This is a genomic window from Terriglobales bacterium (genome assembly GCA_035651995.1).
Classification (GTDB): Bacteria; Acidobacteriota; Terriglobia; order Terriglobales; family Acidobacteriaceae; genus DASRER01.
Genome location: DASRER010000034.1, coordinates 173,015 through 221,429 on the forward strand (window position 1 = coordinate 173,015; position 48,415 = coordinate 221,429).

At 66.4% G+C, this 48,415-nt stretch carries 45 protein-coding genes (1 of these 45 only partly in view); 20 read left to right on the top strand and 25 right to left on the bottom strand.

Features of this window, described 5'->3' with window-relative positions:
* Window positions 1–1,342, bottom strand: partial view of a 2-oxoglutarate dehydrogenase E1 component gene (locus VFA60_12040; protein ID HZQ92517.1) — the 5' portion only. The gene continues 1,130 nt to the left of window position 1, outside the view; only the first 1,342 of its 2,472 coding nucleotides appear in the window; its start codon is at window positions 1,340–1,342; the stop codon falls past the left edge of the window.
* Window positions 1,343–2,245: 903 nt separating this feature from the next.
* On the opposite strand from VFA60_12040, the gene VFA60_12045 reads away from it, so the two are divergent.
* Entirely contained in the window at window positions 2,246–2,809 is a 564-nt protein-coding gene (locus tag VFA60_12045) for a hypothetical protein (GenBank protein ID HZQ92518.1), read from the top strand.
* A 14-nt stretch (window positions 2,810–2,823) separates the two neighbouring features.
* Here the strand turns inward: VFA60_12045 and VFA60_12050 are convergent, their stop codons facing one another.
* The 4 genes from VFA60_12050 to VFA60_12065 all read right to left on the bottom strand — a co-directional run bounded on the left by VFA60_12050 (window position 2,824) and on the right by VFA60_12065 (window position 7,379).
* Window positions 2,824–3,267, bottom strand: coding sequence for a carbon monoxide dehydrogenase subunit G (locus VFA60_12050; protein HZQ92519.1), 444 nt, complete (start codon window positions 3,265–3,267; stop codon window positions 2,824–2,826).
* A gap of 133 nt (window positions 3,268–3,400) precedes the next feature.
* Window positions 3,401–4,246 (bottom strand): xanthine dehydrogenase family protein subunit M, encoded by an 846-nt coding sequence (locus VFA60_12055; GenBank protein ID HZQ92520.1) that lies wholly within the window; start codon window positions 4,244–4,246, stop codon window positions 3,401–3,403.
* Complete coding sequence (locus VFA60_12060; GenBank protein HZQ92521.1) at window positions 4,243–6,876, bottom strand: xanthine dehydrogenase family protein molybdopterin-binding subunit; 2,634 nt, start codon at window positions 6,874–6,876, stop codon at window positions 4,243–4,245. Before VFA60_12060 ends, VFA60_12055 begins: the two co-directional genes overlap by 4 nt.
* A 2-nt stretch (window positions 6,877–6,878) precedes the next feature.
* Window positions 6,879–7,379, bottom strand: coding sequence for a (2Fe-2S)-binding protein (locus VFA60_12065; GenBank protein HZQ92522.1), 501 nt, complete (start codon window positions 7,377–7,379; stop codon window positions 6,879–6,881).
* A 164-nt stretch (window positions 7,380–7,543) separates the two neighbouring features.
* Between VFA60_12065 and VFA60_12070 the strand changes: the two genes are divergently transcribed.
* The gene (locus VFA60_12070) at window positions 7,544–8,032 is read left to right on the top strand and encodes a hypothetical protein (GenBank protein ID HZQ92523.1); all 489 of its coding nucleotides are present in this window, start codon (window positions 7,544–7,546) and stop codon (window positions 8,030–8,032) included.
* Window positions 8,033–8,109: 77 nt separating this feature from the next.
* Here the strand turns inward: VFA60_12070 and VFA60_12075 are convergent, their stop codons facing one another.
* The gene (locus VFA60_12075; GenBank protein HZQ92524.1) at window positions 8,110–8,508 is read right to left on the bottom strand and encodes a PPOX class F420-dependent oxidoreductase; all 399 of its coding nucleotides are present in this window, start codon (window positions 8,506–8,508) and stop codon (window positions 8,110–8,112) included.
* Window positions 8,509–8,718: 210 nt separating this feature from the next.
* On the opposite strand from VFA60_12075, the gene cofG reads away from it, so the two are divergent.
* The 5 genes from cofG (at window position 8,719) to VFA60_12100 (ending at window position 16,590) form a co-directional block, all read left to right on the top strand.
* Window positions 8,719–9,921: a 7,8-didemethyl-8-hydroxy-5-deazariboflavin synthase CofG gene (gene cofG, locus VFA60_12080; protein ID HZQ92525.1), complete on the top strand. Its 1,203-nt coding sequence runs from the start codon at window positions 8,719–8,721 to the stop codon at window positions 9,919–9,921.
* A gap of 7 nt (window positions 9,922–9,928) precedes the next feature.
* Window positions 9,929–10,888, top strand: coding sequence for a 2-phospho-L-lactate transferase (gene cofD, locus VFA60_12085; protein ID HZQ92526.1), 960 nt, complete (start codon window positions 9,929–9,931; stop codon window positions 10,886–10,888).
* Window positions 10,889–11,039: 151 nt separating this feature from the next.
* On the top strand, window positions 11,040–12,482 hold the full coding sequence (locus VFA60_12090; GenBank protein ID HZQ92527.1) for a folylpolyglutamate synthase/dihydrofolate synthase family protein: 1,443 nt from the start codon (window positions 11,040–11,042) through the stop codon (window positions 12,480–12,482).
* A 55-nt stretch (window positions 12,483–12,537) separates the two neighbouring features.
* A complete protein-coding gene (gene rlmD, locus VFA60_12095; protein HZQ92528.1) occupies window positions 12,538–13,872 on the top strand; it encodes a 23S rRNA (uracil(1939)-C(5))-methyltransferase RlmD in 1,335 nt (444 codons plus the stop codon).
* 96 nt (window positions 13,873–13,968) lie between these two features.
* The gene (locus VFA60_12100; protein ID HZQ92529.1) at window positions 13,969–16,590 is read left to right on the top strand and encodes a ComEC/Rec2 family competence protein; all 2,622 of its coding nucleotides are present in this window, start codon (window positions 13,969–13,971) and stop codon (window positions 16,588–16,590) included.
* Here the strand turns inward: VFA60_12100 and VFA60_12105 are convergent.
* The gene (locus tag VFA60_12105; protein HZQ92530.1) at window positions 16,568–16,873 is read right to left on the bottom strand and encodes a DUF2007 domain-containing protein; all 306 of its coding nucleotides are present in this window, start codon (window positions 16,871–16,873) and stop codon (window positions 16,568–16,570) included. The genes VFA60_12100 and VFA60_12105 overlap by 23 nt on opposite strands.
* Window positions 16,874–17,153: 280 nt before the next feature.
* On the opposite strand from VFA60_12105, the gene VFA60_12110 reads away from it, so the two are divergent.
* Window positions 17,154–17,426 (top strand): hypothetical protein, encoded by a 273-nt coding sequence (locus tag VFA60_12110; protein HZQ92531.1) that lies wholly within the window; start codon window positions 17,154–17,156, stop codon window positions 17,424–17,426.
* Between the two features lie 108 nt (window positions 17,427–17,534).
* Here VFA60_12110 and VFA60_12115 read toward each other — a convergent pair whose 3' ends face one another.
* The 5 genes from VFA60_12115 to VFA60_12135 all read right to left on the bottom strand — a co-directional run bounded on the left by VFA60_12115 (window position 17,535) and on the right by VFA60_12135 (window position 21,869).
* On the bottom strand, window positions 17,535–18,284 hold the full coding sequence (locus tag VFA60_12115; GenBank protein HZQ92532.1) for a DUF3108 domain-containing protein: 750 nt from the start codon (window positions 18,282–18,284) through the stop codon (window positions 17,535–17,537).
* Window positions 18,285–18,393: 109 nt separating this feature from the next.
* Complete coding sequence (locus VFA60_12120) at window positions 18,394–19,059, bottom strand: isoprenylcysteine carboxylmethyltransferase family protein (GenBank protein ID HZQ92533.1); 666 nt, start codon at window positions 19,057–19,059, stop codon at window positions 18,394–18,396.
* Complete coding sequence (locus VFA60_12125) at window positions 19,056–20,243, bottom strand: glycosyltransferase family 9 protein (protein HZQ92534.1); 1,188 nt, start codon at window positions 20,241–20,243, stop codon at window positions 19,056–19,058. Before VFA60_12125 ends, VFA60_12120 begins: the two co-directional genes overlap by 4 nt.
* Entirely contained in the window at window positions 20,243–20,746 is a 504-nt protein-coding gene (locus tag VFA60_12130; GenBank protein ID HZQ92535.1) for an adenylyltransferase/cytidyltransferase family protein, read from the bottom strand. Before VFA60_12130 ends, VFA60_12125 begins: the two co-directional genes overlap by 1 nt.
* A 10-nt stretch (window positions 20,747–20,756) precedes the next feature.
* Window positions 20,757–21,869, bottom strand: coding sequence for a PfkB family carbohydrate kinase (locus VFA60_12135; protein HZQ92536.1), 1,113 nt, complete (start codon window positions 21,867–21,869; stop codon window positions 20,757–20,759).
* A 148-nt stretch (window positions 21,870–22,017) separates the two neighbouring features.
* Between VFA60_12135 and rplU the strand changes: the two genes are divergently transcribed.
* From rplU to VFA60_12175, 8 genes are all read left to right on the top strand, one after another.
* On the top strand, window positions 22,018–22,494 hold the full coding sequence (gene rplU / locus VFA60_12140) for a 50S ribosomal protein L21 (GenBank protein HZQ92537.1): 477 nt from the start codon (window positions 22,018–22,020) through the stop codon (window positions 22,492–22,494).
* Window positions 22,495–22,577: 83 nt separating this feature from the next.
* Window positions 22,578–22,838: a 50S ribosomal protein L27 gene (gene rpmA, locus VFA60_12145; protein HZQ92538.1), complete on the top strand. Its 261-nt coding sequence runs from the start codon at window positions 22,578–22,580 to the stop codon at window positions 22,836–22,838.
* A gap of 218 nt (window positions 22,839–23,056) precedes the next feature.
* Window positions 23,057–24,184, top strand: a complete 1,128-nt coding sequence (gene obgE, locus VFA60_12150) for a GTPase ObgE (GenBank protein HZQ92539.1) — start codon at window positions 23,057–23,059, stop codon at window positions 24,182–24,184.
* A 65-nt stretch (window positions 24,185–24,249) separates the two neighbouring features.
* On the top strand, window positions 24,250–25,011 hold the full coding sequence (locus VFA60_12155; protein HZQ92540.1) for a nicotinate-nicotinamide nucleotide adenylyltransferase: 762 nt from the start codon (window positions 24,250–24,252) through the stop codon (window positions 25,009–25,011).
* 173 nt (window positions 25,012–25,184) lie between these two features.
* Window positions 25,185–25,730, top strand: coding sequence for a ribosome silencing factor (gene rsfS / locus VFA60_12160; protein ID HZQ92541.1), 546 nt, complete (start codon window positions 25,185–25,187; stop codon window positions 25,728–25,730).
* Window positions 25,731–25,840: 110 nt separating this feature from the next.
* The gene (locus tag VFA60_12165; protein ID HZQ92542.1) at window positions 25,841–26,692 is read left to right on the top strand and encodes a sigma 54-interacting transcriptional regulator; all 852 of its coding nucleotides are present in this window, start codon (window positions 25,841–25,843) and stop codon (window positions 26,690–26,692) included.
* Between the two features lie 173 nt (window positions 26,693–26,865).
* Window positions 26,866–28,932 (top strand): PAS domain S-box protein, encoded by a 2,067-nt coding sequence (locus VFA60_12170; protein HZQ92543.1) that lies wholly within the window; start codon window positions 26,866–26,868, stop codon window positions 28,930–28,932.
* Between the two features lie 521 nt (window positions 28,933–29,453).
* Window positions 29,454–29,885, top strand: coding sequence for a 23S rRNA (pseudouridine(1915)-N(3))-methyltransferase RlmH (locus tag VFA60_12175; protein ID HZQ92544.1), 432 nt, complete (start codon window positions 29,454–29,456; stop codon window positions 29,883–29,885).
* A gap of 75 nt (window positions 29,886–29,960) precedes the next feature.
* Here VFA60_12175 and VFA60_12180 read toward each other — a convergent pair whose 3' ends face one another.
* Window positions 29,961–30,185 carry a DUF2905 domain-containing protein gene (locus tag VFA60_12180; GenBank protein HZQ92545.1) on the bottom strand — a complete coding sequence of 75 codons (225 nt, stop codon included), beginning with the start codon at window positions 30,183–30,185 and terminating at the stop codon, window positions 29,961–29,963.
* Window positions 30,186–30,417: 232 nt separating this feature from the next.
* Entirely contained in the window at window positions 30,418–32,553 is a 2,136-nt protein-coding gene (locus tag VFA60_12185) for an ATPase, T2SS/T4P/T4SS family (GenBank protein ID HZQ92546.1), read from the bottom strand.
* 220 nt (window positions 32,554–32,773) lie between these two features.
* Here VFA60_12185 and VFA60_12190 point away from each other — a divergent pair, with 220 nt between their 5' ends.
* Window positions 32,774–33,484: a PASTA domain-containing protein gene (locus tag VFA60_12190; GenBank protein ID HZQ92547.1), complete on the top strand. Its 711-nt coding sequence runs from the start codon at window positions 32,774–32,776 to the stop codon at window positions 33,482–33,484.
* A gap of 60 nt (window positions 33,485–33,544) precedes the next feature.
* Here VFA60_12190 and fmt read toward each other — a convergent pair whose 3' ends face one another.
* The 3 genes from fmt to VFA60_12205 all read right to left on the bottom strand — a co-directional run bounded on the left by fmt (window position 33,545) and on the right by VFA60_12205 (window position 36,047).
* Window positions 33,545–34,546, bottom strand: coding sequence for a methionyl-tRNA formyltransferase (fmt, locus tag VFA60_12195; GenBank protein ID HZQ92548.1), 1,002 nt, complete (start codon window positions 34,544–34,546; stop codon window positions 33,545–33,547).
* A gap of 117 nt (window positions 34,547–34,663) precedes the next feature.
* Window positions 34,664–35,572, bottom strand: a complete 909-nt coding sequence (lipA, locus tag VFA60_12200; GenBank protein HZQ92549.1) for a lipoyl synthase — start codon at window positions 35,570–35,572, stop codon at window positions 34,664–34,666.
* A 118-nt stretch (window positions 35,573–35,690) separates the two neighbouring features.
* A complete protein-coding gene (locus VFA60_12205) occupies window positions 35,691–36,047 on the bottom strand; it encodes a cytochrome c (GenBank protein HZQ92550.1) in 357 nt (118 codons plus the stop codon).
* A 162-nt stretch (window positions 36,048–36,209) separates the two neighbouring features.
* Between VFA60_12205 and VFA60_12210 the strand changes: the two genes are divergently transcribed.
* A complete protein-coding gene (locus VFA60_12210) occupies window positions 36,210–36,635 on the top strand; it encodes a DUF488 family protein (protein ID HZQ92551.1) in 426 nt (141 codons plus the stop codon).
* 116 nt (window positions 36,636–36,751) lie between these two features.
* Entirely contained in the window at window positions 36,752–37,579 is an 828-nt protein-coding gene (locus VFA60_12215; GenBank protein ID HZQ92552.1) for a DUF3891 family protein, read from the top strand.
* A gap of 303 nt (window positions 37,580–37,882) precedes the next feature.
* Here VFA60_12215 and glp read toward each other — a convergent pair whose 3' ends face one another.
* The 7 genes from glp to VFA60_12250 form a co-directional block, all read right to left on the bottom strand.
* Entirely contained in the window at window positions 37,883–39,118 is a 1,236-nt protein-coding gene (gene glp, locus VFA60_12220; GenBank protein HZQ92553.1) for a gephyrin-like molybdotransferase Glp, read from the bottom strand.
* 216 nt (window positions 39,119–39,334) lie between these two features.
* Window positions 39,335–40,453 carry a tetratricopeptide repeat protein gene (locus tag VFA60_12225; protein HZQ92554.1) on the bottom strand — a complete coding sequence of 373 codons (1,119 nt, stop codon included), beginning with the start codon at window positions 40,451–40,453 and terminating at the stop codon, window positions 39,335–39,337.
* Window positions 40,454–40,530: 77 nt separating this feature from the next.
* Complete coding sequence (queC, locus tag VFA60_12230; protein ID HZQ92555.1) at window positions 40,531–41,238, bottom strand: 7-cyano-7-deazaguanine synthase QueC; 708 nt, start codon at window positions 41,236–41,238, stop codon at window positions 40,531–40,533.
* A gap of 205 nt (window positions 41,239–41,443) precedes the next feature.
* Window positions 41,444–42,118: a radical SAM protein gene (locus VFA60_12235; protein HZQ92556.1), complete on the bottom strand. Its 675-nt coding sequence runs from the start codon at window positions 42,116–42,118 to the stop codon at window positions 41,444–41,446.
* A 117-nt stretch (window positions 42,119–42,235) separates the two neighbouring features.
* On the bottom strand, window positions 42,236–42,613 hold the full coding sequence (queD, locus tag VFA60_12240) for a 6-carboxytetrahydropterin synthase QueD (GenBank protein HZQ92557.1): 378 nt from the start codon (window positions 42,611–42,613) through the stop codon (window positions 42,236–42,238).
* A 114-nt stretch (window positions 42,614–42,727) separates the two neighbouring features.
* Window positions 42,728–43,300, bottom strand: coding sequence for a helix-turn-helix domain-containing protein (locus VFA60_12245; GenBank protein ID HZQ92558.1), 573 nt, complete (start codon window positions 43,298–43,300; stop codon window positions 42,728–42,730).
* 171 nt (window positions 43,301–43,471) lie between these two features.
* Window positions 43,472–45,481: an ATP-dependent DNA helicase gene (locus VFA60_12250; protein HZQ92559.1), complete on the bottom strand. Its 2,010-nt coding sequence runs from the start codon at window positions 45,479–45,481 to the stop codon at window positions 43,472–43,474.
* A 69-nt stretch (window positions 45,482–45,550) separates the two neighbouring features.
* Here VFA60_12250 and der point away from each other — a divergent pair, with 69 nt between their 5' ends.
* Complete coding sequence (der, locus tag VFA60_12255; GenBank protein HZQ92560.1) at window positions 45,551–47,065, top strand: ribosome biogenesis GTPase Der; 1,515 nt, start codon at window positions 45,551–45,553, stop codon at window positions 47,063–47,065.
* 57 nt (window positions 47,066–47,122) lie between these two features.
* Here der and VFA60_12260 read toward each other — a convergent pair whose 3' ends face one another.
* Window positions 47,123–48,208 (bottom strand): hypothetical protein, encoded by a 1,086-nt coding sequence (locus VFA60_12260; GenBank protein ID HZQ92561.1) that lies wholly within the window; start codon window positions 48,206–48,208, stop codon window positions 47,123–47,125.
* Window positions 48,209–48,415 lie beyond the last annotated feature (207 nt).

The following is a 48,415-nucleotide window of genomic DNA, read 5'->3' on the forward strand; positions in this document are numbered from 1 at the left end:
ACTCCGCCCGCTGCACGCCGGTCTCTACCTCGTACTCCGGCTTCCACGCTCCGCCGCGATACGCCGACCAGTACCCCGGCAGCGTTGCCATCTTCGGCTTCTTCTTGTAGCCGCTCGCCTGGCGCTGCGCTTCCATCAGTTGCTCGCGAATGCGCGCCGCCGTTGCGCTCGCATCCACCCCTATGCGCTCGGCGTAGATTTCCCACGTCCGCCGGCGCGCCTCGATCCGCTTGTACAGCAGCGGCTGCGTCACCGTCGGGTCGTCCACTTCGCTGTGCCCGTGCCGGCGATAGCCGATCAGGTCAATCACAACGTCGCTGCCGAACTCGTAGCGATACTCCGCCGCCCACCGCGCCACGCGAATCACCGCTTCCGGATCGTCGGCGTTCACGTGGAAGACGGGGATCGGCAGGCGCTTGGCAATGTCGGCGGCAAAACGCGAGGTGTGCAGCTCCTCCGGCGACGTGGTGAAGCCGATCAGGTTGTTCACCACCACGTGCAGCGTTCCGCCCACGTCGTATCCGGCCACGCCGCTCAGGTTCAGCGTCTCGGCCAGGATTCCCTGCCCGGCAAACGCGCCGTCGCCGTGCAGCACGATCGGCAACACCGCCTGTTTACCGTCGGCGCCGCGCCGCACCTGCTTCGCCCGCGCGCGCCCGATCACCACCGGATCAACCGCTTCCAGATGGCTGGGATTTGACACCAGGTGCAGGTTGAGCTTCTTGCCGCCCGCGGTCGTGTATTCCCCCGTCGCGCCCACGTGATACTTCACGTCGCCCGAGCCCAGCACGCTGCGCGGGTCCACATCCTCGAATTTGGCGAAGATGTCAGCCGCCGGCCGCCCCACGATGTTGCCCATCACGTTCAGCCGCCCGCGATGGCTCATGGCCAGCATGATCAGTTCGGCGCCGCGCTCACCCGCCGCGTTCATCGCTTCGTCCAGCAGCGGGATCAGCGACGCGTTGCCCTCCAGCGAAAACCGCTTCGTGCCCAAATAGCGCGACTGCAAGACCTGCTCGAACAGTTCCGCCGTGATCAGCCGCTCCAGCACGCGCTCCCGGTCCACCGGCGCCGGCTCGCTCTCCATGCGCTCGGCCACCCAGCGCCGCCGCTCCCGATCGTTGATGTGCATGAACTCGGCGCCAATCGTGCCCGAGTAGATGGCCCGCGCCTCCTCCGCCGCCTCGCCCCGCAGTTGTTCCAGCTCGGGATGCGGCTCCGGACGCAGATGTCCCAGCGGATCGAGGTCCGCCTGCAGGTATCCATACCGGCGAAACGCCTCAAACACCTGCTCGCGTTCGCCAGTCGCGGTATTGCTCACGGACTTGAGCGTGGTCGCCATGCCAATTCATTAGATTATCAGCGCCGGGATGCGTCGCGCGAGGGCCGGCTGGCGAATCGTCCTCGAGGGTGCCCCATGTCGGCGCGTTTTGTGCGCGGATTTGAGGACTTCCCTTGGCGGACATGACCGAGAAGTCCGAACTCCACGCTGTAGCGACGGGCGCCCTCGCCCGTCGGCGCCACCCCACGAGGTGGAAGCACCGGGCCTTGGCCCGGTGAAATCAGGCTCCGGTGGAAGCACCTGGCTTTAGCCCGGTGAAATCGGGCTCCGGTGGAAGCACCGGGCTTTAGCCCGGTGAAATTCCAATCACAAAGAGAAGCCGCCGCGCAGGAGCCGGTACGGCGACTAAGCGGCCGTTTTCCCCCGCCCGGCGATACGACTGCACCACAACAAAATCGTCGCCCCGGAGCCCTCCGCGGGCGAACTGACTTCCGGTGGAAGCACCGGGCTTTAGCCCGGTGAAATTCCAATCACAAAGAGAAGCCGCCGCGCAGGAGCCGGTACGGCGACTAAGCGGCCGTTTTCCCCCGCCCGGCGATACGGCTGCACCACAACGAAAATCGTCCCTCCGCACGGAAACTGACTCCCCGGTGGAAGCACCGGGCTTCAGCCCGGTGACATCGGGCTGCAAGAGAAGCCGCCGCGCAGGAGCCGGTACGGCGACGAAGCGGCGGTTTTCCCCCGCCCAGCGATACGGCTGCACCACAACGAAAATCGTCGCGCTGCACGCGAACTAACTCCCGGTGGAAGCACCGGGCTTTAGCCCGGTGAAATCCAATCACAAAGAGAAACCGCCGCGCAGGAGCCGGTACGGCGACTAAGCGGCGAGCTTATCAGCGGAAAGGGCGCGAGCGCATTCGCGCCCGGTCGCGGCTCTTGCTCTAAAGGGGCACGGCCAACAGCATGCCGTCAGACGGGTTCGGCCGCCTGACGCCTCATGGCGCTTGCCTTTCCACAGCCCCGCGCACTACGCTCGATCTTCCCTTGAACAACTTCCAGAACTGCTCTTACGCCGCCCTCACGCCGGCGCCGCAAGTCCTTTCTCCGGCTGATTTTGCCTCCAACCCCTGTACTTTGCCTGATCTGGCGCGAATTTTCGCGCAAGCCGATGATTCTGTTAGACCGGGTGGGGAGGGAATACCCCCACGCCACGCCGCCCCGCGCTGCAACTTCTACAAGCCCGACGGCCGCCGTTGCGGCTCCCCTGCCGTCCGCGGACGCCGCCGCTGCTACTTCCATCAGCGCCTGTTCACGCCCGCGCGCCGCGACTACAGCCTTCCTCCCATCGAGGACGCGCACTCCCTCCACGCCGCCGTGCTCCAGGTGCTCCGCGCCATCGCCGACGGCGCCGTTTCACCGCACGACGCCCGGCTCATGCTCTACGGCGCGCAAATCGCCGCTTCGAATCTCAAGAACCTGCTCAGGGAAGACGATCACCACTTCCGGGGAGAGGACAACCAGGGCTGACCCGGACGATGCGGTCACTTCGCAACCAGCTTCGCCAGGTTCTTGAACATGTCGCCGATGTTCTTCTGCGCCGCCGCCTCGAACAGCCGCCCGGCCACCGACGCCAGCATGCCGCCCATCTTCGCGTCGCCGGCAAAGCGCACCGTGGTCGCCGCGCCCCCGTCGGCCTCTTCCAGGCTCACCTGCCCGGCGCCTTCCACGAACCCGACCGGCGCCTTGGCCTTCGACGTAAGCGTGTAGCTCGCCGGCGGCCTCAGCTCCGTCAGCGCGATCTCGCTGTTGAACGTCCCCTTGATGTTGCCCACGCCCGCCTTCAGGATCGCCGTGTAGCGGTTGTCGCCCAGCGGCGTCAGCTTTTCGCAGCCGGGAATTGCCCGCTCCAGAATCGCCGGATCCATCAGCGCGTTCCACACTTCGTTGCGCGGAGCGGGAACGGTGTAGGTGCCTTGGATTTTCATTGTGCTTGCAACAGTGCCGTTGTACGGCAGTTAGCCTTTGGCGGTTCGCACTTGGCCCCTCAACAGCGCGGCGCCACCAAAGAATGCGCCGTGAGTCGCCCGGGCATGGACCTGCACCGCCAAATGCCAGGTGCTAAGTGCCAAGTGCTTCTTCTATCGCCCGCCGCGTGAACACCTTCGCCAGGTGCCGCCGATACTCCGCCGAAGCGAAGTTGTCGCTCAGCGGCTCCACGCCGTCGGCCGCCTTCTGCGCCGCTTCCGCAATCGCGCTCGCCGGCTTGCCGCGCAGCGCGGCCTCCACCTTGCGCGCGCGATACGCGTTCGGCCCAACGCCGGTAATGCCCACGGCAGCGTTTTCGAGTTTCGCGGAAGTCCCGCGGACCACGACCGCCACGCCGGCCACCGCGAATCCCGAGGCGGGATGATGGAATTTCTTGTATGCCGTACCGCTTCCGTTCGTCCGCGGCACGCGCACTTCGGTGATGATCTCGCCCGGGCCCAGCGCCGTCGAAAACAACCCGGTGAAGAAGTCCTTCGCCGCGATCACTCGCTCGCCCGTTGTGCTGTGCGCCACCAGCTCCGCGTCCAGCGCCAGGATCGCCGCCGGATAGTCTGCCGCCGGATCGGCGTGCGCCAGGCTCCCGCCCAGCGTTCCGCGGTTGCGCACCTGCACGTCGCCAATGTGCTCGGCGGTTTGCGGCAGCAGCGGGCAGTCGGCCTTCAGCAACGCCGACGCCGCCACCTCCGCGTGCGTCGTCATCGCGCCGATCACGATGCCGTCCTGCGTGCCGCGTATGTAGCGCAGCCCGCCGATCCGCCCCAGGTCCACCAGCAGCGCCGGCGCGGCCAGCCGCAGCTTCATCGCCGGCAGCAGCGAGTGCCCGCCCGCCAGCAATTTGGCGTCTTCATTCGACGCGAGCAGGTTCAGCGCCTCGCTCAGCGTGCGCGGAGCTTCGTAGTTGAAGGTTGCCGGAATCATCGCGCGCCCCTTCCCGCCTTCGCGGCTTTCGACTTCGTCTTCGTACCCGTGCTCCGCGCGCCCTTCGCTCCTGCGCCGCCCTTCGCTCTTGCGCCGCCCTTCGCTCTGGCTGCCTGCGCTTTTGCGCCGCTGGCGCCGGCACGCCGCGGCTGCCCCGGCCTTTCACCGTTCTTTGGCGGAGGCTGGGCCTTCCCTGCCGCCGGCGCAACCGCCGTCCGCGCCTTCGCCTCCTCAATGGCCCGCCACACTTTCTCCGGCTTCAGCGGCATATCAATGTGCGTGATCCCGAACGGCCTCAGCGCATCCACCACCGCGTTCACCACCGCCGGCGTCGATCCGATCGTGCCCGCCTCGCCCACGCCCTTTACGCCCATGGGATTCACCGGCGACGGCGTCGTCGTCCGCGCCAGCGTGAACGACGGCAGCTGGTTCGCCTTCGGAGGTGCGTAATCCATCAGCGAGCCGGTCACCAGTTGCCCGTCTTCGTTGTAGACCAGCTCTTCGTAGAGCGCCTGCGCCATGCCCTGCGCGATGCCGCCCTGGATTTGCCCTTCGACCAGCATCGGATTGATCACGTTCCCGCAATCGTCCACCGCGATGTACTTCTCCACTTGGACCGCGCCGGTCTCAACGTCCACCTCCACCGAGATCACGTGCGCGCCAAACGGGAAGGTAAAGTTCGACGGCTCGAAGAAGTGCGTCGCCTCCAGCCCGGGATCCACGCCCGGCGGCAGGTTCTTGGCGACATAGGCCGCGCCCACCACCTCGCCGAGCGGGAGCGACTTGCCGCCCTTGGCGACGGCGCGTCCGTTGGCGAACCTGATCGTCTCGGGCTTCACCCCGAGCAGGTGCCCGGCGATGCGGGCCATCTTCGCCTTCACTTTTTCCGTGGCGAGGAACATCGCCGTGCCGCCCACCGCCGTGGCCCGGCTGCCGAATGTGCCGATGCCGTAGGGCACCGCGGCCGTGTCGCCGTGCACCACGTTCACGTCCTCCGGCGTGATCCCGAGCTCATCGGCCACGATCTGCGCGAACGTCGTCTCCTGCCCCTGCCCGTGCGGCGAGGCGCCGGTCAGCACCGTGACCTTGCCTGTCGGCTCCACGCGCACCGTCCCGCTCTCCCAGCCGCCCGCCGGCATGGCCGACGACGGTCCCATTGCGCAAATTTCCACGTACGTCGAGAGCCCGATGCCGTAATACTTGCCCTGCTTCCAGCCACTCTTTTGCCGGGCGCGCAGCTTGTTGTAGTCGGAGAGTTCGAGCGCCTTCTTCAGCGTCGCCTGGTAATTGCCCGAGTCGTAGATGATCCCGGTCGAAGTGTTGAACGGAAACTCCTTCGCGCCGGGAAAGTTCCTGCGCCGCATCTCCACCGGATCGAGGCCCAATTCGTGCGCCGCGATGTCCACGATGCGCTCGATGATGTACGTCGCTTCCGGCCGCCCGGCGCCGCGATACGCGTCGGTCGACATCTTGTTCGTGAACACGCCCTCGATCACCACCTCCACCGCCGGCACTTTGTAGCAGCCGGTGATGAGCAGCGCCGTCAGCGTGGGAATGATCGGCGTCAGCAGCTGGTGATACGCGCCGAGGTCGGAAAGGATCTTCGCGCGCAGCCCCAGGATCGTGCCGTCATTCTTGACGGCGAGTTCCAGCAGGTTGATCTGGTCGCGCCCGTGGATGGTCGCCGCAATGTTCTCGCGCCTCCACTCCGTCCACTTCACCGGACGCCCCAGCCTCATCGCCGCCAGCGGCACCACCGCTTCCTCGCCGTAGACGTTCAGCTTGGATCCGAATCCGCCGCCCACTTCCGGCGTCACCACGCGCACGCTCGTTTCCGGCAGCCCGACCATGAGCGAGATCTGCGTCTTCAGCAGGTGCGGTATCTGCGTGCTCGACCACACCGTGAGCGTCTTCTCGCCCGGCAAGTATTGCGCCACGACCCCGCGCGTCTCCATCGGGATCGGCGCCAGCCGCTGGTTCACCAGCCGCGCCTTCACCACGCGATCGGCCGTCTTGAACGCGCCGGCCACGTCGCCGTTCTTCAGCTCGTGCCTGAACGCCAGGTTGGTCTTGAACTCGTCGTGGACAAAGTTCGTTTCCTTGCCCAGCGCCTTCTCCATGTCCACCACGGCCGGACGCGCTTCGTAGTCCACCTCGACCTTGTCGGCTGCATCGCGCGCCGCGTACAGGTCTTCGGCAATCACCGCCGCCACCGGCTCGCCTACGTAGCGCGCGAATCCGCGCGCCAGCGCCGGATGCTTCGGCACCTTCAGGCCCGGTAGCGCGCCCGCGCACGGTACATTGCCGAGTTCGCCCAAATCGTCCGCCGTCAGCACGGCAACGACCCCGGGATGCGCCAGCGCCGCGTCGGCGTTGATCGCGCCGATCTTCGCGTAAGCATGCGGCGACCGCACGAAGACGCAGTGCAGCAACCCCGGCAGCAGCAAATCGTCGGTGTAGTGGCTCCGCCCCTGGATAAGACGCGGATCTTCCTTGCGCCTGAGGCTCTGTCCGACCCAGCGCGCGCCGTCGGTTCTCGGCGCCGGCGCCTTCTCCTTCGCTTTCTGCAGCACAACCTGCGGCGCCTGCCGCACCTTCGTCTTCGGCTTCGGGGAGGGTTTCGTCGCCATGGCTATCTCCCTCCCACCGCGCGCGCCGCCTTGCGCTTGCTCATCTTGCGGCCCGCCGACTTCACCGCGTTCACAATGTGCTGGTAGCCGGTGCAGCGGCACAGGTTGCCGCTGATGGCGTCGCGAATCTCGGCTTCGCTCGGTTCGGTCGAGTGTTCCAGCAGGTCGTGAGCGCACAGGATCATGCCGGGCGTGCAGTATCCGCACTGCAGGCCATGCTCCTCCCAGAATCCCTGCTGGATGGCGTGCAGCTCGCCGTTTTTCGCCAGGCCTTCCACCGTCGTCACCGACTCGCCGTCGGCCTGCACCGCCAGCACCGTGCACGACTTCACCGCGCGGCCGTTCATCAGCACCGTGCAGGCGCCGCACAGCGACGTCTCGCAGCCGATGTGCGTGCCCGTCAGTCCCGCAACCTCGCGCAGAAAGTGGACGAGCAGGAGCCGCGGCTCGACCTGCGCCCTCCGCTCGCTGCCGTTCACGGTAATGGATACGGATTTCGTCATCAGCGCCTCCCGAACAGGAGTAAAAAGGTGGGAAACTGCTGCGCCAAGGCCCGCAACATTAACATTGGGCTTTCAAACGTGGCAAGCGCCCGAGAGCGCAGTTTGCGCCGAACCTCTTGCGCAATGCCGCTTTTCACCCGGCGCGGCCCGATCGGAGAAGACACATGGCAAGTTCATCCACCGCCGCCACGCCGGCCGTTGCTTCACCCGCGCTCGTGATCTTCGCCGCCGGACTCACCTGCGGCGTCCTCGACCTCACGGCGGCGTTCGTCACCGCTTACCTGCGCGCCGGTGTCGGGCCGGTCCGCATCCTGAAGGGCATTGCCAGCGGCGCGCTCGGCCAGGCAGCCTTCTCCGGCGGATGGGAAATCGCCGCGCTCGGCGCCGGCTTCCACTTCCTCATCGCCTTCACCGCCGCCGCCGTCTTCTATTTCGCGAGCCGCCGCCTGCACTTCCTCACCGGGCGCGCGGTGATTTGGGGCATCGTCTACGGGGTGGCGGTCTACCTGGTCATGTACTGGATCGTGCAGCCGCTCTCGCTGCTGCGCCGTCCCGCGTTCAACCCCACCAGCCACGCCATCGCAATCGTGACGCACATGCTCTGCGTCGGCCTGCCCATCGCGCTGGTTGTTCGCAGCTGCTCACGCCGCTGAACGCGCCCAGATCGGACACTGGCTCTGAATGAGCCGGTTTCTCTCTGCGATCTGTGCGATCTCTGCGGCGAAAGCCTTTAACCCATCGAGCTGAATCTCTCCGGCTCGATCTTGTACAGCACCCGCACTTCGCCCGGCGACCGCCCCGGATACTTGTCTTTCCCCAGGTACTTCTTCGCCATCTTGTCGATGTGCGCGTCGGCGCCGTTTTCGGTAATGTCCACGACCTTGCCGCGGATTTCCAGGTAGCGGTACGGATTGTCCGGGTCCTGGATCGAGAGCGACACCCGCGGGTCGCGGCGCACGTTCTTGTCTTTCTGCCGCCCCCGAGCGCTGTTCACGATCAAATTGCGGCCGTCGTAATCGAACCACACCGGCGTCACCTGCGGCTGGCCGCTGGGCATGAGCGTGGCCAGGTTGGCGAATGCGACTTTCTTGAGCAGATCGGCGAACTTCTCGGGGATCGATGCAGCCATGGAAAGCTCCTTACATTAAGGATGCGCCTCACGCGGAGACGGCAACCAGGAATTGTAACCCCCCGCGCCGAATCGCGGCCGGTCCCCGCCCCGGCCCCGGAGCGACGCCACGGCCGTGGCCCGGAGTGCGAGCGCTGATTGGCGCCAACGACGCGAGTCCCCCGAGGGACGACACACTCGCACGGAGTGCTATCCTCGATCATTGCACGCATGGCGACCGCCGCCACCATCTCCGCCACTCTGGCCCGCGCCGAATCCGGACACGAACTCACGCCCGCCGACGCCCGCGCCCTTGTCCGCATCTCCGACGACCAGCTCCCATCGCTTCTCGCCGCTGCGCGCAATTTAAAGGAAGCCTTCAAGCCGCGCGTCGTCACCTACTCGCGAAAAGCCTTCATTCCTCTCACCAATCTCTGTCGCGACTACTGCGGATACTGCACCTTCCGCCGCTCACCCGGCGATCTCGGCGCGCACACCATGCCGCCCGACGAAGTCCTGGGCGTCGCCCGCGCCGCCGAAAAACTTGGTTGCACCGAAGCGCTCTTTTCCCTCGGCGACAAGCCGGAACTCGACTTCCCGGAAATGCGCGCCGAACTGCGCCGCCTCGGCTATCGCTCCACGCTGCACTACCTGGAAGCGATGTGCGAGCTCGTGCTGCGTGAAACCAGGCTCATCCCGCACGCCAATCCCGGCCTGATGAGCGAGGAGTGGCTCGCGCGCCTGGCACAGTTTTCTCCCAGCCTCGGCCTCATGCTGGAAACCACCAGCACCGATCTGCTCGCGCCCGGCGCCGCCCACGACCGCGCGCCCGACAAAGTTCCCGCCCGCCGCCTGCGCGTGCTGCGCGATGCCGGGCGCCTCGGCATTCCCTTCACCACCGGCCTGCTCATCGGCATCGGCGAAACGCCTGACGACCGTGTCGCCACGCTGTTCGCCATCCGCGATCTCCACGCCCGCTGCGGACACGTGCAGGAAGTCATCGTGCAGAATTTCCGCGTCAAGGCCGCCATTCCCATGGCGCACTGGCCCGAGCCGGGACGCGGCGAGATGCTGCGCACCATCGCCGTCGCGAGACTCATCCTGCGCAACGTCAACATCCAGGCGCCGCCCAACCTCTCGCGCCCCGGCTACGAGCACCTGCTCTCGGCCGGCATCAACGACTGGGGCGGCGTCTCGCCGCTCACGCCTGATTTCATCAATCCCGAGGCGCCCTGGCCGCACCTGGACGAACTGGAGCGCCGCACCAGCGCCGCCGGATTCGAATTGCGCCAGCGCTTGCCGGTGTATCCCGAATTCATCGCGATGAGCGAGCGACGTGCTTCGCCGCTGCTGAGCAAACGCCTGCGCGAGCTCTCCGGCAGCGAAGGCTACGCCCGGGCTGGGGCCCCCGGCGCGCGCCGGAGTTGCGCATGATGGGGTGGTGGAGCGCCGCATGATCACCGTGCTCGCCGGCGGCACCGGAGCGGCCAAATTCCTTCAGGGCCTCCAGGCTGTTCTCGGCGCCGAAACTTCACGGCTCACGGTGATCGTCAACACCGGCGACGACCTGCTCTGGTGGGGCCTGCACGTCTCGCCCGACGTGGACTCGGTGATGTACGGCCTGGCCGGCGTGCTCAGTCGCGAGCGCGGCTGGGGCATTGACGGCGATACGTTCCACTGCCTCGACGCCATGCGCCGCCTCGGCGGGCCTGCCTGGTTCTCGCTCGGCGACCGGGACCTGGCCACGCACATGACGCGCACCGCCCTGCTCGCCTCAGGCAGCACGCTGGCCGAGGCCACCGCCGAACTCGCGCGCCGCTTCCGGGTCACCGCGCGCATTCTGCCCATGAGCAACGACCGCGTGGAAACGCGCGTCACCACGCCCGCCGGCGAACTCGCCTTCCAGGAATACTTCGTGCGTGAGCGCCACCAGGTTCCGGCCCGCGGCGTGCGCTTCGCCGGGGCCGAGTCCGCTCACCCCGCGCCCGGGGTGCTCCAGGCAATCGCGCACGCGTCGGCAGTCATCATCGCGCCAAGCAATCCCGTCACCAGCATCGGCCCGATCCTCGCGGTGCCCGGAATTCGCGAGGCCCTGCGCCAAACTCCGGCCACCGTCGCCGCCATCAGTCCCATCATCGGCGGCGCCGCCGTCTCGGGACCGGCTGTTGACCTGATGCGCTCGCAAGCCTTGCCCGCATCGGCTGTCGGCATCGCTCAGGCCTACGCCGATTTCCTCGACCGGCTCGTCGCCGACACGCGCGACACCTCGCTCATGCCTGATATCGAGCGTCTCGGCCTTCGCCCTCACTTCTGCGAAACGCTCATGACCTCGCTCGAAGCGAAGGCGCTCCTCGCCGCTGAAACCCTCCGCGCCGCCGGCGTCGAACTCGTAGAGACGTAGCTTGCTGCGTCTCCCTTTGCCGGAAGTCATCCTGAGCGAGGCCGCGGTTCCGGCGCAGCCGGGACGAGGCGAGGCGAAGGAACCCGATTGCCGCCGCAATGCCCCGCGCGAGCCACCCACTTCCGCGCCTCATTTACACTGGACTCTTCCCATGTCCACCTACGCCCATGCCGTCGAGCAGCTCTACGCGCTGGGACACGAGCTGGCCCGCGCGCCATCGCACAAATTCGACCTGGCGCACATGCGCGCCCTCACCGGCGCGCTCGGACACCCCGAGCGCCGCTTCAAATCTGTCCTGATCGCCGGCACCAACGGCAAGGGCTCCACCGCCGCAACGCTCGCCTCCATTCTCCACGCCGCCGGACATCGCACCGCGCTCTACACTTCGCCGCACCTGCTGCGCGTCAACGAGCGCATACAAATCAACGGCGTCCTTATCAGCGACGCCGATTTCTCCGCCATCTACGACCGCGTGGAAGCCGCCGCCCAGCGCCTGGTTTCGGCCGGCGAGCTGCCCTGGCGCCCCAGTTTTTTTGAAATGCTCACCGCCATGGCGTTCGAGTACTTTGCCGCCGCCGGCGTCGAGATTGCTGTGCTCGAAGTCGGCATGGGTGGACGCCTCGACGCCACCAACATCGTCGAGCCCCTCGTCGCCGTCATCACCGACATTGCGCTCGATCACCAGAAATTTCTGGGCAACACCATCGCCGAAATCGCCGGTGAGAAAGCCGGCATCATTCACCCCGGCGGCGCCGTCGTTTTGCTGCCGCAGCATCCGCATGCCAACGACGTGCTCGCCCGCGCCGTCGTCGAGCGCAGCGCCCGCGCCATCAGCGCCGTCCCCTACATGCCGCCGGTCTCGCCCAACGCGCCGTCGCACGTCGTCGAAAATCACAGCTCGGCGGGCGTGGGCGCCCCACCCAGACCAACGCGTGGCCCACTCAAACCCTCTTTTGGCTTGAGTGGGGAAGTCGTCGGTGCTGCGCGCGCCACCGCCCTGGCCGATCCCACGCTCCGCCAGCGCTACCCCCTCGCCGTCCTCGGCGAAGAAATCGAAGTTGACTCACCGCTCGTCGGTCGCCACCAGCTTCGCAACCTGGCGCTGGCCATCGCCGCCGCCGTCGAACTGGACCAGCAGGGAATTGCGGTGACCGCGCGCGACATCGAGCGCGGCATCCGCAAAACCAGTTGGCCCGGCCGCTTCCAGGTGATCGCCGGCGGGCCCACCATCGTCCTCGACGTGGCCCACAATCCCGCCGGCGCCTGGGCGCTGCGCGCCGCCCTCAGCGAAAATTTTGCCGGGCGTCCGCTGCTGTTCGTTTTCGGCGCCATGCGCGACAAGGCCGTCGCCGAGATGGCCGAAATCCTGTTCCCTCTCGCCGACCGCGTCATTGCCACCCACGCCGCGAACCCGCGCTCGGCCACGCCGCAAGAAATCGCTGAATCCGCCGCCCGCGCCGGCGCCGACATCGCCCTGGAGCCGGCGGTCGCGGCCGCCGTCGAGCGCGCCCGCCGTCAAGCCGGACCGAACGGCGTGGTCGTCATCACCGGTTCGATCTTTGTCGTGGGCGAAGCCCTGGCCGCACTCGCATGACAGTGCCCCGGGTTCGCGCCGCGCCCTTTGCCGCGCCTACGTGCGGTAACGACGGATGGACCGACCAATGCAGCTCACCATCGAAAAACTGATCTACGGCGGCGACGGTCTCGCGCGTCTTCCCGCCGATGCGGACCCCGGACAGGAACGCGGCAAGGCCGTGTTTGTTCCTTTCGTTCTTGAAGGTGAATCCGTCGAAGCGACGATTACTGAAGAAAAGCCCGGCTTCGCCCGCGCCCGCCTCAGCCGCGACCGCGTGCTCACGCCTTCGCCGCACCGCACCGAGCCGCCCTGCCCGTACTACGGCCAATGCGGCGGCTGCCACTACCAGCACACCACTTACGAACACCAGCTCCGGATCAAGCAGGACATCGCGCGCGAAAACTTTCGCCGCCTCGCGCGCCTGGACTGGCGCGGCCCGATCAGCGTGCTCACCTCGCCGCCGTGGAACTACCGCAATCGCACGCGCCTGCGCGTCCGTGCCACTCCTGAATTTGCGCTCTGCTACGCGCGGCACCGCGCACGCGAACTGCTCCCCGTCGAGAGCTGTCCCATCAGCTCGCCGCTCATCAACCGCGCGATCAGCGTGGTCACCGAACTCGGTCGCGGCGGCAAGTTTCCGGCGGGCATCGCCGAAGTCGAATTCTTCGCCCGCGCCGCCGGCGAGCGCCTTCTCGTCGAGCTGCATGCCGCTCGCCACCTCCACGCGCGCGCCGGCGAGAAACTCTGCTCTGCCTTCCTGGAGCAACTCACCCCCGCCCTGCCCGAAGCCGTTGGGGTCGCGCTGCTCAGCGCGGTCAACGAGCGCCACCAGGCCGAGCCGCGTTTGCTCGCGAGCGCTGGCGCGCGCGAACTCGAATACAAGGTGGATCAGCGCACCTACCGCGTCTCCGCCGGATCGTTTTTTCAGGCCAATCGCCACCTCCTTCCCAATCTCCCCGCGCTCGTCACCGGCGCCGCAGCCGGCGACCTTGCCTGGGACCTCTACGCCGGCGTCGGCTTGTTCTCGCTCCCCCTGGCCGAAAAATTCGCGCGCGTCGTCGCTGTCGAGGCCGGCGACGCATCATTTCAGGACCTCCGCCGCAACGCGCCAGCAAACGTCAAGGCCGTGCGCAGCTCCACCGATGCCTTCCTTGAGCGCTCTCCGAAACGCCCGCAACCTCAACTGATCGTTGTAGATCCGCCGCGCGGCGGGCTCGGCCCGCGCGTCACCCGCTCCCTCGCCGCTATCGTCGCGCCCCGCCTTCACTACCTCTCCTGCGATCCGGCCACTCTCTCGCGCGACCTGAAAGCGTTGCTAGAATCCGGCTACCGCGTCGAGCGCGTCCACCTGATCGACCTGTTCCCACAAACGTTCCACGTGGAACTTCTTGTGGAACTGGCGCGCTGACTGCGCAGTTTCCCGCTTCTCGTTTCTCGTTCCTGGTTCTTGGCCGCCGCGCGGTTCTGGAAACTGGAAGCGGGAAACTGGAAACTCATTTCCCATATGCCAGCAGCCGCACCCGCCGCTGTCCGCGAGAACGCGCAGGCGCCGTTGCTCTGGCTCGCCCTCGGCTTCGCTGCCGGAATTCTGCTCGCCCGTTACGCCTGGCGGCCGCCGCTGTGGTGGTTCGTTGCGGCGATCGCGCTGCTCATCGGCGCCGTCATTTTTCTCCGCCGAAACCTGGCGCTCGCCTCCGCGCTCGCGATCGCCGCCATGCTGCCGCTCGGCGCGCTCGCACTCGCCGGCCAGGTCGCCGCTGGCCGCGCACCCGATCTCGCACCTTTCACCCGCGGCGACATCATCACCGTCACGGCGCATGTCTCTCGCGAACTCGGCGCGCGCGGCGACCGCCAACTGGTTGACCTCGAAACCGAAGAGTTGAAGATCAATTACGACGACGATCGCCCGGCCATCGTCGTACCCATGCGCGTCGGCATGCGGCTGGACCTCTCTCCGGAGCGCTACACCGAAGACGAAGACGACGATGCCGGCACGCGCGCCTTCACCTACGGCCAGCGCCTGCGCTTCGACGCCACACCGCGCCTTCCGCGCAACTTCGGCAATCCCGGCTCGTTCGACTACAAGGGCTACCTCGCCGATCGCGGCATCCTCGCGCTGGTCTCCGCGCGCGCAGATCGCGTGGAATCGCTTCCCGGATTTGCCGGCACCCACCCCGGCCTATGGCGCACCCGGGCCCGCCGCGCCGTCCTCGACGCGCTCGCGCGCCTGTTCTCGCCGCATGACGCCGCGCTGCTCTCCGCCATGCTCATCAGCGAGCGCTCGTTGCTCGACCGCGACACGCGTACCGCCTTCCAGCGCAGCGGCGTCTATCACCTGCTCGTCGTCGCCGGCCTTCACCTCGGCGTGATCGCTCTCTTTATTTATTGGCTGCTGCGCCGCCTGCGGCTGCCGGTCGTGCTCGCCACGGCGGGCGCCGTGGCCGCCGCCATCGCGTTCGCCTGGTTGAATGACGACGGCGCTCCCGTCTGGCGCGCCACGCTCATGCTCAGCGTGTACCTGGCGGCGCGGCTCGTCTACCGCGAGCGCGCGCCGCTGAACGCCATCGGCGCGGCGGCGCTGGTGATGCTGGCGGTGGATCCGCGTGCGCTCTTCGGCGCCGGCTTCCAGATGTCGTTCACCGCTGTCCTCGCCATCGTCGCGATCGCCGCGCCACTCGTTGAGCGAACATCCGCGCCGTATCGCCGCGCCCTCGCTCACCTCCAGAGCGCCGATCTCGACCTCTCGCTGCCCCCGCGGCTGGCGCAGTTTCGCCTCGACCTGCGCCTCATGGCCGGGCGCATCGCTTCGCTTCTGCCGGCAAAGATCATCCGTTGGACATCGCGCCAGATCAGCGACGCCGCCGTCACACTCGCCGCGCGCGCGATCTTTCGCATGTTCGAGGTCCTGGTCGTCTCGGCCGTGCTGCAACTCGCCATGGCGCTGCCCATGGCGCTCTACTTCCATCGCTCGGTCACGCTCGGAGTTCCGGCCAACATCCTCGCCGTGCCCGTCGCCGGACTGCTGCTGCCGGCGGCGATGGTTGCCGTCTCGCTCAGCTTCGTCGCTCTGCCGCTGGCGCAAGCCGCGGCCGCGTTCGCCGCCGCTTGCCTGCACTTCATCGAAGGCGCCGCCGGCGCCGTCTCGCAGGTGCGAATCGCCGACCTGCGCGTCTCCACGCCCGGCGTCAGCGTCGTGCTCGCCTGCGTGCTCGCGGCCCTCGCCGCCGCGCTGCTGGTGCGCCGCAGGCGCGTCTTCGCAGTGTCGGCGTGTGTCTTGCTCATCGCCCCGGCCGCCTGGTTGAGCGCGCCGCACCCGGCGCCGCAATTCCGCCCCGGGGTTCTGGAAGTCACCGCCATCGACGTCTCGCAGGGCGACTCGCTCCTCGTCGTCTCGCCGCAAGGCAAGACGCTGCTCATCGACGGTGGCGGCGCGCTTGGCCCCATGCGCTCCGAGTTCGATTATGGCGAAGACGTCGTGTCGCCGTACTTGTGGCAGCGCGGCATCACGCAACTCGACGCCGTCGCGCTCACGCACGCGCACCAGGACCACATCGGCGGATTGCGCGCCGTGCTGCGCAACTTCCGTCCGCCCGAGTTGTGGGTTGGGGCCAATCCGCCGGTGGCGGCCTATACCGAATTACTGAAGACCGCTGCGGAACTCGGCGTCAACGTCGTCCATCACGCCGAAGGCGGCGAGTTTTCTTTCGGCGGCGCTTCCGTTCGCGTCCTCGCTCCGCCCTCCGACTGGCAGCCCGCCAACCGCGCCGGCAACAACGATTCGCTCGCCCTCAAGCTCACCTTCGGCGCAACCTCAGCCCTGCTTCCCGGCGACGCGGAAAAGAAAGTCGAGCGCCGCATCGCCGAAGAAGGTCCCGCCGCCGACCTGCTCAAGGTCTCGCACCACGGCAGCGCAACCTCGACCACGCCGGAGCTGCTGGCGGCCACACACCCGCGCTTCGCCGTCATCTCCGCCGGCTTCCACAACAATTTTGGACATCCGCGGCCGGAGGTGGTCCGGCGATTGGCCGCGGCACAGGTCACGACCTTCCGCACCGACACGCATGGCGCCGTCACGTTCTATCTCGACGGGCGCAGCGTGACGCCTACGCTGCCGAGTCTTCGTTGATCGGCGGCGGCTCGGGCTCGCTGCCCGGCGACTGCCGGTATTCTTCGATGATGCGCCGCGCCTCGCCCGCCTGGCCGGCCGGAACGCGGACGATCACGCCGCCCACTCCGGGCAGCACGTCCTGCGGCGCGTCGAGCGAGCTCATCAGCGCCTCCAGGCCCGCCGACTCCAGCAGCCCGCGCACGACCATCGCTTCCGATTCCTGCTGCGTGTCGAAAACTTCAACCAGCTCGCGGTTGTCCTCGCCTTCGCCTTCCGTCACTTCTTCCGGTTCGTTCGCCATCGGAGGCCTCCTGGGTAATCACGCGCCCGCACTTTCGTGCGCCGTGCTCAATGTCGTCAGCTTGCCTTCCCGCGAACCCGTTGTATGATGCGCCCAGCGTTGCCGCGCGCGGCAGGAAAAATCACGGCATCGCGAGCGCTGGCGAACAGTACTCGCCAGGCCGCGCCGCAAGCGCGGTTTCAGCGGGCTGCAACCGTCCCGGAGCGCGAAACATCCAATTGTACTGCGGCGATGGACGATGTTGCCCAGCCTTCGGGCCGCCGGGCCACTGAGGTCAACCATGGAGATGCCGGAACGTACCGAGCAAGGGAAGGGCTACTCAGAAGAACAGCAGGACGAGAATCGAAAGATACGGCGCCTGCAGATCATGATGAGCATGGTCATGTCGGTCCTGAGCCAGGAATCAGACCTCACCCTGGAAGAAGCGTCAGAACTGGTGGCCAATTCCCGCCGCGCCGCCCTCGCCATGTTCCCCGGCAAGGAACTCGCCTACGACATCCTCTACAAGCCCCGCCTCCAGCGCCTGATGAACGAGCGCTTTCGCCTGCAGTAGCTGCTGGCTTCTCGCTGGCTGCTGGTAAGAAACATTTTCCGGAGAAACATGGCGAATCCAGTGTGCAGGGCGCTGTTGTCCGATTCGCTTTTTGCCGGCAGCCGGCAGCTATTTCTCCACCCGCAGCAGCTTGAACGTCAGCGTCCCCCAGAACAGCCGTGCCCGCATCTGCACCGGAATGCGCTGAGCATCGTCGGTGAACCACACCCATACGCGCCCGCGTTCTTTCAGCACGCCCTTGTTCGCCTCCGGCTCGGTCTTCACCGCGCGGAACGTCCCCGCTTGCGTCTTCACCTGCTCACGGCCCTGCACGTGCAGCTTTACGTCGACCGTGTCGCTGCCGTCGGCCAGCGGAAACACGTAAGTAGCGCCGTCCGCCAGCGGTAACGAACCGGCATACAGCAATGCCGAAATCACATCCGTCACGCACGCCGGGATGTCGTGTTCTGCCTGCTTGCGCTCGTTGGAGCGCAGGTTCGTCTCTGCCAGTTCGGCCTTGCCGCGCGCGGCATTGAAGCGGATCGCGGTATCGCGCTTCCGCAGTCCTTCTTCGGTGTGCTTCAGGATGCGCGACGAGCAGAAGGTCCGCGGATCGAAGTAGGAATCGAAGCGGTCGTGCACCTTGTAGAGCAGCGAGACGAATCCCGCCGAGTCGGCTTCGACGTGGACATGCTGCTCGCCGGCGAGGTTCTCCATTTTGATCGTGGCCGTGCCCGCGTTCCACAGCCGCCACTCGACCTCGTACACATACGTCGTGTTGTTGGGAAACTGGAACCCGGAGGGCGGCGGCTGGATGCTGCCGGTGATCGCCGCCTGCGGCGGCGATTGCCCAGGCAGAAGCGTCGCGGCGCAAAGCAAAGCGCAGCCGGCGAACACCCCGGTGACGCTGAACTTCAGAAGTTCACCTTCGACTCTCGCAATCCCCTGCGCCCTCCGCGTGCCCCTGCGTCCTCTGCGTTGAAGAGCCTCATCGTATCCAGATCATCTTCGCCGCCAGCGCGGCCAGCATCGCCGCCGCGCCGATGAGCGCATTGTACTCGCGATGTTTCACGTACAGTTCGCGCGAAAAGCCGCCACCGGCGCCGATTTCCGGGTGCCCCATGTTCGGGCCGCCCTCATGGTGCCCCACGTTCGCGCCGCGATTTTCGGCGCTCACGCGGGGCGCTGATGCCCGCAGCCGCGGCAGCAGCCTGGGGACCCTGCGCGCGTAGTCGTCGAACTCGGCAAACTGCGACCGCAGAAATTCCTCTTCGCCCAGAATCACCGGCCAGTAAATCGCCGCGAACATCACCGCCAGCAGACCGGCGATCCACCAGCTCCGCGCCGCGACCGCGAATCCCGCCGCGATGATGACCGAGCCCAGGTACAGCGGATTGCGCGTGTAGGCATACGGACCGCTGGTGGTCAGCTCGGCGTTCTTGCGCACGTGTCCGGAAGCCGCCGCGCGCAGCGCCAGGCCCGCAACGGCGATGGCCGCGCCGATCGCCAGCGACACGGCCGAAGGCTGCGCCAGCCAGAAGTACACGACCGCGAAAGCAAATCCCAGCGGCACGCGGATGCGCCGCGCGATCCGCCGCCACGCGCCCGGTTGCGGCTGCGCGCCGGCGCTCGACGAAGCCGTGTTCGCGCTCACCGCCGCTCCATCCTCGCGCTCGCCAGCAACTGCCGCGCCGCCGCGATCACATCTTCGGCCTGGATCTGCAGCATCCCCAGCTCCGGATCGGCTCGCCGCGCGTGCGACGTCACGCTCTCCGGACTCCGCAGCACGATGCTCGCCGAGCCATACGGCCCGTTGCGCGCCGGATCGGTCGGTCCGTAGATGCCCACCACGGGGACTCCGAGCGCCGCCGCCAGGTGCGTCGGGCCGGTGTCGCCTCCCACGCAGAGCCGCGCGCGCCGCGTGAGCGCGATCAGTTGGCCGATGCCGCACGCCAGCGTCTGCGCCGCGCCCCCGCTCTGCTCCGCCACGGCCGCGGCCAGCGCCTCCTCGCCCGGCCCGTGATTCACCAGCGACGTGAGCCCGTGCATGCGTAGCGCCCGCGCCACGGCGGCAAAGCGCTCCGCCGGCCAGCACTTGGCTCCCCAGCCCGCCCCGGGATTCATCAACACAAAACTGCCCACGCCGCGCCGCGCCAGTTCGTCGCTGGCCCAGGCATCCTGCCGCGCATCGCGCGGCAATTCGAATCCGTGTTCCCGGGGGAGAACGTTCCCGCTTCCGGAAGCATTCACAGCCCTGGCCGATTCGATGGCCAGCGACGCGTTCTGCGCCACCACGTGCGTTCCCGACCACTCGAACCGCCGCGTGTAGAACAGGCTCGCCGGCGTTTCGATGGCCCGCGAAAACCCAAAGCGTTGCGGCGCGCCGGAGAGCATGGCCGCCGCCGCCGAGCGGATCGCGCTCTGGAAATCGATTGCCAGGTCGTAGTGCTCGCCGCGCACCTGCCGCAACACCGCCCGCAGGCGGTCGCGCGTGTCGGCCGCGAGCAGCGACTTCCGCCACGCCGCCGTGTCCACCACGTGCACCGCTTCGACCAGCGGCTTCTCGGGACGCACTGCGCTGGCCCCGTAAAACTCGCCCCGGCTCACCAGCAGCTCAGCCCACCGGGCTTCAATTACCCAGCCCAGGGACGCGCCCGGGAAAAGGCGCCGCAGCAGCGAAATCGCCGGCAGCGTGTGGATGATGTCGCCCATCGAGCCCAGGCGAACGATGAGGATGCGCTGGATGCGCTTCCCGCTTGCGCTGGCGCACTCCCCGCCGCGCGCGATGTGCGCCTCCGCGCCGGACTCCTGCTCGAGAAACGGCGCCGCGGGCTGCATTATTTGCGCCTGCTCGCGGCCGCGCCGGAGTTCTTGAGTTTGCGGATCATTTCGCTCGTGGAATGGTCCTTGGGATCGCCGACGATCACGACTTGACCGCCGTTCGCGATCACGTCGTCGCGTTCGGGCACGCTCTCGGCCGTGTAGTCGGTCCCCTTGGCGTGAAAATCCGGGCGGAGTTCCGAGATCAGCGCGCGCACATCCGGCTCCGAAAAAATCACCACCGCGTCAACCGCGCTCAGCGCCGCAACAATTTCGGCGCGCTCCTCGGCCGGCATCAGTGGACGCCCCTCGCCCTTGAGCGCGCGCACGCTGGCGTCGTCGTTCACCGCGACCACGAGCTTGCCGCCCAGCCTGGCCGCCGCTTTTAGATAGCGCACATGCCCCACGTGCGGCAGGTCAAAGTTGCCGTTGGCCAAGGTAATGCGCTGCCCCTGGCGCCGCCACTCCTGCACCCGCCGCCGTATGCCGGCGCGGTCGTAGAGTTTTTCGTTTTGTTTCATTCAGCGAGGATCAGGCAGACGCCGCGATCGCGCGCAGCAGTTCATCGCGGCCCACCGTGGCCGTGCCGCGCTTCATCACCACGATGCCGCCGGCGATGTTGGCCAGCCGCGCTGCCGCTTCGGCGTCGGCGCCCGCCGCCAATGCGGCGGTGAACGTAGCAATCACCGTGTCGCCCGCGCCGGTCACGTCCGCCGCTTCCTCCGGCCCGTGGATCGGGATCGCCACCGGCGGTTTGCGTCGCGCAAAGGCCACCATGCCGTCGCGCCCGCGCGTGATCACCAGCGACTCCAGCCGCATGCGGTCCAGGATCGTCTTTGCCGCCGCCGCCAGCCGCTCGCCGTGATTGTTGATGCGGACCCGCAGCGCTTCTTCCACCTCGGGCTCGTTCGGCGTCGCCGCCGTAATGCCGCTGTACGCCATCAGGCGATAGCGCGAATCGAGCGTCACCGGAATTCCGTTCAGGCTCTCGCGCACCGCGTTCCACACGTCGGGCGACGCCGCGCCGTACCCGTAATCGGAGATCAGGAACGCATCGCTCGCCGCCGCATACTTGCGCGCGCTGATCGCCAGCTCCTTGAGCGCGTGCCCGTCGGGCGCCGACTCCGGTTCGCGGTCCACCCGCACCACCTGCTGGCGGCTGGTGTGCGGGTGGCCGGCAAGGATTCGCGTCTTCGTTACCGTGTCGTACCCGCGCAGCTTCAAAATGCCGGCCAGCGGTATGCGCTTCTGCCGGAAGCGTTGCAGCAGCATCCGCCCGGGCTCGTCGTCGCCCACGATGCCCACCGGCAGCACATTCACGCCGAGTTCGGCCAGGTTCGCAATCGCGTTCGCCCCGCCTCCCGGCGCCACCGACCGGTCCCGGTGCTTCAGGATCAGCACCGGCGCCTCGCGCGACACCCGGGCAATCTCGCCGAAGACAAACTCGTCGGCCACCAGGTCGGCCAGGACGGTCACCGTCAGCCGCGGAAACACGTCAACAATGGCGGCCAGGTGCTCGCGCAGCGACTTTGGACGCGCCGCCGGGGAGTGCTTGACGCGTCGCGGCTTGCTTTTCCCCGCCATTTCTCTGTGTCCCTGTGCCTCGGTGGTGGATGTTTCGGCGTCCGGCCTAGATTGTCTCACGGGGGCGGAAAGTTTGACGCTCTGCCGCTTATCACGCTAAAATCGTTGAGTTTGCCTGTCCTTCTGGCTCCATCCGGGAGCCTGGGAACCCCGGCAGCCTGCCTGGCGGGCCGGTGCGGTGCAAGCGTAAATTTCTGGAGGCAGCTCTATGTACGCGGTCATCCGCGCCGGTGGAAAACAGTATCGCGTCGCGCCCGGGGACGTGATCCGAATCGAGAAGACCCCGGCCTCTGACGGCCAGGTCGAGTTCGCCGACGTCCTCGCCGTCTCCTCCAGCGACGGCCAGATCGGCCGCCCCGAGTCGGGCGCGCGCGTGGTCGGCAGCGTGGTCGAGGAAGGCCGCGGCGACAAGGTCCTGGTCTTCCACTACAAGCGCAAGAAGCAGTACAAGAAGCTCGCCGGACACCGGCAGCGCTTCACCGCCGTCCGCATCACCGAGATCGCCTTCGACGGCCAGAAGTTCACCGCGCCCGCACTCGAGCCCAGGCCGGTGAAGCAGCCCAGGCCGAAGCCGGCCGCTGAGGCCGCCGCCCCGGCTGCTGCCAAACCGAAGGCGGAAGCTAAGAAGGCCGCGCCCAAGGCCGCCAAATCGGCCAGGAAGGCCGCGCCGAAAAAGAAGAAGTAAGAAGTTTGCAGAGACGTAGCTCGCTGCGTCTCACGATTTTGCGGTTCTCTGCGAACTGAGGACCGGGAACTGAGAACTGATTCATGGCACACAAAAAAGGACTAGGCAGCTCACGCAACGGCCGCGACTCGAACGCGCAGCGGCTGGGCGTCAAGGTCTTCGGCGGGCAGTTCGTGCCCGGCGGCTCCATCATCGTGCGCCAGCGCGGCACCCGCATCAAGCCGGGCCTCAACGTGGGCCGCGGCAAAGACGACACCCTGTTCGCCAAAATCACCGGCACGGTGAAGTTCGTGGACAAGGGCTCGATGGGCAAGTTCGTCCTGGTCGAACCGGCGAAGAACTAAGTTCGCCACGGATTCCCACGGATGAACTCAGATTCCAGGAGAAGGGGCCGGCGCGCCCCTTCTTTGCTTTTCCCGGCTGTCCGCTGCAACTTTCGTACAGAATTGTGGCGCAACGACCGATTACGCGACCTGGTGACGGCGGAACGGGCATGTCTTACCTGTTCGAATGACCACTGGTCCGTGCTCATCCGTGTGAATCGGTGGCAAAGAAGTTTTAGATGTTCATCGACGAAGCAAAAATCAGGGTCTACGCCGGCGGCGGCGGCAACGGCTGCGTCGCCTTCCGCCGTGAGAAATTTGTCCCGCGCGGCGGGCCCTCGGGCGGCGACGGCGGACGCGGCGGCGACATCCTGATGGAATCCAGCGAGAGCCACAACACGCTGGTGCACTTCCGCTTCAATCCCGAGTACAAGGCCGAGCGCGGACGCCACGGCGAAGGCTCGCAGCGCACCGGCCGCGAAGGTCAGGACGTGGTGCTCAAAGTGCCCGTCGGCACCATCGTTTACGACGAAGACACCGGCGAGCGCGTGCACGACTTCTCCCGGCCCGGCGAGCGCATCGTCGTCGCCCGCGGCGGACGCGGCGGACGCGGCAACGCCCGCTTCGCCACCTCCACCCACCAGGCGCCCCGCGAGCACGAACTCGGACGCCCCGGCCAGCAGCGCCATCTGCGCCTCGAACTCAAGCTGCTCGCCGACGTCGGCCTCGTCGGCTACCCCAACGTCGGCAAGTCCACGCTCATCTCGCGCATCTCCGCCGCCCGCCCCAAAATTGCCGACTACCCGTTCACCACGCTCGAGCCCATTCTCGGCGTGGTCTCGCTCGGCACGCCCGGCGACCCCGGCCATCGCAGCTTCGTCGTCGCCGACATTCCCGGCCTGATCGAAGGCGCGCACACCGGGGCCGGCCTGGGCACGCAGTTCCTCCGCCACATCGAGCGCACCCGCCTGCTGGTCCATCTGGTGGACGTGAGCGACTCCAGCGGCCGCCCCGACCCGGTCCAGGACTACAAGGTCATCATGAACGAGCTGGCCAGCTTCGGCGCCCACCTGGAAGACAAGCCCGTCATCCTGGTGGCCTCCAAGATTGACGCCGCCCAGGCGCCCGGGCCCGGCGCAACGACCTCGGCCGCCGCTAAACACGCAAACGCCTCTTCGAAGCGTGGTTCGAAAAAGTCGTCGAGCGGCTCAGCCGGGGGAAAAGGGCCTCCAAAACTGGAACAGCTCCGCAAGTTCGCCAAGCGCCACCGCCTCGAGTTCCACGCCATCTCCGCCGTCACCGGCGAAGGCATCGACGAGCTGAAATACTCCATGGCGCGACGCCTGGAAAAACTGCGGGCAGCGTGAACCACCGCCCTTGGTGTTCGCTGTGAACGGTAAACTGTGAACTGTAAACTTGGTTGGATCCACCGATGAACATCGCCCTGTTCGGCGGCACGTTCGACCCGATTCATCGCGGACATCTCGCCGTGGCGCGCGCCGCGCGCGAGCAGTTCGAGCTGGGAAAAGTGCTGTTCGTTCCAACCGGCGCGCCGCCGCACAAACAGCGCAACCTGGCGCCGTTCGAGCATCGCTACGCCATGGTGGCGCTGGCCACGCAGGGCGAGAAGGCGTTCGTCCCATCGCTGCTGGAAGCGCCGCAGCACGAGATGAACGACGTGGCGCCCGCGCGCTCCCCGGGACACGCGCCCTCGCACTCGCCGCGCCGCAAGGGCCATCACGATCACGCCGTAGCCGCCGGCAGCAGTTCCGCGGCGGCGTATTCCATCGACACGGTGCGCCGCCTCAAGCAGCAGCTCCGCAAGGCCGACAAGCTCTACTTCCTCATTGGCATCGACGCGTTTCTCGACATCGCCACCTGGCGCCGTCCCGAGGAACTATTGCGCGAGGTGGAGTTCATCATCGCCTCGCGCCCCGGCTCATCGCTGGCCGACGTGGCCGCAGCCCTCCCCGAATCGCTGCGCCCCAGCGCCGCCGCCCGCAAGCCGTTCCACAACCAGCCCGCGCAGGGATCCATCGTGCTCCCCGGCGCCACCCTGCACCTGCTCGACACCGTGCACGAAGACGTCTCCGCTACCGCCATCCGCGCCGCCGCCCAGGGCAAGCGTCCGCTGGAAAAGTACGTCGGCCCTGCCGTCGCCGGCTACATCAAAAAGCAGGGGCTTTACCTCTAGCACTGCCGAATTGCAGAAGTGCCGATTTGCCGAATTGACGGGCACTGCAAAGTGCTTCCAATTCGGCAATTCCGCAGTTCGGCAATTCCGCAATCAGGCGTCGCCGCTCGCAGCACGGCGGCGCAAACCAAGGTAAGATGTGTGCGAGGAGATACAAGGACCCCCCCGACCGAATGAATTCCCTCCGCCTTCCCCAGCCAGCCACCGACGCCCGCGCCGGCGTCCTCCAGGCCGTGCAGGCCTGCGAAGCCAAGAAAGCCGCCGACATCGCCCTTCTCGAGCTGGAAAAGGGCTCGAGCGCCTTTACCGACTATTTCGTTGTCTGCTCGGGCAGCAACCCCAGGCAGATTCAAGCCATCTCCGATGAGGTAGAGCAGCAACTCTCCTCGGCCGGGTTCCGCCCGACCCACGTGGAAGGCTACCGCCAGGCCGATTGGGTGCTGCTCGATTACGTGGACTTCGTGGTCCACATCTTTTCCGAGAGCGCTCGCAAGTTCTACGACCTGGAGCGGCTATGGAAATCGGCAAAACGGGTCAGCGCAGCCGACTTGGCGGCCCCGCCCATGATGGCGCGGCCAGCGCGCCGCGCCGCGCCTCAGCGTCGCGCGGCCGGCTCATCCGCTGGCCGGGCCGCGACGCGGAAGACGGCCAGCCGGAAACCTCGCCCGCAGTCGAGAACGAACTCCAGACAGGGCCGCAAGCCGAAGCGCCGCCGCTAGGACCCGGCGCCGCCCTTCCCGCCCTGTTTGCCCGCTACGTCGCCGCCGACCCGGTCTCCCTGCGCCTGCTCGATCATCTTCGGGAGATTCCGGAAAGCGCCGCCGTTCTGATCTGCGGTGAAAGCGGCGCCGGCAAGCAGACCATCGCCGCCCTCGTCCAATGCCTCAGCAGCCGCCGCCACCAGCCCCTGCTTCACCTGGACTGCGCCGCCCTGCCCGTCGAGGCCCTGGAAGTCGAACTCTTCGGCGCCATCACCCCCAGCCCCCTGCCTGCCCATGGCGCCGCCGCTGCGCCGGAACCCAGGCTGCGCCAGGGATGCCTGCAGATGGCCGGTGATGGCGCGGTCGTGCTGCACCAGATCGCGGCCCTGCCCATGCCGGCGCAGGCGCGCCTGGCGCGCGCGCTGGAAGAGCGCCAGTTTTCGCCCAACCGGTCGGAGCTCAAGGTGCCGCTGGCCGCGCGCCTCTTCGCGCTCACCTCGGCGGACCTGGAGCATGCGCTGGCGCGCCGCGCCTTCCGCGAGGACCTGTACTTCTCGCTCAACCCGCCCGGCCTGAGCGTCCCGCCGCTGCGCACCCGCCCGGGCGACATCGCCCCCCTGGCGCGCCACTTCGCCGCCCTGCTCACAGAAGTCCATCACCGCCCGCGCCTCCATATCGCGCCGGAAGCCCTGCTGGCGCTGGGCGCTTACAGCTTCCCCGGCAACGTGCGCGAGCTGCGCGACATCATGGAGCGCGCCGTGCTCCACGCCCAGGGCGCCTCCATCACGCCGCAGGACTTGCCCTCGCACCTCCGCTTCGCCTCACGCGAGGGCCGCAAGATGTCGCTGCAGGAGCTGGAGAGCGCCTACATTGCCGAGGTCCTCGAGTTCACCCACGGCCGCAAGACCATGGCGGCCGGCATCCTCGGCATCAGCCGCAAAACGCTGCTCGAAAAACGCAAACGCTACGGCCTCCGTTAGCCGCGCACTCGGCGCTTTTCCATGGCTGCTGCCCGGCAGCTCCCGTAGTACTACGGTTGTCGTTCTCTCCGCCCAAGGCATCCAAATATCCCGGCTGGCCGCCCATTTCCAGTGCAGTCAGGGCGCGGCCCGCCCCAGCTTAGCTGCTCACCACCAACGGCGTGAGGTCCCGCATGGACCCTTCACACAAGGGGCCCGATGACGGCATCGCCGGCACCGGCCCGCGCGAAAAGAACTTTCGAGCGCTTGTCGAAAACGCCCCCGAGGTCCTGGCCCTCCTTGGCCCCGCCGGAATCATTCTGTACGTCAGCCCTCATACCGAAAAAATACTGGGGCATCGTCCCGCGGACGTAAAAGGACGCAACATCTTCGAGTTCATTCACCCCGAAGACGCTCCCCGCGCCGCTCAGGAGTATTCCCATACGGTCCAGCACGCCGGCGAGCGCGTGCCGTCGGTGCTCAGGTTGCGCCACCGCGCCGGCGGATGGGTCCCGTTCGAGATCGTCGCCAACAATTGCCTGCACGACCCCAGGATTCGCGCCGTCATCTTTGTCGCCCGCGATCTCCGCTACCGCAAGGAGATTGTGGCCGCCATTCGCCGCTCCAACGCCGACGTGGAAGCCGAAGCCGCCAGGCGCACCACCGAGCTGGCCAGGATCAACGCCGAGCTTCGCATCGAGAACCAGGCCCGCCGCCAGGTCGAAGACCGCCTGCAGCAGACCGTCTCCGTGCTGAACGCAACCCTGGACTCCACCGCCGACGGCATCCTGGTCGTTTCCAACGAAGGCAAGGTGACCAGCTGCAACAGGAAGTTCATCGAGATGTGGCGCCTGGGTGGTGAAGCTTCCGTTGGCCGTGATGACGACGCCTTGCTGGCCGAAGTCCTCAACCAGTTGCAGAGCCCGAACGAATTTCTGCAACGGGTCCGTGAGCTCTATTCCGACCCGGCGGCCACCAGCTACGACGTGCTCCACTTCAAGGACGGCCGCATCTTCGAGCGCTATTCGCAGCCGCAGCGCATCAACGGCCGCATCACCGGCCGCGTGTGGAGCTTCCGCGACGTCACCCGCGCCCGCAACCTGGAACTCGACCTGCGCCAGTCGCAGAAGATGGAGGCCGTGGGCCGCCTCGCCGGCGGCATCGCGCATGACTTCAACAACGTCCTCATGCTCATCTCCGGTTACGTCAACCAGCTCAAGGAGAATCCTTCCTCCGAGGAACGCCAAGCCATCGCCGGCCAGATACTGGCGGCCACGCGCCGCGCCGCCTCCGTCACCAAGCAGCTGCTGGCATTCAGCCGCAAGCAGCCGGAAGCGCCCGCGGTGGCCGACCTGAACCTCATCGTCCTCAACATGGAGCGCATGCTCGAGCGCTTGCTCTCCGACCAGATCCAGCTCCAGGTTTCCGTCGCCCACGACCAGTTGCCCATCTTCGCCGATGTCTCCCAGGTCGAAATGATGATCATGAATCTGGCGGTCAATGCGCAGGACGCCATGCCCGAGGGCGGGCGGCTTTCCATCGCCACTTCCAGCTACGGGGCGCGCGTCGCCCAGGAAAGCGGCGAAACCACGCGCGACTACGCCGTTCTCGAGGTCAGCGACACCGGCTACGGCATGACGCCCGAGGTGCAGGCGCGCATCTTCGAGCCCTTCTTCACCACCAAGCAGCTCGGCCGCGGCACCGGCCTTGGTCTTTCCACCGTCCTCGGCATCGCCGAACGCGCCGGTGGGCGCGTGGAAGTGCACAGCGAGCTCAACCGCGGGACCACGTTCCGCGTCTTCCTGCCGCGGGTTCAGGCCGCCCCGGCCACCCCGTTCGCTTCTTCTTCGCTGGCGGCGCCCGGCGGCGGCAACGAAACCATTCTCCTGGCGGAAGACGAATCCGGAATCCGCGCCATGACGCGCGCCTACCTGGAGTCCCTCGGCTACAGTGTCCTCGAAGCCGCCGATGGATCGGAGGCCGTGGCGCGCTCCATCGAATACGGCGGGCCCATCCACCTGGTGCTCACCGACCTCCTCATGCCGGGCCTTCGCGGAGATGCCGTGGTGAAGGCCATCCGCGCCTATCGGCCGGGCATCAAGGCGCTCTACATGTCCGGCTACGCCGAGCCCGGCCTCGCGGAAACCGGCAACATCCTGTACAAGCCGTTCGACTTCCCTGAACTCGGCCGCCGCTTGCGCCTCGCCCTCGACGCCCGCCCCGCCGGCGACAGGCACGGCATGGACCCCGCCGCCGATTGAACCATGGAGACTCGGTCGCACCCGCCAAGGTGCCAACGGTCCGCGCTGCCTTCTCTGCGGCGCTGACCTGGAAGCGCGAAAAACCTGTCAAGCCCCCACAGCACCCCAATCTCGCCTAATCCACACAAATATCGCCAACTAAACTTTTCCCGCGCCTTCCCATTTCCCCAGCCCGCTCTGCTACCCTGAAAGCAGGCCCGCGCACACGCGCCGGTTTTCGCTCTTTGACAGGAACTCCTACGGGCTCAAGATTTTGCCTCCAACCCCTTTGAATCCGAAGATCTGGCGGGAATTTTCCGCCAACCCGCTGATTCCCAAAGACCACCCGGGGAGGGGGTGGGGTACCTTTACAATGCTCGCCATTGCGCGGACGCCCGGGGCCCAACGAAGCTGCTTCCTATTACTGGACCTGCATCAACCGGTCTGGTGGCCCGCGGCGTAAGCGCTGGGTTCCGGGCGATGAACGTAGCAAGCTCGCGAGGCGAGCGACACGGCAGCGTCGTCGTGGTATCCATTAGCGCGTGAAACTCAAGCTCGCCTGGATCGGCAAAACCAAAGAAGCGGCCATCGCCTCGCTGACCGCCGAATACCTGAAGCGGCTGGGCCGCTATGTCTCGACCGAAGGCATCGAGCTGAAAAGCGAAACCGCGCTCCGGGAGTTCGCGGCCAAGCAGCGCGCCACGCTCGTCCTGCTCGACGTCCGCGGCAAGCAGATGAGTTCGGAGGAATTGGCTGCGTTCTTCCGCGACCACCAGCAGCGCGGCACGCAAACACTGCTGTTCGCCATCGGGCCGGCCGGCGGCTTCACCGACGCCGCCCGGCGCGCCGCCGCCGTGCAGCTCTCGCTCGGCAAGATGACGCTGCCGCACGAATTGGCGCGCGTCGTCGTCGCGGAGCAGCTCTACCGGGCCTTCACCGTCCTCGCCGGGCATCCTTATCACCGGGGACACTAGGAAAGCCCACCGCAGAGGCGCGGAAAGCGCAGAGATCAGAAGCACGTGCCCCTGCGTCCTCTGCGGTGAAAAGTTTTACCTTCCCAAGCGCCCGATCAGGTAGAAGACGAGCGACAGCACCACGCTCAACAGCAGCGATGTGGCCAGCGGAAAGTAGAACGTGACGTTCTTGCCGCGGTAGACAATGTCGCCCGGCAAGCGGCCGATTGGCAGGTTGGTGCGGCCGGCCAGCATGAGCAGCAGGCCGACAAGCACGATCAGCGCTCCGAACATGACGAGCACTTTGCCCAGCGCAGGCATGGGTTGATTGTAGTCGCGAAGTGAACGGTGCGTTGGGGCCTGGACCGCGAGTGCTCGCCCGGGTTTCTCGGTTAATTCAGGGGTCCTTCGACTGCCCAGAAAAAGGCGGCCCATCCGCCTTCTTCTGTTTCTCTCAGCATGACAAAAGCAAACGCCCGGCCGGCGGTCGCCGGGCTCGATGTTCGAGTTTTTCGATTCGGCAATTCCGCAGTTCGGCAATTCGGCAGTCCAGCTACTCCGCCACGCTGACCACCTGCAGCACTTCCTCCACGCTGGTGTGGCCTTCGCGCAGCAGGATCGCCGCATAAGCCTTGAGGTCGAGCATGCCGGCCCTGAGCGCGGCCGCAGAAATTTCTTCCGTCGTGGCCCCGCGCGAGACCAGGTTGCGCAGCTCCTGGTTCATCTTCAGGACTTCGTAAATGCCGATGCGGCCCTTGAAGCCCGATCCGTTGCAAGCGTCGCAACCCTTCTTCTTGTAGAGCGTCACCTTCTCGCCCGGCTTGGTGCGCTTGATCCCCATGTACTCGATGGTGGCGTCGTCGGCTTCGTAGGGCTCTTTGCAGTGCTTGCACAGGCGCCGCGTCAGGCGCTGCGCCAGGACGCCGATGGTGGACGAGGAGATCAGGAACGGCTCCACGCCCATCTCGTGCAGCCGGGTAAACGCGCCCGAGGCGGAATTGGTGTGCAGCGTGGTGAACACCAGGTGCCCGGTGAGCGCGGCTTCCACCGAGATGTGCGCCGTTTCCTTGTCGCGCGTCTCGCCGACCAGGATCACGTCGGGGTCCTGGCGGAGAAAGGCGCGCAGAGCGCGCGCGAAGTCCAGGCCGATGTCCTTGTTCATCTGCACCTGCGTGATGCCCGCCAGGTCGTACTCGATCGGGTCCTCGGCGGTCGAGATGTTGATCGTGGGATCGTTGATCTCCGACAGCGCCGAGTACAACGTGGTCGTCTTGCCCGAGCCGGTCGGGCCGGTCACGTAGATGATGCCGTACGGCTGGTTGATGAACTCGCGCACCATCTTCAGCGTCTCCTGGTGCGAGATGAGCAGTTCGAGGCCCAGCGTGGTGTTCGACTTGTCGAGAATGCGCATACAAACTTTCTCGCCCCACTTGCCCGGAATGGTGGAGACGCGAAAGTCGATGGGCTTGCCTTCCATGTTGACGCTGATGCGTCCGTCCTGCGGCAGGCGCTTCTCGGAGATGTCGAGCTTGGCAATGATCTTCAGGCGCGAGATCAGGCCCATCTGCGCCTTCTTGGGCAGGGTCTGGATCACCTGGAGCAGGCCGTCCTGCCGGTAGCGGACCACCACCTCCGTCTCCATCGGCTCGATGTGAATGTCGCTCGCCCCGCGCTTGATCGCCAGGCCCAGGATGGAATTCGCGAGGCGGATGATGGGCGCGTCCTCCGACGCCGTCATCAGGTCCTGCTTGGTTTCGCTGCCGGGAGCGGCAGCGACGTCTTCCAGTTGCAGGTCGCGGATCAGGTCCGATTGCAGGATGTCGAGCATGCCGGTGGGTGCGGCGGCGGCGGGCGCGGCCGCTGCCGCCGTAACCGCCGTGGACACCGTCACCCCGGAAAGGCCCACGCCGGAAAGCGTCGGCGAGGCCGGAGAAGCCGCGGAGTTCGCCGCCTCGGCGGCCGCCTGCTCCTTCTTCATCAGTTCGTTGTAGGTCGAGCCCATGAACTTCTTGAAATCTTCTTCGCTGATCGCGACCGGCTCCACCATCACGCCCTTGATGATGCGCCGCACGTCGTCGAGCGCCATGAGATTGTTGGGATTGACCATGGCCAGCGTGAGCCGGTTGTTGATGAACGCCACCGGAATGATCTTGTGCTGGTTCATCATCGCGGCCGGGACCAGCGTGACCACGCGCGAATCAACCTGCAGCTTGGAAAGGTTGATGAACTCGATGCCTACCTGCTGGCTCGCCTTGGCCAGCCGTTCGGCAAGGATCGTAGTGAGCGCCACCCCAATCTTGGGATACTGAATCAGCAGCTCCTGGAAGTCCTTCTGCTCGAGGACAGCGCAACTGGTCGGCTGAATCGTCAGCACCGTCGCCGTGCGCGGCTTGCCGGTGAGCAACGACATTTCGCCGAAGTTCTGCCCCGGGCCCATTTCCGAAAGCAGGAAGTCGATGCCGGTGGAGCTGTCCTTCTTGCGCACCTCCACCTGGCCGGCCGTGATGAAGAACATGGAGCTGCCAGGCGCGCCCTCGCGCACGATCACCTGGTTGGGCGGAAATTCCCGGCGCTTCATGCGCTTCACGACCTCGGTGCACTCCTCGGTCGAAAGGCCGCTGAACAGCTGGATGCGCTGCAAAAAGTGCTGCGTTCCTTCGGATGCGGGCGCCGTGGCGGAACTGACCATTGCGTGGGTCTCCTGGTATCGGTGAAGAGGGGGAGAGCGGCCGGATTATATCCCGAAAGGCAGAGCAATCAGCACTCAGCGGCCCGAAGGGCAGAGCAATCAGCACTCAGCGGTCAGCATTCAGCCCCCGAACGTCCCGCTTCGATCTGGCCCTCGATTGCGGTCATGCATGGGCTGAATGCTGAGTGCTGATTGCTGAGCGCTGCTCTAGAATCTCTCCATGCGCTCCATTCTCCGCATGGCGTTGCTGGGGCTGATCCTGGTGCTGGTGGCGGCCGTCTCCGGCTTGACGGCGATGCGCTTCGCCATCCACGGGCGCGAGGTGAGCGTGCCCAAACTGATCGGGCTGACGCCGGCGGAGGCGCGGCGCGTGGCCGCCGACAACGGCCTGCTGCTCAACATCGAAAGCCACTTCTATTCCGCCGACGTGCCGGAAGGCCGCATCGTGACGCAGGTGCCGCCGGCGGGCGTGACCGTGCGCCGCGGATGGCAGGTGCGCGTGGCCGAAAGCCTCGGCCCGCAGCGGCGCGTGGTCCCCAGCGTGCTCGGCGAGAGCCAGCGCGCCGCCGAGATCAACCTGCGGCGCCGCGGCCTCGACCTGGGCACGATCGCACAGGCGCAAATTCCCGGCGCCGAACCCGACCAGGTTCTGGCGCAGAGTCCCACGCCGAACGCCGCCGGCGCGGCAGCCCCAACGGTGAGCATCCTGGTGGCCGCAACACCGGAACCGCCGCAGTTCCTCATGCCCGACCTGAGCGGGCAGCGCCTCGCCGATGTCTCCAAAAAACTGCTCGCCGCCGGAATGCACCTGGGAAAAGTGACCGAGGTCGAAGGCGCGAGCGGCCCCACGGGAACGGTGGTGCGCCAGGCGCCCGCGCCAGGGCAGAAAGTGGTGGCGGGCACGGCCGTGAACCTGGACGTGGCGAAATAGATGGACAACTTGCCGCGGATGAACGCGGCTTTGCGCCGATCAGGCAATTCAGAAAACAAATCAGCCCAGCCGCTCGCCGGGTTGCAGCCGGTATCCGTTGACGAAGTCGTGCGCCGGCATTCGCCTTTTTCCTTCCGGCTGGACCTCGAGCAGCTCCAAGGCGCTTTCATCGCCGCATCCTGCGACGAGGCGATCGCCGTCCACGCGCAGTTCGCCGGGCTTGAGTTGCATCCTGGCCTCGGCCGGTTGCGCCTGCCACACGTTCAGGTTCTTCCCGCGAAATGTGGTGAACGCGCCCGGCCATGGCTGGAAGCCGCGCAGGCGATTGTGCAGCTCGCGCGCGGGACGCTGGAAGTCCATCCGCCCCTCGTCCTTCCTCAGGACGGGCGCGAGCGTGGCCAGAGAATTCTCCTGCCGGCGCGGCGTGATTCCGCCCGCGTCGAGCGAGCGCAGAGTTTCCACCACGAGCGCCGCGCCGGCGGCGGCGAGGCGCGGCGCAAGCGTGACCGCCGTGTCCGCAGGCCTGATCGGCTCTTCGCGTTGCAGCAGGATGTCGCCGGTGTCGAGGCCTTCATCAATGCGCATGGTGGTGACGCCGGTGACGCTCTCGCCGCGCGCGATCGCCCACTGCACCGGCGCAGCGCCGCGGTACTTGGGCAGCAGCGAGGCGTGCAGGTTGATGTTGCCCAGCGGTGGGAGCGCGATCATCCACGCCGGAATCATGCGGCCATAGCCCACCACCACGATGGCGCGCGGCGCGATGGCCTCCAGTTGCGCGCGGAACTGCAGATTGCTTTTGATCTTCTCCGGCTGCACGACCGGCAGCGCGAGTTCGTCGGCGCGGCGCTTCACCGGGCTCGGTGTTACTTCCAGGCCGCGTCCGCGGGGACGGTCGGGCTGGGTCACGACCAGACGCACGCGAAATCCGCCCTCGACCAGGGCGTTCAGCGTGGGGACCGCGAATTCGGGCGTGCCGCAGAAGATGACGTCCACGTTGACGGTTTTCTCCCGGTCATGCTGAGCGGAGGCTTGCGGCGAAGCGGCCAGCCGCAGTCGAAGCATCCCTGCATGCATCGAGAATGTGCCGCGAACAGGGACCCTTCGACTCGCCTCCCGCAAAACTACGCTCGAGGCTCGCTCAGGATGACCGATTGTAACGGGAGACGTTCGGTGACGGGGCTACGCGCCTGCCGCTACGCCTGCCTGCTCGTGCGCGTGGTAGCTGGAGCGCACCAGCGGGCCGGACTCCACGTGGCGGAAGCCCATGCGTTCGGCCTCTTCCTTCATGAAGGCGAACTCTTCCGGGGTGTAGTAGCGCGCGATGGGCAGGTGGTCGCGCGACGGGCGCAGATACTGGCCGACGGTAAGGATGTCCACCTGCTCGCGCGCGAGGTCGCGGAAGACGTCGATGAGTTCGGAGGTCGTCTCGCCCAGCCCCGCCATCAGGCCCGACTTGGTCACGGTCCCCGGCGACCAGCTCTTGGCGTTGCCCAGCAGGCGCAGGGTGCGCTCGTAGCGCGCGCCGGAGCGCACCACGCGATACAGCCGCGGCACGGTCTCGGTGTTGTGGTTGAGCACGTCGGGCGCGGCTTCGAGCACCGCGCGCAGCGAGGTTTCGTCGCCCTGGAAGTCAGGGATGAGGACCTCGACGCGGCATCCCGGCGCCTGGCGGCGGATTTCGCGAATCGTTTCGGCGAAGATGCGCGCGCCGCCCAGGTTGTCGTCGTCACGGTTCACGCTGGTCACGACGGCATGCTTCAGCCCGAGCGTGGCCACGGCCTCGGCGACGCGGCGCGGCTCGTCCCAATCAATCGGCTCAGGATGTCCCTTGGGAACGGCGCAGAAGCCGCAGCGCCGCGTGCACACGTTGCCCAGCAGCATGAAGGTCGCCGTCTTGTGGTTCCAGCACTCGCCGATGTTGGGACACTGCGCCGACTCGCAGACGGTGTGCAGCCCGAGTCCGCGGGCCAGCTTTTTCAGCTCGTGGTAGTTGTCGCCCATGGGCGCGCGCGCCCGCAGCCAGGCCGGTTTGGGCATGGGGCGGCGCGGAGCGACGTCAATCTGCACGAGTTCCGGGAACGTGGACATCAGCTCTTTCCATTCTACCCGGGTCTTCCTCATACATCCCGAGCGAAGCGAGGGAGCCATACCTGGCCCGTGAGTATTGGGCAAGCTTATGGATCCCTCGTTCCGCTCGGGATGTAAATCAAAGCGTCTTCAAATACGCGATCAGCGCTTTCAAGTCCGCGTCGTTCACTTGGGTTCCCGGCATCATGCGCTTCCCGTTCACGATCACCTCGGCAACACACTCATCGTTCAGCGGCGTGCCGCTGGGCATGACCGGGCGCGAGTAGAGGCCCTTGAGCGGAAACCCCTGGCGCTTGTCGCTCGTGTACGACTCATGGCAGCGCAGGCAGCGCGCGTTGAAGACCTGCCGTCCGCGCGCCTGTTCGGCGGTGAGGCCGAGTTGCGCGTCGGTCATCTTGTATTTTTCCTCGCCGGCGGAGCGGCAGGCGATGGCAGCAAGCAATACAGTCACCGAGAGCAGACTCAGAACCTTCATCGTTGGTTGATTGTACGGGTGGCCCTTAGATTTTCGTCCCGAGCATAGCGAGGGAGCCATACGTCACCTGCGAATAGCGGGCGAGAGTATGGCTCCCTCGTCGCTGCGCTCCTCGGGATGTTTTGGACGAGCGGCGGTATCATGATTCCCAGCGCCTAAGTCATGCCGGTCGCGGTCAAGCGCGTGTACGAAAAGCCGTCGGTTACCGACGGCGCGCGCGTCCTCGTCGACCGGTTATGGCCGCGCGGCCTCAGCAAGACGGCGGCGAAGGTGGACCTGTGGCTGCGCGACCTGGCGCCCTCGAACCAACTGCGCCGATGGTTCCACGCGCGGCCGTCGCAGTGGACGGCATTCCGCAAGCGCTATTTCGCCGAGCTGGCCGAGCAGCCGGCCGCCGCCGCCCTCAACGAGCTCTACAGCCTTGTCGCGCGTCGCAAACAGGTCACGCTCCTCTACGCGTCGAAGAACACGGAGCAGAACAACGCCACCGTGCTGCGCGACCTGCTGAACGGCATGCGCAAGCCGCCCTCGGGATCGGGGCCGGCGGCGGCGGCGCGGGTGGCAAAGCGCGCGGTACGGAAGCGTTAGGGGCAGTCTGTCAGTCGGTCGGCCTGTCACAGTTCTCAGTTCTCGGTTCTCAGTTCTCAGCGTTCCGCTCTCAGCAGTAACTGAGAACCGGGAACCGAGAACTGAGAACTAGCTTCATGATCCTCCGCCCTATTCCGCCCGCGGCGCCCGCCGGCGACGCCTTCGTTCCCGCCTGGGAAGCGATTCTGCGCACCCAACAGCAGGAGGCGCCCGACTACTGGATGATCGCGCAGCCCGATCACGCGCAGCTCGCGGGCGAAATCGCAGCGGCCCTGAAAGCCGACTGGCTGCCGCCGCTCTCGGCCGAGGCCATTGCCGGCATCGCGGCGCACGACGCCGGCTGGGCCGCGGTGGACGAGCGCTTGATGCGCGAAGCGGCCGGACCCGGCCACCGTCCGGTTCCGTTCTTGAGCGTTGCCCCCGAGGACGCTTCCGCAGTGGGACTCGGATCCATCGAACGCGCCGAACAACTCTCCCCGCTCGGCGGCCTGCTGGTGAGCCTGCACTTTTCGCGCCTGGCGCAATACCGGCTGGAAGGCTTTGGCGGCCTGCTCCACGATCCGCCCCACGTTCAGCAACGGTTGCGTGAATTTCTCCAGCGGGAAAGTCAGCGCCGCGCGCGGCTGGCGCCCCTCCAGCCGCATTCGCCCGATGAGATCGAGCGGCTCACCGACGTGCTGCAACTCTGCGACCTGATCTCGCTCTACGTGTGCTGCGGAACGCGCGAGAGCATTGCGCTGCCGCAGGAGTTCGGCTCGGTGCGGCCACGGATCGTGGCGAGCCCACCCTCCGCCAAACTCGGGCGGAAGGGTGGGGCACCCTCAGCTTGCCGGATTGAGCCGACCGCGCTGGCGCGTCCGCTGGAGCTGCGCGTCAGGGCGACGCGATGGAGCGATGGAACGGAAGAGAACATGGCTGTTGTGACCTTGACCCTGATCGTGTAAGGCCCTTCCTGCGACGGTTGACCAACAACGACGGCCAGACGCACCGACGGTGGAAACGCCGCGAACGGCTTCCCGTCGATGTCTTCGGGCAGAATTGCTTTGAAAACGGCCTGGCCCGGCTGATGACGTGGAGCTGCACTCGTTGCTTCGCTTATTACTGCCATTCGCTTAGGTGACATAAGGGCCTCGTTCGCAAGGGGCCGATTCACGGCGTAGTGGAAGGGTTGCGCGGGGTTGGGCCTAGCGAGGTTAATTTACGGAGCTGGCTCATGCTGCTGGGAGGTTGCTGCGCTCATAACCAGCCTAGCCCACGCGCAGCACGCTGACCGCCTCGCCGGCAGCGATGTGATCGCGGTCGGGCGGGACGACCACGAAGCAGTTGGCGCGCGCCGTCCCGGCCACGTCGCCCGAGCCTTTCCACGCGGCCAGGCGCACTTCGGCGCCGTCGAATTCGCCGGAGAGCACAGCGGGAAGGAAGCGCGTCAGGCCGGTCTTTGTCCTGATGTCGGCGCCGAGCTTCGCCTGCACGAACGCCAGCGGCGAGACGCAGGCGCCGGCGAGCGCTTCCAGCATCGGCCGGACGAACAGTTCGAACGTCACCAGCGTTGACGTTGGGTTCCCGGGCAGGCCAAAGAAGTATGTGGGCTGGGCGCCGGGATTGCGGCGCGCGCGTCCGAAGAGAATTGGACGGCCGGGCTGGATTTCGGCGCCGGTGAAAAAGATCTCCGCGCCGAACTTTTCCAGCACTGGTTCGACCAGGTCGTACTTGCCCGCCGAGACGCCGCCGGAGAGCAGCAGCAGGTCGTAGGCGAGTCCCTGCTCGGCCAGGTGGCGCAGCGTGCCGGCTTCGTCGGGCGCGATGGGCAAGAGCACCGGCTCACCACCGGCCTGCGTGACCTGTGCCGCCAGCGAGTAGCTGTTGGAGTTGCGGATCTGCGCCGCGCCGGGCTGCGCGGCCACGTCCACAATCTCATCGCCGGTGGCGAGGATGGCGACGAGCGGCCGCGCGAACACACGCAGCTCGGCCTTTCCCACCGAAGCCGCGGCGGCGATGGCGGCCGCGTCGAGGCGCGCGCCGGGTTCGAGCAAGACTTGTCCGTGGCGCGCCTCCGAACCCGGCGGAACAATGTTCTCGCCCGGCTTCACCGCGCGCCGGACTTCCACCGTGGCGCCCTCGCGCGCGGTGTACTCCACCATCACGATGGCGTCGGCGCCAACTGGAGCGGGCGCTCCGGTCATGATCTCGGCGGCTTCGCCGGCGCTCACCTTGATGTTCGCTGCTTCCGCGCCGGCGCGGATCTCGCCGACCACGCGCAACTTCGCGGGAAGCGTGGCGAGATCGGCGGCGCGCAACGCGTAGCCGTCGCGCGTGGCGCGTGAAAATGGCGGCAGATCGCGATCGGCGGTGACCCGCTCGGCCAAAATGCGGCGCGGCGCGGCCAGCAGGTCGCAGACTTCGGTGTCCACCGGCCCGCGCTGCGCGCGCGCCTGCTCTTCCACGGCATGGCGCGCGTCGGCAAAGCTCAAAATGCCGGGCATGAGTGGATTGTAGCGAAGACGGGTCGCTGGCGCGGCGCCGAGGGCGCGACGCCGGCGGTCGTTGCATTCCATCGGCGGGTTGGTCGTGCCGGCGCCGCGGACGAGGGCGTCTGGCGCTATGCGAGTGGTGGTCGCACAAACGAAAAACGCGGGCAGAACGCCCGCGTTCGTCGAAGACCCGGCACCTAGCAACCTATGTCTCTGCCCGTGCTGCTTCTACTTCCCTTTCGGCTTCCTGCTGGTGTTGCCGAAGCTGGTCTGCACGGTCTGGCCCATGGAATCGAGCAGCGTCTTGGCGTCGGCGGCGAACGGTCCCTGCGGCTGCAGCTCGAGATACTTCTCGATGCTCTTGGCCGCCTCGGGCGGCGCAACCATCTTGCCGTCCTTGTCAATCGTCGCCTTGCCGAGCAGGTTCACGCCTTTCTGGTAGTAGGCTTCGGCCTTGTTGGGATCGGCGGCGATGGCCTTGTCGAAGGCGGCGTTGGCCTCATCCACCTTGCCGTGGTTGGTCAGCACCGCGCCCAGGTTGTAGTAGTACTGCGCGGCGCCGGCAGGATCGACCTGCGCGGCGGCGTTGTACTCGGCAATGGCCTCATCGGTTTTGCCGGAATTCGCCAGCGCCTGGCCGTAGTTGTTGTGATAGCCGCCGAGCCCCTGGCAGGAGCGCGACGAGGGATTGGCGCCGCAGAGCGCGATCGCCTTCTGGAACGATTCGGCCGCGCTGGCGTAGATGGCGTTGCGCGCAGCCGTATCGGTCGCTTTCTTGGCGGCGTCAAGCTGATATCCGCCGAGCGCGCCCCACAGCAGGTCGCGGTTGGGATCGGCCTGCGTGGCCTGCTGCATGAGCGTGATCGCCTGGTCGAGGTTGCCCGCTTCCTTCGCGGCTTTGGCGCCGGCCAGCAGGTTGTTCAGGTTGCCGACCTTGGCGTTCTCCTTCTGCACGGCTTCCTGCTGCGCCTTCTGTTCCGGCGTCATCTGGGCCTGCGCATTCTGCTGCTGCTGCGCGGCCAGCTCGTTGAGTTTGAAGTTGATCACGTTCTCTTCCGGATTCAGGCGCGTGTTGTTCCAGTAGAAGAGCTGCTGGCCGTTTTCGTAGAGCGTGATCTTGTACTTGCCCGGCTGAATGCCGAGCGTGAAGAACTCGCCTTTCTTGTTGGTCTTGAGCGAGTACTTCTGTCCGCTCTCCATGTTGACGGCCTCAACTACGCCGTCGGTGATGGGCTTGCCCTCACGGTCGAGCGCCACGCCCTTCAGCGTGGCGGTGAACTGCGCCCACATCGGCGCGGCACAGAGCGCCAACGCCAGCAGTACGATCAGTGCGGAATGTCTTTTCATGCAATCCTCCCCGCTGCGGAAGCGGGTGTAGCCCGTCCGCGAAAACTTTTGCCTCGATCCATCCCCGCGCAAAGACGTCAGCTCGCGCTGCGCTCCCGCGTTTGTGCGTATGGAATGGGATCGGCGGCGCCGGCGGCGGCAAACGCGCGCAGGCGCAGGACACAGCTTTCACACGCGCCACAGGCGCGGTCTTCGCGGCTGTAGCAGCTCCACGTTAAATCGAACGGGGCGCCCAGTTCAAGGCCGAGCCGCACGATCTCGCTCTTGCGCATGCCGATCAGCGGCGTCACCACCTCGATACGGCCGTCGCGCGTGCCCGCGCGCACCAGCTCGTTGAACGCCCGGTAGTACTCCGGGCGGCAGTCGGGATATCCCGAACTGTCTTGCGCCACCGCGCCGATGTAGACCTTTTGCGCGCCCAGCACCTCCGCCCAGCTCACCGCTGCGGCGAGAAAATGCGCGTTGCGGAAGGGCACATAGGTGACGGGAACCTCGCCGGCGCCGATCTCGGCGCCCGCCTCGGGGACGGCGAGCTTGGTGTCGGTGAGCGCGGAGCCGCCGATCAATCCCAAAACGTCGTTGCGCAGCAGCAGCCGCTTGCCGATGCCGAGCCGGTCGCATACCCGCCCAAACGCCAGCCGCTCGCGCGCTTCGGTGCGCTGCCCGTAGCTGACGTGAAGGGCGGCGGCATCGTGATCGCGCGCCGCCAGCGCGGCGCACACCGCCGAGTCCATGCCCCCGCTGAGCAGGACCACAGCCCTGCTCCTGGTGACCGCCAACGTCATTGGGATGATTCTAAAGCTTGGATGGCGCGAGCTGCCGTTGGGCTGCCTCAAGAGCAGTACCGAGCACCGTGTGCTCAGTGCGACGTGGTATTCGGCAGTCGGCAATGCCCACTTAGCTTTTGGCCTTTGCTCAGTTCAGCACGGATTGATGGCCACGTGCCAATTGCCAAGGGCCAGGCGCCGGATTCCCTCGGTACTCGGTACTTCAAACTCCTTTTGTCTGCGGCTCCCAGATGAACTTATGCAGTTGCAGGCCCAGGCGAACGTTCAGCTGGTCGGCCAGGATCCACTCCGAAAGCTGGCGCGGATCGAGGAGGGCGTTTTCAGCCGTCCGGCCGACGGCGTCTTTGCGAAAGGCGGGCGAAAAGATGACCTGCGTGCGCGACGTGAGATCGTGTTCGCCGACGAAGTCGCGCGCGAACTCGTAATCGGCGCGGTCTGCAATGACGAACTTGGCTTCGTCCTCGGGCGTGAGTTGGGGCAGATTTTCCGGCAGGAACGTGCCGCCTTCGCCCGAGCCGGGACACTTCACATCTGCGATGACGACTACTCCTTCCGGCACGTCAGCCAGCGGGCGCTCGCCGCTGGTTTCCAGAAGCACCGTGTATCCCTCGTCCAGCAAACACTGCATCAGCGGAATCAATTCGCGGGCCTGCAGCAGCGGCTCGCCGCCGGTGACTTCCACCAGCTTGATGGGCGCGTGGCGGCGCACCTCGGCCAGCACCTCTTCCGCTGCCATCTTGCGCCCGCCGGTGAAGGTGTACTCGCTGTCGCACCAGCCGCAGCGCAGATTGCAACCCGTCAGGCGCACGAAGACACACGGCAACCCGGCGTAACTGGATTCGCCCTGGATGGATGCGTAGATTTCCGTGATCTGCATGCGTGAACTGCCGCCAGCGCGGCGGCCCTTAGCAATGAGCACTTGGCATTTGCTCTCTGAGGGGTTGAGCACGAACCTGGACGGTCAAATGCCAATTGCCAATTGCTCACTGCCGGCTCATTCAAAGTACGTGGCCGTCGTCGTATCCGTCTCCCAGATCGTCACTTCTTTCACCGAGACCCGGCCCTTGGTGACGCGGGCGAGGTGCTCCGTCGTCTCGCGATAGAAGTACTGCGCGATGTTTTCCGCCGAGGGATTGGTCGAGGTAAACGGCTCCAAATCGTTGATCATCTGGTGGTCGAGCCGGTCGATGACGTGCTTCATCGCTTCCTTCAGGTCCTTGAAGTCGAGCAGCAGGCCCGCCTTGTCGAGCTGCTGGCCCTGCAAGGTGACGCGGACCTTGTAGTTGTGTCCGTGCGGGTTCTCGCACTTGCCGCGGTAATTCCGCAGGTAGTGTCCGGCGGCGAAGGAGTCTTCAACCGTGACCTGGAACATCGAGTGTCCTCTCTCGAGCTGGAAGCGGCCCGGCCAAAGACACAGCGCGTCGGCTCGAGCAGTGGGAAACACTCTATTGTAGCGCGGTGCCTGCGGCAGACGGCGTGGCTGTGATCAGGCGCGCGGGCCGGCGGTTTCCGCGTCGCTACTGCGGCGCCGAAGCGCGGCGATCCAGAGCAGGAGCGATTGATCCAGCAGCGCCACCGTTTCTTCCTGGTTGGGCGAGCGGTCATCCGCCCAGTGCGCGAGCACGCCCCGATAGAGGCTCCAGTAAAGCTGAGCCTGCACGGCCGTCAGCGTCGAGAAACCGTGGCGCCCGACGATGCTGTTGATCTGATCGAGGTGGGCCCGCGCCAGCGGCGATCCGGCACAGTCCTGCCTGACCGATTGAGGCAACACGGCGGGCAATGCCAGCCCGAAATATTCCCGCGCCGGAACCATCGCCCGCAGCCCCGCCCAGACGAAGGCAAACAGCTCTTCGTCGAGCGACTCGTCACCACGAAGCCGCGATTGGTAGTCCTGCCGCGCCAGGGAAAGCCTGGCGCCCGCCATCGCCACCGCGAGCGCTTCCTTGGTGGGAAAATAGTTGAACAGCGTTCCCACCGCGATCCCCGCCTGCTCGGCGATGTCTCGCGTCGTCGTCGCCTCCCACCCCTTCTGCGCAAACAGCTCGGCGGCAGACTGCATAATGCGCTCGTAGGTAGCGGCTTTGGTGGCAGCGGTTACGCGCACGCCTTTATATTATAACTGAGCGCGCTCATATTATTGCAACAGAACGCTCTGAAGGCCCTCGTTTCATCAAATATGAGCGCACTCATATTATTATATATGATTTACACTAAATGACTTATATAGCAACTAGTCCTGGGATTTGATCCCGAAGAATTCCTCGACTTCGGGCAGCTTCGTTGTCTTGCGGTAGTCCGGCAGGCTGCTGAGGAACACTCGCCCGTACTGCTTCTTTAGAATGCGATTATCGAGCAGTGCCAGCAGGCCGCGATCGTGGAGAGACCGAATCAGCCGTCCGAAACCCTGTTTCAGCGTGATGACGGCGGCCGGAACCTGGTACTGGAAGAAGGCATTGCCTCCCTCGTCGTCAACCGCGCGGATGCGCGCCGCCACCACCGGATCGTTCGGCACGGCAAAGGGCAGGCGGTCGATGATTACGCAGCTCAACTGCTCGCCCTGCACGTCCACGCCCTGCCAGAACGATGCCGTCGCGAACAACACGGCGTTCGGCGTGGCGCGGAATTGGTCGAGCAGCGCGCTGCGCGGCGCTGTGCCCTGCAGAAGCATTGGGTACTCGATCTCGCCCAGCAGCCGGTTGTAGATCTCGTGCATCTGCGCGTAGCTGGTGAACAGGCAGAAGGCCCGCCCGCGCGTGATCTCCAGCAGCTGCCGTATGCGCGCCGCGGCCTTGGGCACGAACTGCTCGGTGCGCGGATCAGGCAGGTCGGGCGGCACGTAGAGAATGGCCTGTGACTGGTAGTCGAAGTGCGAAGGCACCACCAGTTCGCGCGCGTGGTCCAACCCGAGCCGGCTGCGAATGTACTCGTATCCGCCGCCGACGGCGAGCGTCGCTGAAGTCAGCACCGCCGTCTCCAGGTTCTCGAACAGCACCTGGCGCAGGATCTGCGAGACGTCGATGGGCGTTGCCTGGAGCGCCACGTGTCCCTGGGCGCCGCCAGACGCCCGGCCGCCACGCTCGAAGTTCCGCCGCTCGATCCACACGACCGTGTTGCGGTCGTTGTTCTCCATCACGAAGCCGAGTTGCACCCGCAGCTCCTCGGCCCGTCGGATCAACATGAAAACCTCCTCCGGCTTGGTGGAGAACGCCTCCAGTTCCGCGCTCACACGCTTCAGCGCGTTCTGCAGCCCGACGAACTCGTCGCCGTTTTCCTCCAGGAACTCAGGCCGCGCCTCGAAGGCAAAGCGGCCCTCCCCCGCCGGCAGCAGGGAGAAGAACAACTGTGCGCGCTGCCGCAGGCTGCCAATGGCCGAGGCGATGGAGGTCGAGAGCATCTGCTTCTGCTTCAGCACGGCTTCCGCGTCGCGCGCCAGCTCGTCGAACCGCTGCCGGCTCACGCCGATGCCGAAGTAGCTGCCCGCCACGTCTTCCAGCTCGTGGGCCTCGTCAAAGATGACCGCGCTGAACTCGGGCAGGATGCCGGCGTCAGGCGCGCCCTCGGCCTGCTGCCGGATCGCGAGGTCGGCGAAGAACAGATGATGATTGACGATGACGATGTCGCTCTCGGCCGCGCGGCGATGCATCTCGGTGATGAAGCAGCGGTCGAACTGCTGGCACTTCTGGCCGATGCAGGCGTCGGCGCGCGCGTCGAGTTTGGGCCAGAGCTGATTGTTTTCCGCCAGCAGCGCGAGCTCGGCCCGGTCGCCGGTTTCCGTGGTCCTCTCCCAGTCGGCGATCACGCGAAACTGCTCGATCTCATCGAGCCCGCTCAGGATGGGCTGTTCGCCCAGCGTGTATAGCTTCTGCCGGCACAGATAGTTGTTGCGTCCCTTCATGTAGCAGACGCGCAGCGAACCATCGCCGTTAGGGAAGAAGACGCGGTCGAGGAAGGGCACGTCTTTGCGGAAGAGCTGCTCCTGCAGGTTCTTCGTGCCGGTCGAGATGATCACGCGCTTGCCCGAGCGAATGACCGGCACCAGGTACGCCAGCGTCTTGCCAGTGCCCGTGCCGGCCTCCACGATCAGGTGACGGCGCTCTTCCAGCGCCCGCTCAACGGCCTGCGCCATCTGCAGCTGGCCGCGCCGGAATTCGTACTGCGGATGCGCCTTTGCCAGGATTCCGCCCGGCGCGAAGAACTGGTGCAGCGTCCAGGAAGTGGCGGGTTTGGCGGTGCTGGACACGGGAAAAGCGGCGCGCGAACTTTATAATAGCCGGTTCGCTCCCACGCGTTCTGTTCGCCCGATCACCCGATGGCCCGATTACCCGATCAACCCACCGTCACCATCGTCGGCCGGCCCAACGTAGGCAAGTCCACGCTCTTCAACCGGCTGGTGGGACGCCGGCGCGCCCTTGTCGGCGACGAGCCCGGCATCACCCGCGACCGCATCTACGGCATGGCGCACTGGGCGGGACGTGATTTCCGCGTGGTGGACACCGGCGGCATTTTGCCGGGAGCGAAGGAAATCATCCCATCGGAAATCTTCCGCCAGGCGCGCGTTGCGCTCGATCAGGCCGACGTCATCGTGATGGTGGTCGACGGGCGCACCGAACTCGCCGCGCCCGATCGCGACCTGGCGCGCCTCCTGCTTCGCAGCGGCAAGCCGGTATTTCTCGCGGTCAACAAAATTGATGTCCCCGCCCTCGAGGCGCAGGCGGAGAACTATCGGCAGCTCGGCCTGAAACACCTCGTACCCGTCTCGGCCGAGCACGGCAGCGGTGTTGCCGAGCTGCTTGACCAGATCATGCGCGCTCTGCCGCCAAGGCACGCTGCAGGAGAAGCAGAGCACGCAGGGGAAACGCAGGGAACTTCGGTCGCTGTGGCCGGCGACCGACGGCCAACGACCGACGACGCCTTTGCTGACGACCAACGACCAACCGCCCGCGACGAAATTAAGGTCGCCATCATCGGCCGGCCCAACGTCGGCAAGTCCACGCTGCTGAACCGGCTCACCGGCGCCGATCGCGCCGTCGTGTCGCCCGTCCCCGGCACCACGCGCGACGCGGTCGACGAAATCGTAACCCGCGACGGGCAGGTGCTGCGCTTTATCGACACGGCCGGCATCCGCCGCAAGGGCCGGACCGAGCTGATGGCGGAAAAGCTCAGCGTGGTGATGGCGCGCAAGCATCTCCAGTCGGCCGACATCGCGCTGCTCATGATTGACGGCTCGGAAGGCGTGACCGCGCTCGACGCCAACATCGCCGGCTACGCGCACCAGAGCGGGCGCTCAGTGGTTCTCGTCGTGAACAAGTGGGACCTGGTGCAGCAGCGCGCGCGCGAGCTGGGCGAGCGGCGTTTGGCGTCGCGCGGCGCGCATACCGCCCGTCGCGCCAAACTTCGCCCAGCCGATCCGCAGCGATACGAGCAGGAGGCGCGGCACTCCCTCAAGTTTCTCGGCTACGCGCCCATGGTCTTCGTTTCGGCGTCGAGCGGCCGCAATGTCGAGAAGATTTTCGAGCTGGTGAAGCAGGTGGCGGCCGAGCGGCGCAAGCGTGTCTCGACCGGCGAAATGAATCGCTTCCTCAAGCACGTGGACTTCGATCGCGCCCCGGCGCCCTTCTCCAAGCAGGTCAAGATCTTCTACATGACGCAGGCCTCCACCTCGCCGCCTACGTTCGTCATCTTCACCGACCGCGACGTGAAGCTGCACTTCTCCTACGAACGGTTCCTGGAAAACCAGGTCCGGCGCGCCTTTGGCTTCGTGGGCACGCCCATCCGCATCATCAACCGCGCACGGGAAGAGAAACCAGGACAAAGAGGACGCTGAGGCGCGGAGGTCCCCTTCCCATTGCCCTCTGCGTCCTTTGCGTCTTCTTTGTCCTAATTACGCCGGCTGCGGCGCGGGCGGAATCTCCGGCCCCTCGGGCGCGATCGGCGGCGGTGGCGGAGTGAGCCGCGCGGCGAGTGGCCGATAGCGTCCCGCGAAGAAGTGCATCGAATATGCGGGGAAAAACACGGTGACAGGCGACGCGAGCATCGCCATCAGGAACACCATCACGCAGAGCAGGACCAGGCCCACGGTCGCGGCCAACGCGATGGTAAACACGTTCCAGGTAGCGCCCGCCGCGCCCGCGGCCACGATGATGAGAACGACCGCCACGGCCGGAATCGCCAGGACGAAAATCAGGATCACCGACAGGATGCCGAAGATGATCGCCGCTCCCAGGGCCAGCAGGATCTTCATGCCAATGTATCCCGCATAGCCGCGCGTCTCGCTGCGCACCTGCGCCCACAGCCGTTTCCAGCCTTCCCGTACCGACAGGTCTTCCAGCGCCATCTGCGGGACAACAAAATCTTTGGTAAAGACATTGGCGATCGCCAGCGCGAAGAAAAACACCATCAGCAGCACCACGGCCGCGGCGCCCACCAGCGCCAGCAGAAGAATGTGATCGCGCGGCGCTTTGAGGGCGCCCATTCCCGCGACGGCCGCCAGCGGCACTCCCGCCAGCACCGCGAGTCCCGCCAGCGACACCAGCATCATGAACAGATGGAAGAGAAACAGGCGGCGTCCCTGCGGCTGCCAGCGGTTCCATCCGCGGCGCAACTCGGGGCGGCGTTCGAGCACCGACTCAAACAGGATGAACCGGCAAACGCTGGCGACGTAGACGAACACCAGCATCAGCGCGAAGGCGCTCACCACCAGCAGCGCGATCCACATCGCGACGTGCGCCAGCGTTTGCGGATCGAAGTGCGGCAGCTTGCCAAACGGATTCGGGCCCGCGCCGCCGCCGTTGCTCCCACCGCCGCCGGAAGGAAAATTGAAGTTGCAGCCGCCGTTGCTGCTCATCTCGCCCGTGGCGATGCCGAGCAGCGCCCAGCGCGCCCACTGCTTGAAGCGAAACGGAAGCAAGGTCAGGCGGGTGTGCGCGAAGGCGGGCGAAATGACGTCGGTGGCGGAGGGCGCTGGCAATGGTTGTGCGAGTGTCGGGTCAGACGTTACGGCGAAATGCCGCGCGGGTCAACCCGCATTGCCCCGCGGTGATGTCACGCGGCTTGTGTAAATAGCTTGAGGGTGCGGGTTTTCCATTCCAGGGTAAATCTCTGGAAAATGGAGTAGATGATTCGGTCCACGCTTTTGACGTTCACAAAGCACACCATCGGTCGGGTTCGTCGGCGC

Bases quoted from the DNA above. Each gene is read 5' to 3' on its own strand.
- VFA60_12045 (HZQ92518.1), top strand. From the start codon at position 2,246: ATGCCGTCAGACGGGTTCGGCCGCCTGACGCCTCATGGCGCTTGCCTT.
- VFA60_12050 (HZQ92519.1), bottom strand. From the start codon at position 3,267: ATGAAAATCCAAGGCACCTACACCGTTCCCGCTCCGCGCAACGAAGTG.
- VFA60_12055 (HZQ92520.1), bottom strand. From the start codon at position 4,246: ATGATTCCGGCAACCTTCAACTACGAAGCTCCGCGCACGCTGAGCGAG.
- VFA60_12060 (HZQ92521.1), bottom strand. From the start codon at position 6,876: ATGGCGACGAAACCCTCCCCGAAGCCGAAGACGAAGGTGCGGCAGGCG.
- VFA60_12065 (HZQ92522.1), bottom strand. From the start codon at position 7,379: ATGACGAAATCCGTATCCATTACCGTGAACGGCAGCGAGCGGAGGGCG.
- VFA60_12070 (HZQ92523.1), top strand. From the start codon at position 7,544: ATGGCAAGTTCATCCACCGCCGCCACGCCGGCCGTTGCTTCACCCGCG.
- VFA60_12075 (HZQ92524.1), bottom strand. From the start codon at position 8,508: ATGGCTGCATCGATCCCCGAGAAGTTCGCCGATCTGCTCAAGAAAGTC.
- cofG (HZQ92525.1), top strand. From the start codon at position 8,719: ATGGCGACCGCCGCCACCATCTCCGCCACTCTGGCCCGCGCCGAATCC.
- VFA60_12090 (HZQ92527.1), top strand. From the start codon at position 11,040: ATGTCCACCTACGCCCATGCCGTCGAGCAGCTCTACGCGCTGGGACAC.
- rlmD (HZQ92528.1), top strand. From the start codon at position 12,538: ATGGACCGACCAATGCAGCTCACCATCGAAAAACTGATCTACGGCGGC.
- VFA60_12100 (HZQ92529.1), top strand. From the start codon at position 13,969: ATGCCAGCAGCCGCACCCGCCGCTGTCCGCGAGAACGCGCAGGCGCCG.
- VFA60_12105 (HZQ92530.1), bottom strand. From the start codon at position 16,873: ATGGCGAACGAACCGGAAGAAGTGACGGAAGGCGAAGGCGAGGACAAC.
- VFA60_12110 (HZQ92531.1), top strand. From the start codon at position 17,154: ATGGAGATGCCGGAACGTACCGAGCAAGGGAAGGGCTACTCAGAAGAA.
- VFA60_12125 (HZQ92534.1), bottom strand. From the start codon at position 20,243: ATGCAGCCCGCGGCGCCGTTTCTCGAGCAGGAGTCCGGCGCGGAGGCG.
- VFA60_12130 (HZQ92535.1), bottom strand. From the start codon at position 20,746: ATGAAACAAAACGAAAAACTCTACGACCGCGCCGGCATACGGCGGCGG.
- rplU (HZQ92537.1), top strand. From the start codon at position 22,018: ATGTACGCGGTCATCCGCGCCGGTGGAAAACAGTATCGCGTCGCGCCC.
- rpmA (HZQ92538.1), top strand. From the start codon at position 22,578: ATGGCACACAAAAAAGGACTAGGCAGCTCACGCAACGGCCGCGACTCG.
- obgE (HZQ92539.1), top strand. From the start codon at position 23,057: ATGTTCATCGACGAAGCAAAAATCAGGGTCTACGCCGGCGGCGGCGGC.
- VFA60_12155 (HZQ92540.1), top strand. From the start codon at position 24,250: ATGAACATCGCCCTGTTCGGCGGCACGTTCGACCCGATTCATCGCGGA.
- rsfS (HZQ92541.1), top strand. From the start codon at position 25,185: ATGAATTCCCTCCGCCTTCCCCAGCCAGCCACCGACGCCCGCGCCGGC.
- VFA60_12170 (HZQ92543.1), top strand. From the start codon at position 26,866: ATGGACCCTTCACACAAGGGGCCCGATGACGGCATCGCCGGCACCGGC.
- VFA60_12180 (HZQ92545.1), bottom strand. From the start codon at position 30,185: ATGCCTGCGCTGGGCAAAGTGCTCGTCATGTTCGGAGCGCTGATCGTG.
- VFA60_12185 (HZQ92546.1), bottom strand. From the start codon at position 32,553: ATGGTCAGTTCCGCCACGGCGCCCGCATCCGAAGGAACGCAGCACTTT.
- VFA60_12190 (HZQ92547.1), top strand. From the start codon at position 32,774: ATGCGCTCCATTCTCCGCATGGCGTTGCTGGGGCTGATCCTGGTGCTG.
- fmt (HZQ92548.1), bottom strand. From the start codon at position 34,546: ATGCTTCGACTGCGGCTGGCCGCTTCGCCGCAAGCCTCCGCTCAGCAT.
- lipA (HZQ92549.1), bottom strand. From the start codon at position 35,572: ATGTCCACGTTCCCGGAACTCGTGCAGATTGACGTCGCTCCGCGCCGC.
- VFA60_12205 (HZQ92550.1), bottom strand. From the start codon at position 36,047: ATGAAGGTTCTGAGTCTGCTCTCGGTGACTGTATTGCTTGCTGCCATC.
- VFA60_12210 (HZQ92551.1), top strand. From the start codon at position 36,210: ATGCCGGTCGCGGTCAAGCGCGTGTACGAAAAGCCGTCGGTTACCGAC.
- VFA60_12215 (HZQ92552.1), top strand. From the start codon at position 36,752: ATGATCCTCCGCCCTATTCCGCCCGCGGCGCCCGCCGGCGACGCCTTC.
- glp (HZQ92553.1), bottom strand. From the start codon at position 39,118: ATGCCCGGCATTTTGAGCTTTGCCGACGCGCGCCATGCCGTGGAAGAG.
- VFA60_12225 (HZQ92554.1), bottom strand. From the start codon at position 40,453: ATGAAAAGACATTCCGCACTGATCGTACTGCTGGCGTTGGCGCTCTGT.
- queC (HZQ92555.1), bottom strand. From the start codon at position 41,238: ATGACGTTGGCGGTCACCAGGAGCAGGGCTGTGGTCCTGCTCAGCGGG.
- VFA60_12235 (HZQ92556.1), bottom strand. From the start codon at position 42,118: ATGCAGATCACGGAAATCTACGCATCCATCCAGGGCGAATCCAGTTAC.
- queD (HZQ92557.1), bottom strand. From the start codon at position 42,613: ATGTTCCAGGTCACGGTTGAAGACTCCTTCGCCGCCGGACACTACCTG.
- VFA60_12245 (HZQ92558.1), bottom strand. From the start codon at position 43,300: ATGCAGTCTGCCGCCGAGCTGTTTGCGCAGAAGGGGTGGGAGGCGACG.
- der (HZQ92560.1), top strand. From the start codon at position 45,551: ATGGCCCGATTACCCGATCAACCCACCGTCACCATCGTCGGCCGGCCC.